This window comes from Sinorhizobium sp. 6-70, assembly GCF_030124375.1.
In the GTDB taxonomy this organism is placed as follows: domain Bacteria; phylum Pseudomonadota; class Alphaproteobacteria; order Rhizobiales; family Rhizobiaceae; genus Sinorhizobium.
The window spans coordinates 110,045-167,204 of record NZ_JASKLS010000011.1; the positions used below are offsets into that span (position 1 = coordinate 110,045).

Sequence of the window (57,160 nt, forward strand, 5' to 3'; positions counted from 1 at the left end):
TCGCCGCGGCCGAAAAGATCGCCGCCTTCTCGCTGCCGGCGGTGATGATGGCCAAGGAGGCGGTCAACCGCTCGCTGGAGGTTACCCTGGCCGAAGGCTTGCGCTTCGAGCGGCGGCTTTTCCAGTCGCTCTTTGCGACCGAGGATCAGAAGGAGGGGATGGCCGCCTTCGTTGGAAAGCGCAAAGCCGAATTCAGGCACAAGTGACGCGCAAAGCCGCGCAGTTTTCTCAAATTTGCGCGTTGACGAGAGGGCGGTTTCCAGCTATACGCCGCCCTCAGTTTGGAACGCCGCTTCCTGAGGCTTTCCGATAATGCTCCGAATTGCTTTGGATGACAGGTCGCAGTGACCCGGCACGGCGAAGGCGGAGTTCATGTCAGTTTTCGAAGAGAGGCATCAATGGCCAATACAACTTCGGCGAAAAAGGCGACCCGCAAGATCGCACGCCGCACCGCAGTGAACAAGGCCCGTCGTTCGCGCGTCCGCAACTTCATCCGCAAGGTCGAAGAAGCCATCGCTTCCGGCGATCAGGCAGTCGCCGCCGCTGCCCTCAAGGCAGCGCAGCCGGAACTGATGCGCGCCGCCACGAAGGGTGTGCTGCATGCCAACACGGCATCGCGCAAGGTTTCCCGCCTTGCACAGCGCGTGAAGGCCCTTTCGGCCTAATCCGGCTAATTAAAAAATTTGTTGATGAAAGGCCCGGCCCTTGCGCCGGGCTTTTCGGATTCATACTTCTGTCACGGCGGCCGACAAATAGCCGGCTTCGACGTGTGTCACTGCGATGACAAATTTTTTTAAGTAATTTCAATGGGTTGCACGAGGTCTTTGCGCGAGTGTCATCGAGCGTCGGGGACGAGCGGGGTCCGAAGCGAGTCAAGCGAATTTTTATTTTTTTTCTTTTTCGCCAGCTAAGCAAGCGCTTGGAAATCAAAACCCTTGATTCAAAAGCGATTCTTGATGGACTCAGAATGCGGCAAGCAAAAGGCGCTGAGAGAGTCAACCGGCGGCGTTTAACGGTCGGTAAAATTCGCGATTGATCTTGCGGATCGATCCTGCCTAAATGCCTCGCACAGGGGACACGGATCATATCTGTAAAGGGAAGAACAGGGCCATTTCGCTGAAGTGGCTTCGGGCTTTCTGTTCCCTGTGGCGGGGTCATTCCACGTCGTTCAATCAAACAAGTCGACTTAGAGAAACCGGACCGATGCTTCGTTCCGGAACGAGGATCTTTCGTCTTGTGGTTGCGCGGGTGAGTGGGTGGCTGGGCAATGGGAGGACGCCGGGAGGCGCTCCGGGAAAGAAGGAGGGAAGGTGGCTGTCCGCTTCGTACGAGGGTGCGGCGCAGCCGGTGAGAAATTTGACCTCACGTGGCTTGAAAGCAGCCGGGTGGAGTCGGTAAAGGCGAGGCGCGAGGGGACATTCGCTCACGAAAGCGAGCGGATGAGCGCAGCGCGCACCGGAAACGGGATATGAGGAGCCCGGCTTCGGTGCGACAGGAGCGTCCGTCGGACGCGGCATGGCTTTGAAGGCGGCCGTGGCAGACGGGCATAAGAGATGACGCCGGCAGCAATGACGGCATCGGAGCATGAATTTGGAAGGCGGCAACATGCAGATGAATTTGGCGACGGCACCTGACGCGCGTCAGGCCGGAAGCAATCAGTCTCAGGCGGCGGGGGAAAAACAGGACATGCGGCATGACGCACTTTTTGAGCGGGTAAGTGCGCGTTTGAAAGCTCAAGTCGGTCCGGATGTCTTCGCAAGCTGGTTTGGACGTCTCAAGCTCCATTCGATTTCCAAGAGCGTTGTACGTCTTTCGGTGCCCACGACGTTTTTGAAGTCGTGGATCAACAACCGGTATCTCGATCTCATCACCAGCCTGTTCCAGCAGGAAGACGGCGAAATTCTGAAGGTGGAAATACTTGTCCGCACCGCGACGCGCGGTGCGCGGCCGGTTGCCCACGAAGAAGCGATGCCGGTGGCGGCAGAAACTCCGGCGGCCCCGGCGCGCCGTCCGGCAGCGGCCCAGCCGATTGCCTCGGTCGCCGCGTCGGCGGTGGCAGCCGTCCAGAAACCGGCCCAGGCACCGCTTTTCGGCTCGCCGCTTGACCAGCGCTACAACTTCGACAGTTTTGTCGAAGGTTCGTCCAACCGGGTGGCGCTCGCCGCCGCCCGCACGATCGCCGAGGCCGGTGCCGGCGCGGTGCGTTTCAATCCGCTCTTCATCCATTCGAGCGTCGGGCTCGGCAAGACGCATCTCCTGCAGGCGATCGCGATTGCCGCGCTCCAGAGCGCGCGGGCGCCGCGCGTCGTCTACCTGACGGCCGAATACTTCATGTGGCGCTTCGCGACAGCGATCCGCGACAATGATGCCCTGTCTCTCAAGGAATCGCTGCGCAATATCGATCTTCTGGTGATCGATGACATGCAGTTCCTGCAGGGCAAGTCGATCCAGCACGAGTTCTGCCATCTCCTGAACATGCTGCTCGACTCGGCCAAGCAAGTCGTCGTCGCGGCCGACCGTGCACCGTGGGAGTTGGAATCGCTCGACAGCCGCGTTCGCTCGCGGCTCCAGGGCGGCGTCGCGATCGAGATGGAAGGTCCGGATTACGAGATGCGTCTGGAGATGCTGAAGCGGCGGCTCGAGGCCGCGCGCCAGGATGACGCATCGCTCGATATCCCGACCGATATCTTGTGTCATGTCGCGCGTAACGTCACGGCCAGCGGCCGCGAACTGGAGGGCGCCTTCAACCAGTTGCTGTTCCGCCGCTCCTTCGAACCTCAGCTCTCGATCGAGCGCGTCGACGAACTGCTCGGCCACCTGGTCAACGCCGGTGAACCGCGGCGCGTGCGCATTGAAGACATCCAGCGCGTCGTCGCCAAGCACTACAACGTCTCGCGCCAGGAACTGGTCTCGAACCGCCGCACGCGCGTCATCGTCAAGCCGCGCCAGATCGCCATGTACCTGTCAAAGACCCTGACGCCGCGCTCCTTCCCGGAAATCGGCCGGCGCTTTGGCGGCCGCGATCACACGACCGTCCTGCATGCGGTGCGCAAGATCGAGGAGTTGATCGCGGCGGATACGAAGCTCAGCCATGAGATCGAACTCTTGAAGCGGCTGATCAACGAATAGCCATCCATGGATGGATAGGCTGACGCCTACGAATTGGCCCGGTTCCGCCGGGCCTTTTTGTTGTGCGCATGCCGCAGGCATAGGCTTTTTTCACGCTGAAGCCGGATGCGGGCGCAAGACTATGCGCATTTTCCTGACCCGCCGGCGGGTTGATTCCGCAACTGGTACATTTTTTTCGCCTCGCTTGTCGGCTATCACTAGCTCCATCCGTCTTCAGACCAGCCGAGGAGTTTTCAATGCTTTATGCGGTGCTTTGCTACAACGATGAAAGTGTCACGAGTGCCTGGAGCAAGGAGGAGGACGACAAGGTCATGCGCGATCTTACCGCCGTCCAGCGCAAGTATGTCGAAGCCGGCAAGCTCGGGCCAGTCGCGCGCCTCTTGCCGACGACGGCGGCGACCACGCTGCGCCACGCCACGGGCGAGACAATCGTCATCGACGGCCCCTTCGCCGAAACCAAGGAGCAGTTGCTCGGCTTCTACCTGATCGATTGCGGATCGCTCGACGAGGCGCTCGACTTCGCTCGCGAGCTGAGTTCCGCCAATCCAAGCTCGGGTTCCTACGAGATCCGCCCCCTCGCTCTCTTTAAGCCCGGTGAGCTTCCCTCATGACAGACACTGCCTGGATCGACCTCGCTCTCGTTTCCGCCCGGCCACAGGCGATGGGCGCGCTTCTGCGCTATTTTCGCAATCTCGACCTGGCCGAGGAAGCCTTCCAGGAGGCCTGCCTCCGGGCACTGAAAACCTGGCCGAAGAGTGGTCCGCCGCGGGATCCCGCGGCCTGGCTGATCTTCGTCGGTCGCAACAGCGGCATCGACAAGGTGCGGCGCCAAGCGCGCGAAACGGCGCTGCCGCCGGAGGAATTGCTTTCCGACCTCGAAGATCGGGAGAGCGAACTCGCCGACCGCCTCGACGGCTCGCATTATCGCGATGACATCCTGCGGCTGCTGTTCGTCTGCAGCAATCCGGCCCTGCCGGCGACGCAGCAGATCGCACTGGCGCTCCGGATCGTCTCCGGCCTCTCCGTCAGACAGATCGCGCGCGCCTTTCTTGTCAGCGAAGCGGCGATGGAGCAGCGTATTACCCGGGCCAAGGCGCGCGTCGCGGCGGCGGGCATTCCCTTCGAAACGCCCGATGCCGCCGATCGCGCCGAACGGCTCGCGGCCGTCGCGACGATGATCTACCTCGTCTTCAACGAAGGCTATTCGGCGATGAATGGCCCCGAGGGCGTATCGGCAGATCTCTGCGACGAAGCGATCCGGCTCTCCCGGCTGCTTCTCAGGTTGTTTCCGGCCGAACCGGAAATCATGGGACTGGCCGCGCTGCTCTTGCTTCAGCATTCGCGCGCCAGGGCGCGCTTCGATGCTCACGGCGCCCTCGTTCTGCTCGAAGATCAGGACCGGCGGCTATGGAACAGGGGAATGATCACCGAGGCGCTCGCGATGATCGACAAGGCCATGCGCCACCGCCGCCCCGGCCCCTATCAGGTCCAGGCGGCCATTGCGGCGCTTCATGCCCGCGCCGAGCGTCCCGAGTTGACGGACTGGGAGGAAATCGACCTGCTCTATCAGGCGCTTGAACGCCTGCAACCGTCGCCCGTCGTCACTCTCAATCGCGCCGTCGCAGTGTCGAAGCGCGAGGGACCGGAAGCGGCCTTGGCATTGGTCGAGCCGCTTGGCGAAAGGCTCTCGGGCTATTTCTACTATCACGGCCTGCGTGGGGCCCTGCTCAAGCAGATGGGACGCGTCGGCGAGGCGCGCATCGCGTTCGACCGCGCCATTGCACTTGCGACCAACGCGGCGGAGGCCGCCTATATCCGCATGCAGCTCGACCATCTTGCCGCAGAACCCGGTCGCCCGGACCTCGTCGCGGAAAAACAATAAAATTATCGGCTGTCGCTGTCGGAATCCGATTTCCCCGTTCGTCCTTGGACTGACACCACCACGGAGGAATAGGAAATGACTGCAGCGACCGACCTCAAGCCCGCCGACGAGCGCGAACTGGTGCTCACCCGCCTCATCGATGCGCCACGCGAAAAGGTTTACCGCGCCTTCACGGACGCGGAACTCCTGAAGCAATGGTTTGCGCCCTTGCCGTGGACGATCACGGAAGCGGAGCTCGATGTGAGGTCAGGCGGTACCAACCGCTTCGTCATGCGCTCCCCGGAGGGCGAACTCTATCCCAATCAAGGCGTCTATCTGGAAGTTGTTCCGAACGAGAAGCTGGTCGTGACCGATGCATATACCGAAGCCTGGAAGCCTTCGGAGAAACCCTTCATGACCGCGATCCTGACCTTCGAGGACGAGGGCGGCAAGACCCGCTACACGGCCCGCGCCCGCCACTGGAGCGCGGCGGATCGCGAGGCCCACGAAAAGATGGGCTTTCATGAGGGCTGGGGCCAATGCGCCGACCAGCTCGCCGCGCTTGTCGCAAAGCTTTGACACGAGCGGCGGCGGCCGACAGCGCCGTGCGTCCTTCAGACGCATAAAGGTGGCTGTAGAACTTTGAATTTGCTGCATGTTTTTGTCTCTGAATCGGCTCCGATTCAAGGACACATGCAGGCGGCTTCCGCCTTCACATCGATCAAGGAGGTGAACCATGTCCGACATCGAGAAGACCGACTCCGTCGAGGAGATACGCGCGGTGATCGACGATTGGGTTGAGGCGATGCGCCAGAAGGATGCGCGCCGCGTGCTTGTCCACAGTACGGAAAATTGTCTCGTCTATTCGCTGGCGCCGCCTCTCAAGGAGACAGGCGCGGGTGCCGAGGGCCTCGAGCAGTGGTTTTCCACCTGGAGAGGGCCGCTCGGCTACCGGCTTCATGAACTGGAGATGTCGGCAGGCGGCGACGTCGCCTTCGTGACGGCGCTCACCCATCTCTCCGGCGAAAAGCTCGGCGGTGAAAAGCCGGCGCTCTGGTTTCGCCAGACGCTGGGTTTGAGGCGCACGGAGAAAGGATGGAAGATCGCCCATCAGCACGAATCCGTACCCTTCTACATGGACGGGAGCTTCAAGGCGGCAATCGATCTTGAGCCGACGTCAGAGGTCGATTGGCAGGCGCCGTCGCGCCCGCCAATGGCCGGCGTCATCGCCTATCTCAACGTCCAGGACGCGAATGCCACGGCGGAATTCTACAGCCGTGCCTTCGGCGCCAAGAAAGTGGACCGCAGATATGCCGAGGACGGCAAACGCCTCATTCACTGTCATCTGACGATCAATGGCGGTGCGCTGATGTTGAACGATCCGTTCCCGGAATTCGGTTACCCCTGGAAGCCGCAGGAGGGCGTCGTTCTGCATCTCGTCGTCGATGACGCGGATTTCTGGTGGAAGCGCGCCGTCGCCGCGGGTGCGGAGGTGACGATGCCGCTGGAGGTCGCCTTCTGGGGCGATTATTACGGGCAGCTTCGCGATCCCTTCGGCATCAGCTGGGCGATCGTCGCGCCGGTGAAAAAGGATTGAACTTACCGGGCTTGATGATTCCGGCCGACCAGTAGGCAACGTGCGGGACAGGGATCACACTTGTCCCGCACGAAACAAACTTGCAAAGCGGGCGCCGCATCAGAGCGCAATTCTCGCCACTTATGCACTATCCTCGCGAGCAGCTCTACGATCCCTGCCGTGCGAGGCAATATGATCCTTTACTACCAATCACATTCGCCCTTTGCCCGAAAGGCACTCGTGTTCGCTCACGAAGCCGGGCTTGCGGGCCGGCTTGAGGTCATTCACCACGAAACAAGCCCGACACAACGCAACGAGCGGGTTTATGCCGAAAACCCACTCGGGAAGGTTCCGGTTTTGCTTCGCGCGGACGGGCCGGCAATCTTCGATTCCGACGTGATATGCGCCTATCTCGACACGCTTCACGACGGCAGGAAACTCATTCCTGGAAGCGGCGAGGCGCGCTGGCATGCCTTGGTTCTGCAATCCGTCGCGCAAGGGCTGGCGCAAACGGGCATCAATCTCCGTTGGGAGACCGTGCGACGGCCGGAACGGCTGCGCTACGCTCCACTTCGCGACGGTTTCATCGAAAAAATCGAAGCTACCTATGACTGGCTGGATGCCACGCTGGACCTGACGGCGCCGCTTCATGTCGGCCATATCGCTCTCGCGACGACCCTCTCCTGGATGGAGTTCCGCGACTTGCCGTCGTTTCGCGCTCGACCGACGCTAACGCGATGGTTCAATGAATTCGAGCAAAGGCCTTCGATGCTGGCGACGCCGCTCTTCGGCGAGACACATGATTGACCGCCGTCGCATCCCCGTCCCGTGTCAGCAGGCGAGGTCTGCCACGACCGCGTCGAGGATCAGCATGCCGGCGGGCGTGCAGCGCAGCCGTGAATTGCCGAGCCGTTCGATGAAGCCGTGATCGATCAGGAACTGTTCGCGGTCCGGATCGGGGTCGCGGCCGGAAAGGCTTTGCCAGCGGGCCAGATCGACACCTTCCTTGAGCCGAAGGCCCATCAGCAGGAGTTCGTCGGCCTGCGCTTCGGAGTCCAGGAGCTCGCGCTCGATCATGCCATGGCCATGTTCTTCGACGAGGCGCAACCATTCTTCGGGCTTGCGTTCCGTCGCTGTCGCCACCTTGGCGCCGCCGATTGTTAGGCGCCCATGGGCGCCGGGGCCGATGCCCGCATAGTCGCCATAGCGCCAATAGGTGAGATTGTGCCGGCTTTCCGCACCCGGCCGTGCATGATTGGACACCTCATAGGCCGGCATGCCGATCGCCGCGGTGATCTCTTGCGTCGCCTCATAGAGCGTCGCCGACTGTTCGCCATCCGGGACGACGAGCTTGCCGGCCTTGTGCAGCCCGTAGAAGGGCGTGCCTTCCTCGATCGTCAGTTGATAGAGCGAGAGATGGTCGACCGCATAGGAGACCGCCTCCTTCAGTTCGCGCTCCCAGTCCTCGACGGTCTGGTTCGGGCGGGCATAGATCAGGTCGAACGACATGCGCGGAAAAATTTCCCGCGCCAGCCGGACGGCCTTCAACGCGTCTTCAACGTTGTGCAGACGCCCCAGGAACTTCAGGTCGCGATCGTTCAGCGCCTGGACGCCAAGCGAGACGCGGTTGACGCCCGCTGCGCGATAACCGTGGAAGCGCGTCGCCTCGACGCTCGATGGGTTGGCTTCCATGGTGATCTCGATGCCATCCGGCACGTGCCAGTGAGCGGCGATGCCGTTAAGGATCGCATCGACGGTGGCCGGATCCATCAGCGAGGGCGTGCCGCCGCCCATGAAAATGCTGGTGACCGTCCGCGGACCGGAGAGTTCGCGAGCTTCTGCCATTTCCCGCAGGAAGGCCGTGACGAAGCGCGGCTGGTCGACGGGCTGATGGCGGACATGGCTGTTGAAGTCGCAATAGGGGCACTTCGCCGCGCAAAACGGCCAGTGCACATAGACCCCGAAGCCGGGGCCCATGCCGTCACCGATCGCCGAGAGCGGAGTCACATGCATTGCATTCGTCTTTCAGGCGCCGAGGCAGGTTTCGGCGAACAGCTTGAAGGCGCGGGCGCGGTGCGAAAGCGCGCTCGCGTCGCCGGGCTTCCAGCCGTGCTTCTCTTCCGCGGTCATCTCGCCAAAGGTGGTGTCGTAGCCTTTCGGTTGAAAGACCGGGTCATAGCCGAAACCGCTCGTTCCGCGCGGCGGCCAGACGACCTGGCCTTCGACCTCACCGCGAAAGAGCTCGACATGGCCATCCGGCCAGGCGAGGCAGAGCACGGAGACGAAGCGTGCGGTTCGGCTCTCGGGCGTCATCGCGCCCTTCTCGTTGAGCGCCCTTTCCACCTTTTCCATCGCCATGGCAAAGTCGCGGCTGCGGTCTTCGCGCTCGGCCCAGTTGGCCGTGTAGACGCCCGGTGCGCCATCGAGGGCATCGATCGCGAGACCGGAATCGTCCGAAAGCGCCGGCAGACCGGAGGCCCTTGCGGAGGCGAGCGCCTTGATTGTCGCGTTTTCCTCGAACGTCGTGCCGGTTTCCTCCGGCTCGACGAAATTGAGATCGGCGGCCGATTTCGCCTCGAAGCCGAGCGGGCCGATCAGGTCGCGGATTTCGCGGATCTTGCCGGCATTGTGGCTCGCGACGACGAGCGTCTTGTCATCCAGTTTGCGCATGCTCTTCTGTTCCATTCCGGCGGCGGCGGCCGCATTCAATCAATCGCCCAAAGACCCGGCTCCGCGCATTCCAGGCTGTTGCCGGCCGGATCGCGGAAGTAGAAGGAGCGGGCGCCGTTGGGCCAGCGGATATCCGCTTCGATCGCAACCCCGGCGGCTTCGAGCTTCTCCTTCCACGCGTCGAGCGCCTGCGCCGCGACGCGGAAGCACATGTGTCCCTTGCCCGTCGTCCCGTGCGGCGGCACGGGGAGCCCTCCCGCCGCAGGTGGCTTGATCGTCTCGGCGGGATTGAAGATCAGGAGTATGCCTGCGCCACAGCGGAAGAACACGTGCCGATTGCCGGCGCGGGTGATCTGCTGCAAGCCGAGCACCGTGCCATAGAAGGCCTCGGCGCGGTCGAGATCCTCCGCGTAGAGCGCAGTTTCGAGAATACCTTCCAGCGCCGGGGTCAAATCTCGTCCTTCCTATCAGCCAGCGATTGCCTGCTTCTGCAGCGCAATGAGCTCGGCAATGCCGTTCTTGGCGAGCGACATCAGGCTTGCGAATTCCTCTTCGCTGAAAGGCTTGCCCTCGGCCGTTCCCTGGATTTCGACGAGGCCACCGCTGCCGGTCATGACGAAATTGGCATCCGTCTCGGCGGCGGAGTCTTCGAGATAGTCGAGGTCGATCACCGCCTGGTTGGCGAAGATTCCGCAGGAAATGGCAGCGACGTGGTCCTTGAGCACGCGCTCGACCTTGACCATGTTGCGCGCCTCCATCCACTTCAGACAGTCGTGGAGCGCGATCCAGGCCCCGGTAATCGAGGCCGTACGCGTGCCGCCATCCGCCTGGATGACGTCGCAATCGACCGAAATCTGGCGTTCGCCGAGCGCCGGCAGATCGACGACGGCCCTCAGCGACCGTCCGATCAGCCGCTGGATCTCCTGCGTGCGGCCGCTCTGCTTTCCGCTTGCCGCCTCGCGTTTCATCCGCTCGCCGGTTGCACGCGGCAGCATGCCGTATTCGGCCGTAACCCACCCCTTGCCGCCGTTGCGCAGCCAGGCGGGAACCTTTTCCTCAAGGCTCGCGGTGCACAGCACATGCGTGTCGCCGAAGCGCACGAGGCAGGAACCTTCCGCATGCTTGGAAAAATTGCGCTCGAAGGAAACCTTGCGCATTTGGTCGGTTTTTCTGCCGGATGGCCGCATCGTCAACTCCTATTTTCTCTGCTGAGCCTTCTAGAGCATGGCGAACGCAAAGGGAACCGGCAGATATCGGCTGGGGGGATCGATTTTTCCCTTTTGCCATCGCCGATGCGGGCCACTATATTTCGCATGGATGGGAATGACTGCTGCACGGAGTGATATGGTACTGCGCAATTCCGAAGCGAAGGAGATCGCAGCGGCGCTGGATGAGCGTTCCGGTGAAATCTTTCGCCGCATTGTGGAGACCTATCTGGAGAGCGGCGAGCCGCTCGGGTCGCGCAACCTTTCAAGGCTGCTGCCGATGTCGCTTTCGCCGGCTTCCGTGCGCAACGTGATGAGCGACCTCGAGCATCTTGGGCTCATCTATTCGCCCCATGTCAGCGCCGGCCGCCTTCCAACTCAAACGGGTCTGCGCTTCTTCGTCGACGCCTTCATGCAGGTCGGCAACCTTTCGCCGGAGGAGCGCGCCTCGATCGAACGCCAGGTCCGCCGGGGCGACCGGGACCAGCCGGTGGAAAGCCTGCTCACCGAGGCGAGCCAGATGCTTTCGGGCATGTCGCGCGGCGCCGGCCTGGTCATCACCACCAAGAGCGATCCGGTGCTGAAGCACGTCGAATTTATCCGGCTGGCGCCAACCAAGGCGCTGGCGGTCCTCGTCGGCGAACATGACCAGGTCGAGAACCGCATCATCGAGCTGCCGGCGGGCGTCACAAGCGCGCAACTGACCGAGGCCGCCAATTTCTTGAATGCCCATCTTGGCGGGCAAACCATCGCCGAGGTGCGCGCGCAACTGCAAAAGGTCAAGGCGACCGTACGCGGCGAACTCGATATCCTGTCGCAGGACCTCGTCGAGCGCGGGCTTGCGATCTGGTCCGGCAGCGAGGGCGACGAAAAGCCGACGCGCCTTATCGTTCGCGGCCGTGCCAACCTGCTCGAGGGGCTGGAAGGGGCCGAGGATATCGACCGCCTTCGGATGCTTTTCGACGATCTTGAAAAAAAGGACAGCCTGATCGAGTTGCTCGACCTCGCCGAGAGCGGCCCAGGGGTGCGCATCTTCATCGGATCGGAAAACAAGCTCTTTTCGCTCTCCGGCTCGTCGTTGATCGTCGCGCCCTATCGCGACAGCGATGACCGCATCGTCGGTGCCGTCGGCGTCATCGGCCCGACCCGGCTCAACTATTCGCGCATCGTCCCTATGGTCGATTACACCGCGCAGCTCATGTCGCGCCTGTCGCGCTGAAGCGGCAATTACCGAGTAACGGCATTCCGCCCTTGATTTTTCGGCCCCAAACCTCGATATCGGCTTCAAATCCAGACACCACCAAGATCGAGCAACGCGACTTGCGCTTGCTTGGCGATGTCGAAGACAAAGAGAGACATTCCGGAGAACGTCATGACCGACGACACGAACAAACACGGACCTGAGGCGACTGCGGCAGAAGAACCTGCAAACACCGCTGCGCCGGAGGCTGCGGAGGCGCAAGAGGTTGAGGCTCCTGCGCGCGCACCGGATCCGCTGGAGCTCGCCAAGGCGGAGAATGCTGACCTGCGCGACAAGTATCTGCGCCTGGCCGCCGAGATGGACAATCTGCGCCGTCGCACCGAGCGTGACGTCAAGGATGCCAAGGCCTATTCCGTCGCCGGTTTCGCGCGCGACATGCTGGCCGTGTCCGATAACCTGCGCCGCGCCCTCGATGCGATCCCGGCCGAAGCGAAGGAAGCCGGTGAAGCGGGTCTCAATGCCCTGATCGAAGGCGTGGAAATGACCGAACGCTCGATGCTCGCAGCGCTGGAGCGTCATGGTGTGAAGAAGCTCGAGCCGGTCGGTCAGAAATTCGACCCGAATTTCCATCAGGCAATGTTCGAAGTTCCGAACGCTGAGGTTCCGAACAACACGGTCGTCCAGGTCATCCAGGCGGGCTATGTCATCGGCGAGCGCGTGCTGCGCCCGGCGATGGTCGGCGTTTCCAAGGGCGGTCCCAAGACTGCCGCGACTGAAAATGGGACGCCGTCGGCCTGACGCTGCCAGCACGGTAAAGGGAAATTGAAACGCCGTGCCTCTCTTCGGAGGCGCGGCGTTTCCTCATTTGGCCGGCCCGCCAGAGCGGGACGGGGAAAAGTGTGCGCGGTTTTCCGCCCGCATCCCGCTCGAACTCATTAGAATCGACACGATGAATTTGGGTCGATTCGACCCAAATTCATCGTGATCTAGGCAAAGAGCTGCCGGAGATGATCGTTGAGGAAGCAGCCTTCGGGATCGACCCGGGCTCGAAGCGCCCGAAAATCGCCGGCGCGCGGATAGAGCGCCGTCACGTCCTCCGCACCAAGGAAGTGCATTTTGCCCCAATGCGGGCGCGAGCCGTACTGGCGCAGGATCGTGTCGACGTCCTTCAGGTACTCCCAGTAGTCGGTGCCGGGCTCGCCCGAGACCGAAAGCGTGATCGAATCCTGCTGATAGAACGGGCTGATCCAGCCGGAATCGCCTGCCGTGAAGCGATACTCGATCGGATAGATGCAGGTCGGATGCTTTTCGAGCATCAGCTTGCGCACCGCCCGGACGGCATCCTTGCCGTGGGCGACCGGGACCGCATATTCGAGTTCGTGGAAGTTGGGTATGTATTCGATCGGGTAGATTTCGGAGGAATAGGCGATCTTTTCGAATGCCTGCTCCATTGGCGGCCGGTCGGTGATGTCGATCACCTTCATCTCGCAGACATCGGATGTTTGGCTGGTGGTCGAGACCGATGACGTGTCCGGCAGGCAGTAGCAATGCCGGCTTTCGGGCACCGGGCACCAGAAGAAGCCGAAATGGCGGTGCTTGGCGGCGAGCTCGTCGTGCTGCTCCATGCACTCGTCGAAGTCGCAGCGCCAGAGTTTTTCATGCAGATTGTAGGCGTCCATCGTCTGGAGGGTGATTTCGGAGATCACCCCGAGCATGCCGACGGAGACACGCGCGGCTTCCAGTAGGTCGGGCGTCGTCTCGTCGACGACGAGAACGCTGCCGTCGGGTTGGACGAGCCGCATGCCGACGATCTGCGATGCCATGTTGCCGAGTTTGGCGCCGGTGCCGTGCGTGCCTGTCGTCAGCGCGCCGGCAAGAGCCTGGCTGTCGATATCGCCCTGGTTGATGAGTGAAAGCCCGCTCGATTTCAACACTTTGCCAAGCTGGTTGATCGTCGTCCCCGCCCTGACGGAGACCCGCTTGCGTGCCTGGTCGATGTTGACCACGCCTTGCATGCCGGAAAGGCTGAGCAGGAGCCCGCTCGTTGCGACCACAGGGGTGAATGAATGGCCCGAACCGGCACAGCGCACATTGAGCCCTTGGGCGGTTGCCTCCCGGACCATTTCAGCGAGCGCTGCTTCGCTCTCCGGCGCGCCCTTGTGGCGCACGATGCATGATTGATTTCCGACCCAGTTGCGCCAGTGGCCGCCCGCCTGCAGCATTCCCGTCTCCCTCTCTTTCAGACTGCCGTAAAGCAATTGTCGACGAACAGGTGCGTACCGTTGACGAAGCTCGCCTCGTCGCTTGCCAGGAACAGCGCAGCGTTGGCAACCTCCATTGGGTCGCACATCCGCCCCTGCTGGGCGGCGATCGCCGCCTCGGACACGTCGACGCCGTATTTGCTCAGGCCCGCGATCTCGCGCTTGCCGTGGTCGGTCGCGATGAAGCCGGGGCAGACGGCATTGCAGCGGATGCCCCGGTCGCGGAATTCGACGGCGATCGCACGGGCGAACATGTGGCAGGCGCCTTTGGTGGTGTCATAGAGCACCTCCATCGGCGTTGCCGCGACCGCGGAGATCGACGAGGTGCAGATGATGCTGCCGCCGCCCGCCTTGAGCATGCCGGGGAGAACCGCCTTGGTCATCAGGAACATGCTCTTCACGTTCACCGCCATCAGCCGGTCCCACTCCCCCTCTTCCGTTTCAAGGAAGGGGCCGACCGCAAGAATGCCGGCATGGTTGAAGAGCACGGTGATCGGACCGAAGGCGCTCTCCACGGCATTGACCGCGGCGGTGACCTCGGCGGACACAGAAGCGTCGGCGGCGGCAAAGACGGCTTCGCCGCCCTCGGCGCGGATCGCTGCCGCGAGCTCCTCGCCCTTGCTCCTCGGCAGGTCGACAATGCCGACCTTGGCGCCCTCGCGGGCAAAGAGTTGTGACGCGGCCAGCCCGCATCCGCCGGCGCCGCCGCTGATAAGGGCAATCTTGCCAGAAAGCCTGCCTGCCATCACGCTTCCCCTTTCCGCCCGCCTGAGCTCGGCGCTGCCGGCAGGCCATCCTCGCATGTTTAAGGAATTATTGTTGACGAAGCGGGAACTGTCGATATCCCATGGGGGATATGGCGAGGGGGAACGCTCAAAGCGATGCGGGCAAGGGAATCGGCGGACATCTCCGCAATGATCAGGTTTATCGGCACGCCGGATTTCGGCACGGCGCTCGACACCATGCTGCGCGCGGTCGCCGCTTTCGACCTGTCGGTCGTTTTCGCCTTTCCCTATGACGCGCGCCCGATCCTGCTGCACGACGGCTACACGCATGGGGTCTCGCCGCAAGCGTTACAGGCCTATCTTGGCGGCGCCTATCTGCTCGATCCGTTCTACGTTGCCTGCAACAACGGCCAGCCGGGAGGTCTGTGGCGGATGCGAGAGCTTGCGCCCGACCGGTTCTTCCAGTCGAACTTTTCCTCGTCGAGCGAGGTCCATCCCTGTGTGTCGATGGAGTCCGGATCACTGATCGAGGAGGTGGGCTTCATCGTTCCGCTCGAAGAGGGGATGCAGGCGACCTATTCGCTGATGCGCTGCCGCGATGGAGCGCCATTCAGCGATCAGGAACTGGAGCGCCTGAGGCTCTACGAGCCGATCGTGCGTGAGGCGATCCGGTCGAACTGGCGTCAAAGGGGCATGGCGGTCGCAAGCGTGACAGGAGCCGGATCCGACGCCATGGAGGCGGCCTTCGACAGTCTTTGCGCCGACCGGCTCACCAGGCAGCAGCGTACGATCGTCCGGCTGATCCTGCGCGGCCACAGCAATCTCTCGATCGGGAAGACGATGAACATCGCCGAAGGCACGGTGCGGATCCACCGCAAGAACATCTATCGCCGCCTCGGCATTTCCAGCCAAGGCGCATTGTTCCGGATTTTCATCGATCATTTGAACCGCCGTCAGCTTTATTGACGGCGGCTGGTCATGCCGCGTGCGAGGTCGTGTCGTCGTTGAGCAGCGTGTAGATCGCGCTGGCGGAATCACTCGCCCTGATCTTCGCGACCATGTCGTGATCGCGAAGCACGCGGGCAATGCGTGACAACGCCTTCAGGTGGTCGGCGCCGGCGCCCTCGGGCGCGAGCAGCAGGAAGACGAGGTCGACCGGCTGGTCGTCCAGCGCCTCGAAGTCGACGGGCGTGTCGAGTCGCGCGAAGATGCCGACGATCAAGGGAAGGTTGTTGAGCTTTCCGTGCGGAATGGCGATGCCGTTGCCGACGCCGGTGGAACCGAGCCGTTCCCGCTGCAGAATGACGTCGAAGATGTCACGCTCCGGAAGTCCGGTAAGTTTGGATGCTTTTGCCGCCAATTCCTGAAGGAGTTGTTTTTTCGAGTTGGCCCTCATGGCCGGGATAATTGCATTTTGATGCAGCAAACCTGCCAATGCCATTCTTTTGTCCTCGTTCGCCGGTTAGAGCCCGACAACATCATCACAAATGCGTCTTGGTGGCTCCAACCATCTTTATATTGGCGGTCACCATGCACAGAAAAGTCGGGCTTTTCCGGCTGTCCGCGTATCTGAGCGGCGGGGAATGCCGGCTTCCCCGACATCCCCCTGTCCCGCTCATGCCTTGATATTGGCGGCGTCAATCCAGCCAATGTTTCCATCGTTACGCCGATAGACGATGTTGAGGTCGTCCTTGCCCGGGCTGCGGAACATCAGCACCGGTTCGTCCGTCATGTCGAGTGCCATGACGGCGCTCGCGACGGACATCGTCCTCAACTGTTTCGTGCTTTCGGCAACGATGGTTGGTGCATAATCCTCCGGAACTTCTTCGTCCTCGTAGGGCACCGAGTCCATCACCGTGTAGGCCACTTCGGCGGCATTCTGCCCGTTGCCGTTGTGGTGGTCCTTGAGCTTACGCTTGTAGCGCCGGAGCCGCTTCTCAATCCGGTCCGATGCCGCATCAAAGGCCGCCTGCGGCTCATTCGCCTGGCCATTCGCCTGCAAGACCACGCCCGTATCGAGATGAAGTTTGCAGTCGGCGCTGAAACGCGACCCAGACTTTTCCACAGTGACCAGGCTTGAATATCCTCCATCGAAATATTTGGTAACCGCTTGGTCGATCTGCTCCCCGATGCGGGCGCGGAACGAATCGCCGATTTCCATATGTTTGCCGGATACACGCACACTCATGGAGTTTCCTCTCTCGTTCGTGATTTGCGCGTCCAGTCTATTCCAAGCGCCTTCGTCATCCAAGCTTTTCACGCAAGGGCGACGCAGTCGCGCCGCGGTCGGCCGCTCGGGAACCACCGAAGTGGAGTAGGTCCTCGGCAATTGCGGCGCGCTCATATCGCTTGTGTCGCAGGGAGTCAATTGCGGGTCGCAAAAAATCCGCATTTACGGTCAAAAGGCGCGCCTAGAGGATCCCGCTTTGAACTTTGAAGTGGATCACCGAAGCGGATGAGATGCCCTAGCATCGGGGTGCTCTAGACGCCTCCCGCCTTGGCAAGCGCTCGCTTTTCGCGGCGCCGCTGAACCGAGGAGGGGATATTCATCGCCTCGCGATATTTGGCCACGGTGCGCCGGGCTATGTCGACGCCGGCCTGCTTGAGCCGATCGACGATGTCGTCGTCGGAAAGCACCGCATCTGCACTCTCCTGCTGGATCATGGCGCGGATGCGGTGACGGACCGATTCCGCCGAGTGGGCGTCACCGTTCTCGGCCGAGCCGATCGAGACGGTGAAGAAGTATTTCAGTTCGAAAAGCCCGCGCGGCGTCAGCATGTACTTGTTCGAGGTGACGCGGCTGACCGTCGATTCATGCATCTTGATCGCGTCGGCCACCATCCTGAGATTGAGCGGGCGGAGATGATCGACGCCATTGACGAGAAAGCCGTCCTGCTGGCGGACGATCTCGCTTGCCACCTTCATGATCGTGCGGGCCCGTTGGTCGAGGCTGCGCGTCAGCCAGTTGGCGTTTTGCAGGCAGTCACTGAGGAAGGCCTGGTCGGCGCTGTTCTTCTGGGTCCCGCGCGAGATCTCGGCGAAATAGTCGTGGTTGACGAGAACGCGGGGCAGGGCGTCGGGATTGAGCTCGACCAGCCAGCCGCCATCGGGCCCGGCGCGCACGATGACGTCCGGAACGATCGCCTCGGTGACGCTCGTCTCGAAGCTGGTGCCGGGCTTCGGATCGAGCTTGCGGATTTCGGCGAGCATGTCGATCAGATCTTCCTCGTCGACGCCGCAGATCTTCTTGAGGCTTGCGAAGTCGCGCCGTGCCAGGAGCTCGAGGTTGTCGATCAACGCCTCCATCGCCGGATCGAGGCGATCGCGTGCGCGCAACTGGATGGCAAGGCATTCGCTGAGCGTGCGTGCGAAGATGCCCGGGGGATCGAATTGTTGCAGGCTGAGAAGCACGCGCATCACATCTTCGCCGGTCGCGCCGAGCCTGGCTGCCGTATCGGCGAGGTCTGCGTGGAGGTAACCCGCCTCATCGAGCTGGTCGATGAGGTGCTGCGCGATAAGCCGGTCACCGGGGGCGGTCAATGCGAGGGGCAGTTGTTCCAGGAGCACGTCCCGCAAGGTTTTTCGGCTGGCGACGAAATCGTCGAGGTCGTATTCCTCGCTGCCCTCACCTTCGCCGCCGCCGGGCATCGACTTCCACTGACCGAGCAGTTCCGGCGCATCGGGGCGTTGCGGTGGCGTGTCGTCCGGGAAGACGTTGGCGAAATCGGCGTCGAGCTGTTCGTTGAGCCTCTCGCCCGGGCTCGATGTCGCACTGTCGTAAAGGTCGCCCTGGCCGACACCCTCATCTGCCTCGCCGGACGTGGGCGCGGGATCCTCGTGCGTGGAGCGGTCCGGGGCGGCGACCATCTCGTCGCCCGCTTGAAATTCGAGCAGCGGATTTTTTTCGACTTCCTGGGCGATGAACTGATTGAGTTCCAGATGCGTCATCTGAAGCAGTTGGATCGACTGCATCAGCTGCGGCGTCATCACCAGCGACTGAGACTGGCGCAGATATAGGCTGGCGGACAAAGCCATGCTGACGCGTAACCCCCGTCACGATCTCCGAGGCCGTGTCCGCAGGTGGTCCTCGACAGGCCTTTTATTACTGCATGTATCCTCAAATCCTAGCCGATTTAAGGATAAAACACGCGGCACTTCAAAGTGCTACAGCGTCCTTTGCGCGTCTGATAGGACGCTCGGCGCTGTAGTTGGCCCAAAAATTGCTTATCAGGGAGTTTTGGTCAAGCGCAGTTGCGGGCGGAAGCAGCGGATTCGCCCGCAATGTCGCCTACAGGCTGAAATTATCGCCGAGATAGAGGCGGCGGACATCCGGATTGGTGACGATGTCGTTGGCGCGGCCGTGCGTCAGAACCTCGCCGGCATGGATGATATAGGCTCGGTCGATGAGTCCGAGGGTCTCGCGGACATTGTGGTCGGTGATGAGCACGCCAATGCCGCGCGAGGTCAGGTGTCGCACGAGTGCCTGGATGTCGGCGACCGAGATCGGGTCGACGCCTGCGAAGGGCTCGTCGAGCAACATGAACGTCGGATCGGTGGCAAGCGCCCGCGCGATTTCCAGGCGCCGGCGCTCACCGCCCGACAGGGCGATGGCGGGCGATTTGCGTAGATGTGTGATCGAAAATTCGCCGAGCAGGTCGTTGAGCTTGCTTTCGCGCCGCTCGAGATTCTCGTCGTGGATCTCCAGCACTGCGCGGATGTTCTCCTCGACGGTCAGGCCGCGGAAGATCGAGGCTTCCTGTGGCAGATAGCCGACGCCGAGACGGGCGCGGCGGTACATCGGCATCGTCGTGACGTCGTTGCCGTTGATCTCGATCGAACCCTCGTCGACCGGCACAAGGCCGGTAATCATGTAGAAGCAGGTGGTCTTGCCGGCGCCGTTCGGACCGAGCAGGCCAACGGCCTCCCCGCGGCGCACGACGAGCGAGACCCCGTTGACGACGCAGCGCGACCGATAGGATTTCGTCAAGCCGCGGGCGATCAGGGTGCCGTCGTAGCGTGCCTTGTCGACCACATGAACGGGGTTGAGGCCCGCCGACGGCTTTTTGACCCGTTTGCGTTTGTGAAGAAAAGGAATCTGCACGAGCGGTCTACGTCAGTTCTGCTTGCGGGACTGCGGGTCAAGTTGAATCTGCACGCGGCCGCCGCAGGCTTCGAGCTGCGCTTCGCCTGTATCCATCTGTACGTTCAACTGGCAGCCGACGAAGACGTTCTTGCCTTCCGAGAGAACCACCTTCTCGCCCTTGAGCACGAGCGTCTGCTCGGTCATGTTGACAAGCCCGCTGTCGCCCGTCGCCTGCTGCGCTCCGGAGCTGAGGAACACCTTGTTACTGACCTCGATCCGGTCGATATCGGCATTGCCGCTCGTCACCGTGGCACCGCCTTCCGTCTTGTAAAAGACGGTCATGCTGCCGGCCTGCAGCGTGGTCGTGCCCTGGACCACCTTCACGTTGCCGGTGAAGATCGCCTTGCTCTCGGGATCCTTGATCTCGAGCTTGTCGCTCTCGATCTGGATCGGCTTGTCGTTCGAAAGCTGAAGGCCCCTCATCCGGCTGGAGGTGGCCTGTGCCGAAGCGCTGGTAACAATCATCAACGCACCGAGCCCGGCAACCGCGAGACTGGCTGAAATTCTAAAAAAAACGGCAGGTTTGACCGACATGGGTGCACCAGGTCCTATTTTGCGTTCTTGCGGATGGCGCTCGGGTCGACATTGACCTTGACCATGCCCTCAAATGTTACAATACGTCCCTTATCTGTCATTCGCAGCGTCTGCGCAATGATCGATCCGCCCTCCATACTGATCGCGATAGGGCGCTTCGTTTCCATCTCGCCGGCATTGATGTCCAGATAGGCCGACTGAAAATCGGCGTTAACGCCATTATTCATGGAAATCGTGAACGGTGCGTTCATATCGAGCGTGTTTGCGCCGCGATCGTAAATGCCGCTTGCCGCATCCACCGTGGCGATCAACGTGTCGTTCACCGGCATCTCGGCGTGAATGGTTTCGAGCGTGATGAGGTCCGGGTTGGCTATGTCCTGCAGCGCACGCTGCGCTTTCATGGAATAGCTGATGTCCTGCTTGTTGCGACCGGAGATCGCAGGATTCTGCATGACGATCTTGCCGTTCTCGATCGTTGCCGTCTCGAGTTGCAACTCTTCCGGCAGGAAGGCGCGCACGAAGGAGACGGCCACGAAGATCATGGCGATAACGCTGGCGACAAGCGGCAATATGACCTTGAGGCGTCTCACCCGCGCGGAGTGCCGCGCCGCCGAAGCGTAGGCATCGGAGGAACTCGCGCCAGAATCGGCAAAGATTCCGGGGAATCGTGCTTCGTTCAGCATGGAGAGGCCTGTTGGTTCCCTTGAGTCTCGGCGGAGCCGGACGACCCGCATTTACATACAACGGTGTAAGTCACGGCGAATATGGTTATTTTCTTGCCGTCCGACAATGGAGCGACAAAAACTTTGAAAGGCTGCGAAAAAAACGGTTGCGGCTTTTAACGGCCATCAACCGCCGCTATCTAATTTGCCGCGGCTCGCGCAGATAGCATGTTCCTTTGGAAACTGACAGAACCTCGAGCCAAGAAAACGCGAGCCAAGAAGAACGGGAGAGACCCATGGACGAACTTGCCATAGCCGATCGTCGCAGCCTGCGTCGCAAGGTGAGCTTCTGGCGTTGGGCGACTGCCGCAATCCTCGTGGGCGTGGGCCTCGCGTTGTATGCCTTCTCGGGCTGGAGCGAGGTGACCGGGCGCGCGCGCCACCACGTTGCACGCGTTGCCGTCTCGGGCTTGATCCAGGACGACCGGGAGCTGGTCGAGCGGCTGGAACGGATCGCCGACAACGATTCGGTCAAGGCGCTTATCGTGACCATCTCGTCGCCGGGCGGCACCACCTATGGCGGCGAGGTCATCTACAAGGCGATCCGCAAGGTCGCCGCGAAGAAGCCGGTGGTCTCGGACGTCCGCACGCTCGCCGCCTCGGCCGGTTACATGATCGCGCTTGCCGGTGACCACATCGTCGCCGGAGAGACGTCGATCACCGGTTCGATCGGCGTGATCTTCCAGTACCCGCAGGTCAAGGCCTTGATGGACAAGCTCGGTGTGTCGCTCGAGTCGATAAAATCGCGACCGCTCAAGGCCGAACCCTCTCCCTTCCACCCGCCGAGCGACGAGGCGAGGGCGATGATCCAGGCGATGATCGATGACAGCTACGGCTGGTTCGTCGATCTCGTGGCCGAACGGCGCAAGATCCCGCGGCCGGAGGCGCTCGCCCTTGCCGATGGCCGCATCTTCACCGGGCGGCAGGCGCTGAAGGACAGGCTCATCGATACACTCGGCGGCGACGACGAGATCCGGGCCTTCCTTGCCAGCCGCAACGTCCCGAAGGACCTACCGGTGGTGGACTGGGAGGGGCCGCGCGGAACATTGCCTTTCGGCCTCGGTGGCGCCGCCGCCGAGTGGATCAAGGCTTTGGGATATGACGCTTTTCCGGCGATGAGGGGACTCGAAAAAATCGGTGGCGAGAAGTTGTTTCTTGACGGTCTTGTTTCGGTTTGGCAGGTTGATGAACAATAGGAGAAGGCGCCATATGTTGTCCTGAGCCGGAGGCTCGTTTGGCTCAGAATGCGCGTTGTGACGCCTGTCGAAGCCACGAAGCGAACAGAAAAAGCAAAAAATCAAGGGGGCGACAGTGATCAAGTCAGAACTGGTGCAGATTGTGGCCGCACGCAATCCGCATCTCTACCACCGCGACGTCGAAAATATCGTCAATGCGGTTCTTGATGAGATCACGGATGCACTGGCGGCGGGAAACCGCGTCGAGTTACGCGGCTTCGGCGCCTTCTCGGTCAAGAACAGGCCGTCGCGCTCGGGGCGCAATCCGCGCACGGGCGACTCCGTCTTCGTCGAGGAGAAATGGGTGCCCTTCTTCAAGACCGGCAAGGAACTGCGCGAGCGGCTCAATCCCGGTATGAACGGCAACGACGACGACTAGAGCGTCCGCTTTCAAATGAAAGCGCTGGACCGTCCTTGCGTTCACTTGAATGCACGGCGCTCTAGATCGCGATAATTTCGGATCAATGGAGCGGGTGCAGTCTTTCCGGCGCACGAGAAAGGCTCCAAATCCTTGAACGTGGGCGTCGTGCCTTGCGAAAATCGTCGCGGGTTTCGGGCCGATGCAACAGCCGGAGCGAATGCATGCTCAAGAAACTGATCAATATCGTTGTGCTCGTGCCCCTCGGGATCATCCTTATCGTACTGAGCGTTGCCAATCGTCAGGCGGTGACTCTGGCGTTCAATCCGTTCAATCCGGCCGACAGCGTACTTTCCGTTTCGGCTCCATTTTTCGTGTTCCTGTTTCTCGCCGTCATTGTCGGGTTGATTCTCGGAGCCGGGGTGACCTGGCTCCGCCAGGGAAAATACCGCCGCCGCGCCCGCAACGAGGCGAACGAGGCAATGAAGTGGCATCGTGAGGCGGAAAAGCACCGCAGCCAGGCCGAAAAACTGGCATCGCAGACAACGCTGCCTGCGCCGCAGAACTGACCCATCGTGTCTTGTATTGGGTGTGCTCGGCTTGTCTAGCTCGCCGCTTCCGCCGACCCGCTGACTGCCAGGTTGAAATCCGCAAAGAACTGTTGCGCGAGTTTCTTCGATGTCGAATCGATCAGGCGCGACCCGAGTTGGGCGATTTTGCCGCCGACCTCGGCCTTGACGTCATAGCGCAGCACCGTCTCATCGCCGTCCTCGACAAGCGTGACATCTGCGCCGCCCTTGGCAAAACCGGCGACACCGCCCTTGCCTTCGCCCGATATCGTGTAGCTCTGAGGTGGATTGAGGTTGGAAAGCACGACGGTGCCGTTGAAGGTCGCAGAAACGGGTCCGATCTTCACCTTGACCACGGCCGTCAGCTCCGTTGGCGATTTCATTTCGAGCGACTGACACCCCGGAATGCATCGCTTCAGGATTTCCGGATCATTCAAGTATTGCCAAACGGCGTCGCGCCGCGCCGCGATGCGTTCTTCGCCCGTCATGTCCATGCCTGTTCCTCCCGTCCTGATCCCGGCTTCGATCTTGGCAAATCGGAAACGGCTTTGCCAAGAGCATCGGCAGTGCTATTTGCACGGTTTGAGCGTGTCGTCCGCCCGACGGAGGGTGTGAAGGGCCGGCTGGCTGCGGCCTCGGTTCACGAGCGGATACGCCGAATGGTTTGATTAAAGTCCAAGGATCAGCGCGTGAAAGAAAAAGATCGGCGGTCGAAGAACGCCTCGGTCACGGCGGCGAAAGGCCGGGGCGCTGAGGCGCGGGGCGGCCGCCACGAGCAAAAGCACCCACCCCTGAAGGGGGCCGGCTTCAAGGGCAGGAGCGGTGGACCGCCCGCAAAAGCTGCGCCGGAGAAAGGCGAGCGGCAGCGATCCGCCCAGGAGGCGCTCCCAATGCGCCCCGTCCGGCAAAGAACTGGCGACAAGCCAGGCGAGACCGTGCCGCTCATCCTCGAGACGGCGGCGACGGCAGGCTACCATCTGATCGACAGCGGCAACGGTGAGAAGCTCGAACAATACGGACCCTATCGCATCGTCCGCCCCGAGGCGCAGGCGCTTTGGCCGAAGGCGCTGCCGGCCTCGATCTGGGACAAGGCCGATGCCGTCTTCACGGGCGATACCGACGAAGACGGGATGGGGCGCTGGCGGTTTCCGCAGGAGGTGCTGGGCGAAACCTGGCCGATGCAGCTTCTCGATACGGATTTTCTCGGCCGCTTCACCTCGTTTCGCCACGTCGGCGTTTTCCCCGAGCAGCTCGCCCATTGGTCTTGGGTGAAGGACCAGGTGGCGACGGCCGGGCGGCCGCTCAAGGTTCTCAATCTCTTCGGTTACACCGGCGTCGCTTCGCTGATTGCCGCCAAGGCGGGCGCCGAGGTGACGCATGTCGACGCGTCCAAGAAGGCGATCGGCTGGGCGCGCGAAAACCAGACCCTGGCGCGTGCCGAAAAACTGCCGATCCGCTGGATCTGCGACGATGCGATGAAATTCATCCAGCGCGAAGAACGGCGCGGCAGTCGCTATGACATCATCCTGACCGACCCGCCCAAGTTCGGGCGTGGCCCGAACGGCGAGGTTTGGCAGCTCTTCGACCATCTGGCGGCAATGCTGGACATCTGCCGCGAAATCCTGTCGCCTGAGGCGCGCGGGCTCGTCCTCACGGCCTATTCCATCCGCGCGAGCTTCTATTCGATCCACGAGCTCATGCGCGAAACGATGCGCGGACGCGGCGGCCGGGTCGAGTCGGGAGAGCTCATCATCCGCGAAGGCGGTCTCGACGGCAAGGAGCCGGGGCGGGCGCTTTCCACTTCCCTCTTCAGCCGCTGGGTACCCAAATGAACACTGACAGAAGCGATCACGGCACGCCGCGCGTCGGCCATGTGAAGGAGGTCACCAGCCTCACCAACCCGATCATCAAGGACATCCGCTCGCTTGCGCAGAAGAAGCATCGCGACGAGACGCGTTCCTTCATGGCGGAGGGTCTGAAGCTGGTGATCGATGCCCTCGATCTCGGCTGGAAGATCAAGACCCTCGTCTACGCCAAGGCGGCAAAGAGTAAGCCGCAGGTCGAGCAGGTGGCGGCCAAGACGGTCGCCAAGGGAGGTCTGGTGCTCGAGGTCAGCGAGAAGGTGCTCTCGACGATCACCCGGCGCGATAATCCGCAGATGGTGGTCGGCATCTTCGAACAGCGTTATCGCGCGCTGAAGGACGTTCGACCCGAGGACGGCGAAACCTATGTGGCGCTCGACCGCGTTCGCGATCCCGGCAATCTCGGCACGATCATCCGGACGGCGGATGCGGCCGGCGCCTCCGGCATCATCCTTGTCGGCGAGACCACCGATCCCTTCTCGCTCGAGACCGTCAGGGCGACGATGGGCTCGGTCTTTGCCATGCCCGTCGCGCGTGCCAGCGCGGAAGAGTTCGTCAGGTGGCAAAAGGCGGCCGGCGTCCGGGTCGTGGCTACGCATCTGGCAGGCTCGGTCGACTACCGGACCATCGACTACAGGTCGAAGCCGGTCGTGCTCCTGATGGGCAACGAACAGGCGGGCCTGCCCGAGGAGCTTGCCCGCGAAGCGGGGGCGCTTGCCCGCATCCCGCAGGCTGGCCGGGCGGATTCGCTCAATCTCGCGATCGCCACCGGGATCATGCTGTTCGAAGCGCGCCGCCACCTGTTGTCGCTGGATGCCGGCGCATGAGCGAGCGGCAGGTTCTGTTTTCGAGGCCGCTGCCGATCACGGTCTTCATTCTGCTGGCGCTCGTCGCCGACCAGATCATCAAATATCTGGTCGAGACATTCCTGCCCTTCCAGCAGGCGGTCGCCGTCATCCCCATGCTTGCCCTCTACCGGACCTACAACTACGGCGTGGCCTTCTCCATGCTTTCGGGGATGGAAGACTGGTTCATCGTCGGCATGCGCCTGGCCGTCGTCGGCTTCGTGCTCTGGCTCTGGCGCCGCACGCCGAAGGACCGGTTCTTCGCTCACTTCGGCTATGCGATGATCATCGCCGGCGCGCTCGGCAACCTCGTCGACCGGCTGCTCTTCGGCTACGTCATCGACTATATCCTGTTTCACACGGCCAATTGGTCCTTCGCGGTTTTCAACCTCGCGGACAGCTTCATCACGGTCGGCGCAGGCGCGATCATCCTCGACGAACTGCTGCTGGCGAAAAGGCGCGATCGCTAAAACTTTAAAAACGGGCTGAAGGCATTCGGAAGGCTTGTCATGCTACGTCGATGGCATGAGCGAAGCGTCACGACTGCAGCGGCGGATCGAGTCCGGTTTCGGCACGGGAGCCCGTGCGGGCCGGCCCGCACCGTTGGCGGCTGACGCCGGAGGCTATTGGCCGGCGCGCGCCGCCTTGGCCGTCGCAGGCATCGCCGCTGCGGTGATCCTCTTTGCGGCGGGCGCGGCGAACGGCTTTCCCCTCTATTCGGCATTTGTCGCTGTGGGCGGCCTCGCCGGGGCCTTCCTGCTTCTCGCCGACGGCCTCGAGACGTGCGGCGGGCGAAGCGGAACGCTACGTGAAGCCGCCTCTGACGAAGACTGGCAGTGGTTTGAAACCTCGGCCCTGCTTTCGACAATTCATGACGGACTTGGCGATCTTGCCGTCGTGCGCACCATGGACGGCCAGATCGTCTACGCCAACACCGTTCTTCACGAAGTCTGTGCCCGCGCCGACGTGCGCGGACTGACCTGCGCGGCGATAGGCCTGAGCTTCGAGCCGAAGCCCGGGCCAAACCACTATCTCGTGCGAATCTCAACGCCGAGGGGAATCCGCCTTTATGACTGGCATGACGTGATCGCCCGCGAGCCGGCGACAGGCAGGCTGATGCGTCACAGCATCGCCCGCGACGTGACCGAGGAGGCGCGCGCCGCGCGCGAAAGGGAGGAGGCCCGCCGCCGCGCCGAGGAGGCAAGCCGAGCGAAGTCGCGCCTCCTTGCTACCGTCAGCCATGAGATCCGCACGCCGCTCTCCGGTATTCTGGGCATGAGTCACCTGCTCGGCCAGACCCGGCTGTCGGCCGAGCAGAAAAACTACCTCGCCGGCATGCAGCAGTCCGGTCACGCATTGGTTCAACTGGTCGAGGATCTGATCGACTTTTCTTCGCTTTCGGCCGGGCGGTTTCAGTTGCGCCCCTCGCAGCAGGACCTGCGCCTCGTCATCGAGAGCGTGGTGGAGATGCTCGCGCATCGCGCGCACGAGAAAGGCATAGAGATCGCCGCCACCGTTGCAGCCGACGTGCCGGCAGGGCTGGTGTTCGATGCTGCACGTCTCAGGCAGGTGCTCTTCAACGTGATTGGCAATGCCGTGAAATTCACCGAGACCGGTGGTGTCCTCGTTGCCGCCGACATTGCCGATGGCGGCGTCAGAATCCGGATCGACGACACCGGCCCCGGCATGTCGGCCGATGAGCTCGGGCGCGTCTTCGAGGAATTCGAGCAGGCCGGGGACGATAGTCAGCGCGCCAAGGGAACCGGCCTGGGGCTGGCGATTTCACGCAGGATCGTGGAGGCCTTCGGCGGCAGCCTGACCGCTTCAAGCGCCTCCGATCGAGGAAGCCGGTTCGAAGTCCGCTTTCCGTTGATCGGGGGCGGTCCGTCGGCCGCCGAACGAGATGGCGTGCTATCTGGCGCACAGGTGCTGGCGTTGGCTCCCGATGGTCCGGTCTCGAACGCGCTCGCCGCAACGATTACGAGCCTTGGCGGCGTGTGTCATCGTGCACCGACGCTTGCCGCCGCCGACGCGATCATCGCCGCCGTTTTGTCGAACGGCCTGCCGCTGACCGACATCATCGTCGACCATCGCCATTCGGAGCAGTTCCGCCGCCTCCTTGCGCTACGACCGGAGATCGCCGGCCTCAAGCTGCGCCGGACCTACCTTATCAACCCGGAGGAGCGTACCGCTCATCCGGTCAACCAGATCGACGGCTATGAGGCATGGCTTATCCGCCCCTTGCGCGAAAAGTCGCTGGTGGAGGTTCTGCTCGGGAGGCTGAAGGGCATCGAGAAGCGTGACGCGTTCAACGACAACCGGCCGATCCTCCGAGAGGCGCTGCCGCCGGGTGAGGCGGGCGAACAGGGCGATCACGATATTCTCCTTGCCGAGGACGATCCGGTCAATGCGCTCATCTTGCGGACAATTCTTCGGCGGGCAGGCTATCTGGTCCGCCACGTTGGCGATTTCACCAGCCTGGATCGCGCGTTGCACGATCCTGACGAAGCCGTGCGCAAGACGCCACGCCTGATCCTCACCGACCTCAACATGCCAGGTGGCGATGGCCTGGCGATGCTGAAGCGCCTGCGCGAGCAGGAAACGGCCGGGCGCGGCCGCTTGCCCGTTATCGTCTTGACGTCGGATACCCGCGGAGACCTGCACGAGCTGCTGCTCGCAGCGGGCGCGGACTCGGTATTGCCGAAGCCGCCGGAACCAGGGCGCCTCACGGTCGAAATCGCACGTCTTCTCGAAGCCTGAAGAGCGACTGCATGTGTCCCTAAATCCCAGCCGAGGATCAAAACATGCAGCAATTCAAAATGCTGCAGTGTCCCTTACGCAGCGGATAAGGCGCGCTGTGCTGTAGGATCCGGCACGCCGGCCATCCCCCGCGGTGCCGGGGTTGTAAGCGGCCTTGGTGTCACTATCTTGTAGCACAAACGTGGTTTAAGCCCGGCAGGCACACACAGGCGATTCGGGATAACACGGATGACGATCGAACTTCTGGATTCGACGAACGTGATTGACACTTCACAGGCTTGCATCCGCAAGACGATTGCGACCCCGGCAACCGAGGTTCTCGGGCGGATCGCCAATCTCGAGACGCGGCTTGCCCGCTCCGCCGCCGAGGTCGATGCCGCACAGGCGGTACGCTACAAGGTCTTCGTCGAGGAGATGAAGGCGCAGGTGGGGCCGGATGCCGAGCGGCGCAAGCGCGACGTCGACAGCTGGGATTCGATTTGCGATCATCTGCTGGTTCTCGATACGTCGATCGAGGGCGACCCGGAAGACCAGATCGTCGGCACATATCGGCTGTTGCGGCACGACGTCGCAGAGCGGACCGGCGGCTTCTACTCGGCTTCGGAATTTGCGATCGCCGAACTGCTTGCGCGCCATCCGGGCAAGCGTTTCATGGAACTCGGCCGCTCCTGCGTGCTGCCGGAATATCGGACGAAGCGGACCGTCGAACTGCTCTGGCAGGGAAATTGGGCCTACGCGCTTAAACATGGCGTCGACGCGATGTTCGGATGCGGCTCGTTCCCGGGTGTCGTTCCGGAAGAGCACGCATTGGCGCTCTCCTTCCTCCACCACAATGTTCTTGCCCACGGTGAATGGGCGGTTTCCGCCCGGCCGGAGCTTCATCGGACCATGGACCTGATGCCCTCGGAAGCGATCAACCCAAAGAAGGCGCTTTCCGCTCTTCCGCCGTTGATCAAGGGCTACATGCGGCTCGGCGCGATGGTCGGCGACGGTGCCGTCGTCGATCATGCTTTCCGCACGACCGACGTGCTGATTGTGTTGCCCATCAGCAATATTTCCGGCCGCTACCTCAACTACTACGGCGCGGACGCCGGACGGTTTTCCTAACCGTCTCCTGATCGGCGGCTTGCAGTATTAACCAGTTGTTAAGGATGTGTTTGACTTTCATCAATGAAAGATCAAAGTGTATTTCCATGGTTGATCTGGATTTCATGACGAAGGAATGTAAAAAATAAAGGGAAAGATTTGCAGTGCGTCTGGGGGCGCGTATATTGCAGTCAATTTCCTCTCATTTTTATAACCTAAGAGATGGATCTGCCATAAAGTATTGAGCCCACTTCCTTTGCCGGAGAAGTGGGCTCTTGTTTTATTAAGGAGCAGTGTGCCATTGCTGTACGGGCCACCAAGCAATGTTTGCAGCCGAAGCAGAAACTGTCTCGAAATGATGCGCGGTTTATCGCGCGTCAGGTCCCGGCATTGTAGGCGGCGATTGCGGCCATGTTGACGATATCCGAATCCTTCGCCGACATGGATGCGATCTGCACCGACTTGTCGAGGCCGACGAGCAGCGGGCCGATGACAGTCGAACCGCCGAGTTCCTGGAGCATCTTGGTCGAGATCGAGGCGGAGTGGAACGCCGGCATGACCAAGACGTTGGCGGTGCCGGAAAGCCGGCAGAACGGATATTGCTCCATGACTCGGGCATTGAGCGCCACGTCGGCCGCCATTTCGCCGTCGTATTCGAAATCGACGCGGCGCTTGTCGAGAATCTTCACCGCTTCGCGCACTCTTTCGGAGCGTTCGCCCGAGGGATGTCCGAAGGTCGAATAGGCGAGCATCGCGACGCGCGGCACATAGCCAAGGCGCTTGGCGAGGCCGGCGGCCTCCTCGGCGATGTCTGCCAGTTCCTCGGCCGTCGGCATGTCGTGGACCGCGGTGTCGGCGACGAGGACCGTGCGGCCGCGGCAAAGCGCGATCGATACGCCGATGACCCGGTGGCCGGGCTTGGCGTCGATGCAGCGGCGCACATCTTCGAGCGCCGTCGAATAATTGCGCGTCAGGCCCGTCACCATGCCGTCGGCGTCGCCGAGCGCCACCATGCAGGCGGCGAAGTGGTTACGGTCGTTGTTGATCAGTCGCTGTACGTCGCGGAAAAGGTAACCCTTGCGCTGCAGCCGGGCATAAAGGAAATCGGTATAGGCGCCGACGCGCTTGGAGAGGCGTGCGTTGACGATCTGGATGCCGGCGCGGTTGAGGTCGATGCCTTCCCGCTCGGCGGTTTCGCGCATCTGCTCCTCGCGCCCGAGCAGGATTGCCGTGCCGAGCTGCTGGTTGGCATAGGCGATGGCGGAGCGCATCATCTGCACTTCCTCGCCTTCGGCAAAGACGATGCGCTTCGGCTGGCGGCGGACGCGTTCGAAGATGCGCTGCAGCGTCGAGGCGATCGGGTCGCGCCGCGCCGAAAGCTGCTGCCCATAGGCATCGAGATCGGTTATCGGCTTGCGCGCGACGCCCGTTTCCATGGCCGCCTTCGCAACGGCAATCGGGATCGCCGAGATGAGGCGCGGATCGAAGGGAACCGGAATGATGTATTGCGGCCCGAAGCGTGGCCGGTTGCCCTGGTAGGCGGCGGCGACGTCGTCCGGCACGTCTTCCTTCGCAAGGCTCGCAAGGGCTTCCGCCGCGGCGATCTTCATGGCGTCGTTGATTGTCGAGGCGCGCACGTCGAGGGCGCCGCGGAAGATATAGGGGAAGCCGAGAACGTTGTTGACCTGGTTCGGGTAGTCGGAGCGGCCGGTCGCGACGATCGCATCGTCGCGGATGCGGGCGACTTCCTCGGGGGTGATTTCGGGATCCGGATTGGCCATGGCGAAGATGATCGGTTTCGGCGCCATGGAAAGCACCATCTCCGTCGAAAGCGCGCCCTTCGCCGACAGTCCGAAGAACACGTCAGCGCCCTCCAGCGCCTCGGCGAGCGTCCGGCGGTCGGTATCGACCGCGTGCGCCGATTTCCACTGGTTCATCCCGTCCGTGCGGCCCGTGTGGATCACGCCCTTGGTATCGCAGAGAATGACGTTTTCCCCGTTGAAACCCATCGCCTTGATGAGCTCAATGCAGGCGATGGCCGCGGCGCCCGCGCCGTTGCAGACGAGCCTGGTCGTCTTGAAGTCACGCCCGGTGAGCGCCAGTGCGTTGATGAGGCCGGCAGCGGCGATGATCGCGGTGCCATGCTGGTCGTCATGGAACACGGGGATGTCCATGACCTCGCGCAGCCGCTGCTCGATGATGAAGCAGTCCGGCGCCTTGATGTCCTCGAGGTTGATGCCCCCGAAAGACGGGCCGAGAAAGCGCACGCAGTTGACGAATTCGTCGACATTCTCCGTGTCGACTTCCAGGTCGATCGAATCGACATCGGCAAACCGCTTGAACAGGACGGATTTGCCCTCCATGACCGGCTTCGAGGCAAGCGCACCGAGATTGCCGAGGCCGAGGATCGCCGTGCCATTGGAAATCACTGCGACCATGTTGCCGCGCGTCGTGTAGTCATAGGCGGTTGCCGGGTCTTCGGCGATCGCCTTAACGGGCACGGCGACGCCGGGCGAGTAGGCGAGCGACAGGTCGCGCTGGGTCGCCATCGCCTTTGTCGGGGCGATCTCCAGCTTTCCGGGTCGACCTTGTGAATGAAAATCGAGCGCTTCCTGGGCGGTGACGCTCGTCATCGTACGGTCGGTCTTGTCGATACCCGGCATATTCCCTCAACCTCCTGTGGGCGACCGTCGAGGTCAGCCTCTTTGTTATTGTCGTCTATAAATGCTTGCGGATAGTGTGACATCTCTTTTTTTGGAACAATCATGAATTTCGTGACAGACCCATCGAGCCGCACGGGCGATGTCCTTTCCGTGTCCGATCTGGCAAGCGAGGAAAGCCGCTCGACCGCGACTCCGATGATGGAGCAGTACATCGAGATCAAGGCGAACAATCCGGATTCGCTGTTGTTCTACCGGATGGGCGACTTCTATGAGCTGTTCTTCCAGGATGCGGTCGAAGCCTCGCGCGCGCTCGGGATCACACTGACGAAGCGCGGCCAGCACTTGGGCCAGGAGATCCCGATGTGCGGCGTGCCGGTTCACGCGGCAGACGACTATCTGCAGAAGCTGATCGCCCTTGGTTTCCGGGTCGCCGTCTGCGAGCAGGTCGAGGACCCGGCCGAAGCGAAGAAGCGCGGCAGCAAGTCGGTCGTGCGCCGCGACGTTGTCCGGCTGGTGACGCCCGGAACGATCACCGAGGACAAGCTGCTTTCGCCGGCAGAATCGAACTACCTGATGGCGCTTGCTCGTATCCGCAGCGGCTCGGAGCCGGCCTATGCGCTCGCCTGGATCGACATATCGACGGGCATCTTCCGCCTAGCCGAGACGGCCGAGGGCCGCCTGCTTGCCGACATTCTGCGCATCGAGCCGCGTGAACTGATCCTGCCGGACACGGTCTTTCACGATCCGGAGCTTCGGCCGGTCTTCGACGTGCTCGGCCGGGTGGCGGTGCCGCAGCCAGCCGTACTGTTCGACAGCGCGACGGCGGAAGGCCGTATATCGCGCTATTACGGCGTGAAGACACTCGACGGCTTCGGTAGCTTTTCGCGCGCCGAGCTCGCGGCGGCCTCGGCGGCGATCTCCTATGTGGAGAAGACCCAGCTGGCCGAACGCCCGGCGCTCGGGAATCCTGAGCGGGAAAGTGCCGCCTCGACGCTCTTCATCGATCCGGCGACCCGCGCCAACCTCGAACTGGTCAAGACGCTCTCCGGTGCCCGCGAGGGAACGTTGCTGAGAGCCCTCGACCGAACGGTGACGAGCGGCGGCGCACGGCTCCTCGCGGAGCGGCTGATGTCGCCGCTGACCGATCCCGATCTGATCAACGCCCGGCTCGATTCGATCGAGGTCCTGGCCGACCAGTCGAGTTTTGCGACGGACCTGCGCGACGCCTTGCGGCGTGCGCCCGACATGCCGCGGGCGTTATCGCGGCTGGCGCTCGGCCGCGGCGGCCCGCGCGATCTCGGCGCGATCCAGGCCGGGCTTCGGGCCGCAGCAGCGATATCGGCGCTGTTGTCCCGCGGCAGCCTGTCGACGGAACTGACCGAGGCGCATGCCGCGATCAAGGCATTGCCGGAGGCGTTGCTGACGAGACTCGAGTCGATGCTCGCCGAAGAACTCCCACTGTTGAAACGCGACGGCGGCTTCGTGCGCGAGGGAGCGCATGCCGAACTCGACGAGATGCGAGCACTGCGTGACCAGTCGCGCCGCGTGATCGCCGGCCTGCAATTGCAATATTGCGACGAAACCGGGATCAAATCGCTGAAGATCAAGCACAATAATGTGCTTGGTTATTTCATCGAGGTGACGGCGGGAAATGCCGGCGCGATGACCGACACGGACGCCGGGCGCGCGCGCTTCATACACCGCCAGACCATGGCGAATGCCATGCGGTTCACGACGACCGAACTTGCCGAGCTCGAAACCAAGATCGCCAATGCGGCGGACCGGGCCCTTGCGATCGAGCTCGAAGCGTTCGAGGCGATGACGGGCGAGGTCGTCGCGCATGCCGAGGCGATCAAGGCCGCGGCGCTGGCGCTTGCAACCCTCGATGTCTCGACCGGCCTCGCCGTCCTTGCCGAAGAGCAGAACTACGCGCGCCCCGTCGTCGACCGCTCGCGGATGTTTACGATCGACGGCGGGCGCCATCCGGTCGTCGAGCAGGCGCTCCGGCGTCAGGCAGCCAGCGCCTTCGTTGCCAACGGCTGCGACCTGTCGCCTCCGGACGGTTACGACGGCGGGGCGATCTGGCTGCTGACCGGCCCCAACATGGGCGGTAAATCGACCTTCCTGCGCCAGAACGCGCTGATCGCGATCATGGCGCAGATGGGGTCGTTCGTTCCGGCAGCGGCAGCGCATATCGGCATCGTCGACCGGCTCTTTTCCCGCGTCGGCGCGTCCGATGATCTCGCGCGCGGCCGCTCGACCTTCATGGTCGAAATGGTCGAGACGGCGGCGATCCTCAACCAGGCGACGGACCGCTCGCTGGTGATCCTCGACGAGATCGGCCGCGGCACCGCGACCTTCGACGGCCTGTCGATTGCCTGGGCGGCGGTCGAGCACCTGCACGAGGTCAATCGATGCCGCGGGCTTTTTGCCACCCATTTCCACGAGCTGACGGTGCTTTCCGAAAAGCTCGGCCGTCTCTCGAACGCCACGATGCGGGTCAAGGAATGGGACGGTGACGTGATCTTCCTGCACGAGGTCGGTCCCGGTGCCGCCGACCGGTCTTACGGGATCCAGGTCGCTCGCCTTGCCGGGCTGCCGGCGTCGGTCGTCGCGCGGGCGAAGGACGTGCTTGCCAAGCTCGAGGACGCCGACCGCAAGAACCCGGCGAGTCAGCTGATCGACGACCTGCCGCTTTTCCAGGTGGCGATACGGCGCGAGGAAGCGGCAACGAAGGTTGGCCCGTCGAAGATCGAAGAGGCATTGAAGGCGCTCAATCCCGACGACATGACGCCGCGCGACGCCCTCGACGCACTCTATTCGCTGAAGAAACAGCTGGGAGCCCGCTGACCTTCCTTTGAAGCGGCATCGATCGGCTCTTGCATACCAGGCCGATTTTTCCTGTCATTTGCCGGATAGAAAGGCTATACAGCGCCGCGTGTCTTCTACAGCGCCGCGCGTCTTTCAGACGCGCAAAGGTCGCTGTAGCACTTTGAGTAGCTGCATGGTTTTATCCTTAAATCGCTCTGATTTAAGGAAACATGCAGTAGGCGCACAAAGGACGTGGCATTTTGAAATGCTGCATGTTTCCGGCCGGTCCAACGGCGACATGCAGGAGCGCTGGCAGATGCAGCGGAATACCCAACCAGTCGGACAGGACGCCCCTCGGCACTTCATGGCCAGACACGAACCTTTCTTTCCCGAAATTCTCGATGTTGCGACGCTGCGCGCGAGATTGAGCTTCATTGCGTCTGCTCATGCGGAGCAGCGAGAGCCGATGCGCCAGGCCTTGCTCGCCGCATTCAAGCAGGCCAACTTTGCAGGCCGCACCAAGGCACGCGAGTTGCTGGCCGTCGACGGCGCCGGGATCAAATGCGCCGAACGCATCTCCTGGCTCCAGGACCAGCTCATCGCCCTTCTGCATGATTTCGTGCTGAACGAGGTTTTCGACGCGGCGAAGGCGCCGGAGGCGTCTCGCATAGCGGTGACGGCCGTCGGCGGCTACGGCCGCGGAACGCTGGCGCCGGGGTCGGACATCGACCTCCTGTTTCTGCTGCCAGCGAAAAAAGCAGTCTGGGCCGAGCCGGCGATCGAGTTCATGCTCTATATCCTCTGGGACCTGGGCTTCAAGGTCGGTCATGCGACGCGCACGATCGAGGAATGCATCCGGCTGTCACGTGCCGACATGACAATTCGCACGGCGATCCTCGAATGCCGCTACATCTGCGGTTCCGAGGTGCTGGCGAACGAACTCGAAACGCGGTTCGACCACGAGATCGTCCGCAATACCGGCCCCGATTTCATCGCCGCCAAGCTCGCCGAGCGCGATCAGCGCCATCGCAAGGCGGGCGACACACGCTATCTTGTCGAGCCGAACATCAAGGAGGGCAAGGGCGGGCTTCGCGATCTGCACACGCTGTTCTGGATCGCCAAGTATTTCTACCGGGTCAAGGACTCGGCCGATCTCGTCAAGCACGGCGTTCTGTCGCGACAGGAATACAAGCTTTTCCAGAAATCGGAGGATTTCCTCTGGGCCGTGCGTTGCCACATGCATTTCCTGACCGGCAAGGCAGAAGAACGGCTGTCCTTCGACATACAGCGCGAAATCGCCGAGGCGCTTGGCTATCACGATCACCCCGGTCTCTCGGCGGTCGAGCGCTTCATGAAGCACTATTTCCTCGTCGCCAAGGACGTGGGTGATTTGACCCGCATTTTCTGCGCCGCGCTTGAGGACCAGCAGGCGAAGGACGCACCGGGGATTTCCGGGGTGATCAGCCGTTTCAAGCATCGCACCCGCAAGATCGCCGGCACGCTCGACTTCGTCGACGATGGCGGACGCATCACGCTGTCGAGCCCCGATGTCTTCAAGCGCGATCCGATAAACCTTCTGCGGCTCTTCCACGTGGCCGACATAAACGGTCTGGAGTTCCATCCGGCCGCGCTGAAGCAGGTGACCCGCTCGCTGAGCCTGATCACGCCGCAACTGCGTGAAGACGAAGAAGCCAACAGGCTGTTCCTCTCGATCCTGACGTCCAGGCGCAATCCGGAACTGATCCTGAGGCGCATGAACGAGTCCGGCGTCCTCGGCCGCTTCATCCCGGATTTCGGCAAGATCGTGTCGATGATGCAGTTCAACATGTATCACCACTATACGGTCGATGAGCATCTGCTGCGCACCGTCGATATCCTCTCGCGGGTCGAGCGCGGCATCGAGGAGGAGGCGCATCCGCTTTCGGCGACGCTGATGCCAGGCATCGAGGATCGCGAGGCTCTCTATGTCGCCGTGCTGCTGCACGACATTGCCAAGGGCCGACCGGAGGACCACTCGGTCGCCGGCGCGAAAGTGGCGCGCAAGCTCTGCCCGCGTCTGGGGCTTTCGCCGAAGCAGACCGAAACCGTTGTCTGGCTGGTCGAGGAGCACCTCACCATGTCGATGGTGGCCCAGACCCGTGACCTCAACGATCGCAAGACCATCGTCGACTTCGCCGAGCGCGTGCAGTCGCTCGACCGCCTGAAAATGCTGCTCATCCTGACGGTCTGCGACATCCGCGCGGTGGGGCCGGGTGTGTGGAACGGCTGGAAGGGGCAATTGCTGCGCACGCTCTACTACGAGACCGAGCTTCTGCTCTCCGGCGGCTTCTCGGAATTGTCGCGAAAGGAGCGGGCAAAACATGCGGCCCACATGCTGGGGGAGGCGCTGACCGATTGGTCCGAAGCGGACCGCGAGGCCTATGTGCGGCTGCATTATCAGCCCTATCTTCTTTCGGTGGCGCTCGAGGATCAGGTTCGGCACGCGGAGTTCATTCGCGATGCGGATCGGGCCGGCAAGACACTTGCGACCATGGTGCGCACGCACCAGTTCCATGCCATCACCGAAATCACCGTGCTTTCCCCGGACCATCCGCGCCTGCTGACGGTGATCGCGGGAGCCTGCGCCGCGGCGGGCGCCAACATCGTCGACGCCCAGATCTTCACGACGTCCGATGGGCGGGCGCTGGACACGATTCTCGTCAATCGGGAATTTCCGGTCGACGAGGATGAGATGCGCCGGGCAGCGAGCATCGGCAAGCTGATCGAGGATGTGCTGTCCGGCCGCAAGCGGCTGCCCGAAGTTATCGCCAGCCGCACGCGGGTGAAGAAGCGCAGCAAGGCCTTCACTGTCACGCCGGAAGTGACGATCAGCAACACGCTGTCGAACAAGTTCACCGTGATCGAGGTCGAGGGCCTCGACCGGCCCGGCCTCCTTTCCGAGGTGACGGCGGTGCTTTCCGACCTCTCGCTCGATATCGCCTCGGCCCATATCACCACGTTCGGCGAGAAGGTGATCGACACCTTCTACGTGACCGATCTGGTTGGGTCGAAGATCACCAGCGAGAACCGGCAGACACACATCGCGGCGCGCCTCAAGGCTGTGCTGGCGGGCGAGGTCGACGAAGTCCGTGACCGCATGCCCTCCGGCATCATCGCGCCGGCCCCCGCGCCGCGCGCCTCGCACGCTTCCAAAACGACAAAAGCCGAAACATGAGTCTGGTCAAGAAATTTGCAACCGTCGGCGGCGCGACGCTCGGAAGCCGCATCTTCGGCTTCATCCGTGAAACCTTCATGGCGGCGGCGCTCGGCACCGGGCCGGTCGCCGACGCCTTCAATACCGCCTTCCGCCTGCCCAATACCTTCCGCCGGCTTTTTGCCGAAGGCGCCTTCAACTCCGCCTTCGTGCCACTCTTTGCCAGGGAGATCGAAGCCCGCGGCATGGACGGCGCGCGTCGCTTTTCGGAAGAGGTTTTCGGTGTGCTCTTCACCGTCCTCCTGTTTCTGACGATCGCCATGGAGCTGGCGATGCCCTTCATCGTGCGGGAGTTGATAGCCCCGGGCTTTGCCAATGATCCGTCGAAGTTCGCAAGCACCGTAACCTTCGCGACGATCATGTTCCCCTATCTCGCCTGCATGTCGCTGGCGGCGATGATGGCGGGCATGCTGAACTCGCTGCACCGCTACTTCGCTGCCGCGATTGCGCCGGTGTTTCTGAACGTCATCCTGATCGGCGTTCTTGCCTATGCCTGGTATGGCGGCCAAGACGCGATTGCGGTCGGCTACGGCCTTTCCTGGGGTGTCCTGGCTGCCGGGCTGGTACAGCTCGCGATCGTCTGGTTCGCCGTGCGCAGTGCCGGGATCCGGATCGGGCTCCGGCGCCCGCGGCTGACGGCAAACGTCAGGCGGCTGCTGGTGCTGGCGCTGCCGGCGGCAATCACCGGCGGCATCACCCAGATCAACCTTCTGATCAACACCAATATCGCTTCGGCAAAGTCGGGAGCCGTGTCGTCGCTTGTCTATGCCGACCGTATCTATCAGCTTCCGCTCGGCGTCGTCGGTATCGCAGTCGCGACCGTGCTGCTGCCTGAACTGGCGCGGGCGTTGCGGGCCGGCAATCTCAACGAAGCGTCGAACCTGCAGAACCGCTCCGTCGAATTCACGCTGTTCCTGACGCTGCCGGCAGCCGCCGCGCTGCTTGTCATGTCGGAACCGATCGTTCGGCTGCTCTTCGAGCGTGGCAAGTTTTCACCGGAATCGACTGTCGTGGTCGGCCATATCCTGGCGATCTACGGCCTTGGCCTGCCGGCTTTCGTGCTGATCAAGGCGTTCATTCCGGGGTTCTTCGCACGGGAAGACACGCGCACGCCGATGATCTTCGCCGCCATTTCCGTGGTGGTGAACGTGTCGCTGGCGCTCACGTTGTTTCCGACGCTTGCCGCGAGCGGCATCGCGATCGCCGAGATCGTCGCCGGCTGGGTGAATGCCATTTTGCTGTTCGCAACCCTCGTCTGGCGTGGCCATTGGGGCCGCGACATTCCGCTTTTGACCCGGATTCCGCGCTTGGTGATTGCCGCGGCGATCATGGCGATCGCGCTGCATTTTGCGGTCCAGTGGCTGGCGTTCCCGCTGTCCTCCGCCGCGCCGCTTTTGACCCGGGCTGTAACCCTCTGCGGGTTGGTGGCGGCGGCGATGGTGATCTATTTCGCCTTCGCATTCGGTCTCGGCGGCGCGAGCCTCGGCATGATTCGCCGCAACCTGAAGCGCAAGGCCACTGGCGCTCCGGTCGAAGCTGCGGCCAGCCAGGAGCCTGACGCGTCATGAAGCAGACGGTCGCGCGGGTCACGATCGTCGTGCCGGATTACGACGACGGCATCGCCTTTTATTGCGGCAAGCTCGGCTTCGATCTGATCGAGGATACGGACCTCGGCAGCGGCAAGCGCTGGGTTCTCCTGCGGCCGAAAGGTGCCGTGGAGACAGCCCTGGTTCTCGCCAAGGCCGACGGTGAACGACAGCGGGCCGCGATCGGCAACCAGACCGGCGGCCGCGTCGGCTTTTTTCTATTCACCGACGACTTTGCCCGCGATCACGCCACGATGCTGGCCGCCGGCGTCGAATTCCGCGAGGCGCCACGCCACGAGGCCTACGGTTCGGTCGCGGTGTTTGCCGACCCGTTCGGCAACCTTTGGGATCTGTTGCAACCGGCGTCCTGATCCGCTGCACGCCCGCACCCCCTTGATTGCATTTTGCCTGCCGTGCATAAGCGCGGCGGATATCAACTGGAGACGGGCCCTCCACAAGCCCGATTTGAGGACGACATGAACGAATTCAAGCCGCTCGTATTTTCCGGCGTACAACCGACCGGCAACCTGCATCTCGGCAATTACCTCGGCGCGATCCGCAAGTTCGTCGCCCTGCAGGAAAACAACGACTGCATCTATTGCGTTGTCGACCTGCATTCGATCACCGCGCAGCTCGTGCACGAAGACCTGCCGGGCCAGATCCGCTCGATCGCTGCCGCCTTCATCGCGTCGGGCATCGACCCTGAGAAGCACATCGTCTTCAACCAGTCGGCCGTGCCGCAGCACGCCGAGCTTGCCTGGATCTTCAACTGTGTCGCGCGCATCGGCTGGATGAACCGGATGACCCAGTTCAAGGACAAGGCCGGCAAGGATCGCGAAAACGCCTCGCTCGGCCTGCTCGCCTATCCGAGCCTGATGGCGGCTGACATCCTCGTCTACCGTGCCACGCATGTCCCGGTCGGCGACGACCAGAAGCAGCACCTGGAACTGACGCGCGACATCGCCCAGAAGTTCAACATCGACTTCATGGAGCATATCCGGGCGCGCGGCTACGGTGTCGACATCGTCGTCGGCGAAGAACCGATCCATGCCTACTTCCCGCCCGTCGAGCCCTTGATCGGCGGACCGGCGCCACGCGTGATGTCGCTGCGCGACGGCACGAAGAAAATGTCGAAGTCCGATCCCTCCGATCTGTCGCGCATCAATCTGATGGATGATGCCGAGACGATCTCGAAGAAGATCCGCAAGGCCAAGACCGACCCGGATGCGCTTCCGAGCGAAGTCGACGGCCTCGCCGGCCGGCCGGAGGCCGAAAACCTCGTCGGCATCTATGCGGCACTCTCCGACAGGACGAAGGATGAGGTTCTCGCCGAGTTCGGCGGCCAGCAGTTCTCCGTCTTCAAGCCGGCTCTGGTCGATCTCGCCGTCAATGTGCTGTCGCCGATCACCGGCGAGATGCGTCGCCTGATGGATGATACCGCGCACATAGACGCAATCCTGAGGCGTGGCGGCGAGCGGGCGCGGGCGCGTGCCGAAAAGACGATGCGCGAGGTTCGCGAAATCATCGGGTTTTTGCAGTAGCGGGCAAAAATGAGACCTTGCGGGCAGCGAACGGCAATGTAATGTTCGCCGCATGGTATCAACCCGACTCTCACGACTGGAAGGTCACCGCCGCAAGTTCATGGCGGTGATCGACGATACGCCCGAATGCGGCCGCGCCGTGCATTATGCCGGGATGCGCGCGAAGAACTCGAACGGCGGCCTGGTGCTGCTCTACGTGATCGCCGATGGCGACTTCCAGCAATGGCTGGGGGTCGAGGAGATCATGCGGGCGGAGGCGCGCGAAGAGGCCGAGGCGACGCTGGCGAAGGTGGCCCAGACGGTGCGCGAAAGCATCGGCATCGAGCCGGAAATCGTCATTCGCGAAGGGATCGCCACCGAGCAGATCCACGCCGTGATCGAGGATGACCGTGACATTGCCATCTTGGTGCTTGCAGCGGGGTCGGCGAAGGAAGGGCCGGGACCGTTGGTGTCGTCCATCGCCGGAAAGGCCGCGGCCTTTCCGATCCCCGTGACCGTCATTCCCGATATGCTGACGGACGAGGAAATAGACGCACTGAGTTAAGACAATTCCATGGAGGGCGCGACGGATTCCGTCCGCAAATTGCGCCGTTTCCAAGTCGGGAAGAGGCGGTCTTGCGCACGCTTCCCGGGTCCCGATCATCAAGGTTGAGGTGCGACGGCTTGCGCCCTTGCGAGCGCGGCGCGAAGCACCTATATTTTTGAACAATTCTAAAGAGCCGGTCGGGAAGCGCTTCCGGCGAAACGGAGAGAGAGATGTTCATCCAGACGGAAGCCACGCCAAATCCGGCCACGCTCAAGTTCCTGCCGGGCAAGGTGGTGATGGAGAACGGTACGGCCGAATTCCGGAGCGAAGAAGAAGCCCGTGCAGGATCGCCGTTGGCGGCCCGGCTCTTCTCGATCCCGGGTGTAACCGGCGTCTATTTCGGTTACGACTTCGTCACGGTCAGCAAGGAAGGGCAGGAGTGGCAACACCTGAAACCCGCCATCCTGGGCTCGATCATGGAGCATTTCATGTCCGGCCAGCCGGTTATGTCGGGTGCCGGGCGCGCCGAGGAGACGGACCAGGAAGGCGAGTTCTTCGACGAGGGCGACGAAGCCATCGTCGCCACGATCAAGGAATTGCTTGAAACCCGTGTTCGTCCGGCCGTTGCCCAGGACGGCGGCGACATCACCTTCCGTGGCTTCAAGGATGGCACCGTATTCCTGAACATGAAAGGCGCATGCTCGGGCTGCCCGTCCTCGACCGCAACGTTGAGGCACGGTGTCCAGAACCTGCTGCGCCACTTCGTTCCGGAAGTCGAAGCAGTCGAATCCGTCTGATCCGGGCGTCCCGTCCCGCCGCGGCCGCCGCGCGGGAGCGGGTGCCACTGCATGTCTTAAACATGCAGCAATTCCAGTGCTACAGCGTCCTTTGCCCGTCTGAAGGACGCGCGGCGCTGTAGGGCACTTCGCGCCGGATCTGCGCGAAGCAATGGAGGGAGGCCATTGCGGCTGACATGTTAGTGCTTGCCATCGATACATCGGGCAGCGGTTGCTCCGCTGCGGTTTATGACAGCGCCTCCGCCGAGGTTCTGGCCCGCGCAGGTGCGAACATTGGGCGCGGCCACGCCGAGCGCTTGATGGAGTTCGTCGACGAGGCGCTTATCGCGGCCGACTGGAAACTTGCAGATATCGACCGTATCGCAGTCACGATCGGCCCCGGATCCTTCACCGGAATTCGCGTCGGCGTCGCGGCCGCGCGTGGCCTCGCGCTCGCCCTTGGCAAACCGGCTGTCGGGATCACCACGCTTGAGGTCGCCGCCGAAAGCGCCAGGCTGGCGACGTCCGGCGAGGCGGTTCTCGTCATCATCGACGCGAAGCGGGACGAAGTCTATGCCCAGGTTTTCGCCGCCTCCGGTGAAGCAAGGGGCGAGCCCGAAATTCTATCGGTCACGGCGGCGCGCGAGCGGTTTTCCAGCTTCGAGGGCATCGTTTGCGGGTCTGGCGCTTCGCTCGCTGGCCATGCGCAGCCAGGTGGAATGCCGGACGATATCGACATTGCCGTCGTCGGCCGACTGGGTGCCGGCGCCGATCCAGCTTCAGCCAAGCCGAAGCCGCTATACTTGCGTGGACCGGATGCGAAGCCTCAGGCCGGTTTCGCCGTAACCCGAGCCTAGACCACGATGAGTTTGACCGATTATTTCACCCGTCGGACGGAGTTCGATATTTTCCCGCTCGAGGAGGGCGACCTCGTTGCCGCCGCGGCGCTGCATAGCCAGCGCTTCGCATCACCCTGGAGCGACGGTGAAATTCACGCATTGCTGTCGCAGGAGACCGTCTTCGGCTTCGTGGCGCGCCAGACGAACGGCGCCTTCCGTCCTGCGTTCGGCGGTTTTGTGCTATCGCGCGCCGTGGCCGGTGAAGCCGAAATCCTGACCATCGGCGTCGACCCGCGTTTCGCCCGGTCCGGCCTCGGTTGGCGCCTGATGCAGGCAGCCATGCGTGAGGCGGTCGTCAAAGGTTCCGAGGCGCTCTTCCTCGAAGTCGACGAAACGAACCAGGCCGCACTCGGCCTCTATCAGAAACTCGGCTTCCTCAAGGTTGGCGAACGCCGAGCCTATTACCAGGGTTCGACCGGAGCGCGCACGGCGGCGCTTGTCATGCGACTCGATCTTCGCTAGTCCGATTCATCACATGGTCCGGCTTTGCGGGACCTCCCGTTCGGATGCGCATGGCTGCGCTTCGAAAGTGGCGGGGGCGCTGCCCTGCGGGGGCCGAACGGTGAAGGAAAGATGAGCGGCTTGGAAAGCCTTCGCGGATGATCAATTGGGTCCGGGTTGCCCTGTGCGGCGCGCTGCTGGTGCTGGTCTCGCTGGTGCTGATGCCGGTGCAGATCTTTTGCCTGTGGCTGGATTTGAAGCCCCGGCGGTGGCTGCCGCGGTTCTGGCACCGCGTGGCTTGCCTGTTGCTCGGCCTTCACGTTCGCGTTCATGGCGAGCCGGAACGCCGGCGTCCGTTGCTGCTCAGCGCCAATCACGTGTCCTGGAAGGATATTCTGGTGCTGTCCTCCGTGACCGACGTGGTCTTCGTCGCGAAATCCGAGGTGAAGACCTGGCCTGTCTTCGGGCTCCTCGCCCGCCTGCAGGCCTCCGTTTTCATCGAGCGCGACCAGAAGCGCACGACCGGCCATCAGGTGAGCGAGATCGGCCGAAGGCTCGCCGATGGAGAGATCGTCGTGCTCTTCCCGGAAGGCACCACCTCCGACGGCAACCGGTTGCTGGACATCAAGACTTCGCTGTTCGGCGCTGCTGCCTCTGCCGTTCCGCACTCGCCGACCGGGGTGGTCCATGTCCAGCCGCTCGCCATTTCCTACACCGGCATCCACGGCATGCCCATGGGGCGCTACAACAGGCCGATCGCCGCTTGGCCGGGCGACATCGGACTCCTGCCGCACCTTCTTGGCGTGCTGCGGGAAGGTGCGCTCGACGTGGATGTCGATTTCGGCGAGGCGGTGGACTATGACCGCCATGCCAATCGGAAAGACGTAAGCCGCACGATAGAGCAGCGCATTCGCAGCATGCTGTCCGATCGTCTGAGGGGGCGACCGCGGCTGGATCGGGACGTCGCGCGAGCCGAACGATAGGGAGCCGTGCCAAAAATGCTTCAACTTTGAGCCGCCATGCACTAAAGAACCCCGCATGACCCAGGAAACAGCTCTTCTGTCGAAAACGCCGGTGCCGGGCGAGGAACACGCATCCTCGCGCAAGGTCTTCGTCAAGACCTATGGCTGCCAGATGAACGTCTACGATTCCGACCGCATGTCGGATGCGCTCTCGCGCGACGGCTACGTTTCGACCGACGTCCTGGAGGAAGCCGATTTCGTTCTGCTCAACACCTGCCACATCCGCGAGAAGGCGGCTGAAAAGGTTTATTCCGAGCTTGGCCGGCTGCGCGAGCTGAAAAAGGAGAGGGCACGCGCCGGCCGCGAAATGGTCATCGGCGTCGCCGGCTGTGTCGCGCAGGCTGAAGGCGACGAAATCCTTCGCCGCGCGCCGGCAGTCGACCTCGTCATCGGCCCGCAGACCTATCACCGCCTTCCCGAGGCGCTGAAGCGCGCGCGGGGTGGCGAGCGTGTTGTCGAAACGGATTATGCGATCGAGGACAAGTTTGAGCACCTGCCCGCGCCGGACAGGGCGAAGACGCGCGCCCGCGGCGTGACCGCCTTTCTGACGGTGCAGGAGGGATGCGACAAGTTCTGCACTTTCTGCGTCGTGCCCTATACGCGCGGCTCTGAAGTGTCGCGACCGGTGGCTCAGATCGTCGCCGAGGCCGAAAAGCTGGTCGAAGGCGGGGTGCGCGAAATCACCCTGCTCGGGCAGAACGTCAATGCCTGGCATGGCACCGGCCCGGATGGCCGCGACTGGGGCTTGGGCGATCTTCTCGTCCGGCTTGCCGAAATCGAGGGCCTCAAGCGTCTGCGTTATACGACCAGCCATCCGCGCGACATGGATGACAGCCTGATCGAGGCGCATCGGTCGATGGCGAAGCTGATGCCTTATCTGCATCTGCCGGTCCAGTCGGGATCCGACCGCATCCTGAAGGCGATGAACCGGCGTCATACGGCGGCCGAGTACCTCGCGCTGATCGATCGTATCCGCGCGGCTCAGCCCGACCTTGCCCTATCCGGCGATTTCATCGTAGGCTTTCCGGGTGAAACCGACGAGGATTTCGAAGATACCATGCGTCTCGTCGAGGCGGTGGGTTATGCACAGGCATTTTCCTTCAAGTATTCGACCCGTCCCGGCACGCCGGGGGCCGAACTCAAGGATCAGGTTCCCGAGGACGTGAAAGCCAAGCGTTTGGAAAGATTGCAGACTTTGCTCATCAAGCAGCAGCGGGACTTCGCAGAGGCCTGCATCGGACGCGAGATCGATCTGCTTCTGGAGAAACCCGGCCGCATGCCCGGCCAGCTCGTAGGTCGTTCACCGTGGCTGCAGCCGGTGAATGTTGATGCAAAAACATCGCAAATCGGTGACATTATCAAAGTACGAATCATCAAAGCGGGCTCCAACAGCCTCTTTGCCGAGATGATCGGATAGCGCTGTAAACCGAGAGCGAGGAGCCTAACCGCTTGGACGGACACGAATTGATTTCTTCATCACCGCGCCAGTCAAAAACATCTGCGACAGACGTCAATCACTTCGTGCTCACTTTCGAGAACAACCGCTTTGCCAGCGAACTCTTCGGCCAATTCGACCAGAATCTGAAGTTGCTCGAAGAGCGACTGCGCATCGACGCGCGACCGCGCGGAAATTCCGTGGCCATCTCGGGCGATGTGGTGGCGACAAACCAGGCGCGGCGTGCCCTCGACTATCTCTACGGAAGATTGCAGAGTGGCGGATCGATCGATACGTCCGATGTCGAGGGAGCGATCCGTATGGCGGTCGCTGCCGACGAGCAGTTGCAGTTGCCGACCATGGAACGCAAAGCCAAGTTGACGATGGCGCAGATTTCGACGCGCAAGAAGACCATCGCTGCGCGGACGCCGATGCAGGATGCCTATATCCGCGCGATGGAGCGGGCGGAACTCGTCTTCGGCATCGGCCCGGCCGGTACCGGCAAGACCTATCTTGCCGTCGCTCATGCCGCTCAGCTTCTCGAGCGCGGCGCGGTCGATCGCATCGTCTTGTCGCGGCCGGCGGTCGAGGCCGGTGAGCGCCTGGGCTTCCTGCCTGGCGACATGAAGGAAAAGGTCGATCCCTATCTGAGGCCGCTCTACGACGCGCTCTACGACATGATGCCCGGCGACAAGGTCGAGCGGGCGATCACAGCAGGCGTGATCGAGATCGCGCCGCTCGCTTTCATGCGTGGGCGCACGCTCGCCAATGCCGCCGTAATCCTCGACGAGGCGCAGAACACGACATCGATGCAGATGAAGATGTTCCTGACCCGTCTGGGCGAAAACGGCCGGATGATCGTCACCGGCGATCCGAGCCAGATCGACCTGCCGCGCGGCGTCAAGTCGGGCCTCGTGGAGGCGCTGCAGATCCTCCATGGCGTGGAGGGCGTTTCGGTAATCCGCTTCAAGGATGTCGATGTCGTCCGCCATCCGATGGTGGCGAGGATCGTCAGGGCCTATGAAGCCCACACCGCGGTTCACGACGAGAGCGAGCAGAGCGATCGCTGACCGGCGGTTCGTTGCGACCATGACGGCTTTGGATATTCAGATCAGCGTCGAAGAAGGCGATTGGCCATCGGAAGATGAGCTGCAATCCTTCTCGGCACGCATTCTCGAGGCGGCGGCCGACTTCCTCGTGCGCGAGGAAAAGCAGCCCTTTCCGCCGGACGTGCCGGAAGTCTCTCTGGTCTTCACCGATGATGCGTCGATGCGGGCGATCAACGCGGAATGGCGAAACCAGGACAAGCCGACCAATGTGCTGTCTTTTCCGGCCTTTCCTGTGATGCCGGGCAAGATGCCGGGGCCGATGCTCGGCGATATCATCGTTGCTTATGAAACGCTGAAGCGCGAGGCGGCCGAGATGGAGAAGCCTTTTGAAGCGCATCTGACGCATCTTCTCGTGCATGGATTCCTCCATCTTTTCGGGTATGATCACCTGGAAGACGACGAGGCGGAAAGAATGGAAGGTCTGGAGACTCGCATTTTGGCGCGTCTTGGCCTATCTGATCCCTACGGGGACCGGTCCCCGGATTAACAGTTTGGAACGATGAGCGACACCAACACACAGCCGGCTGCCGTTGCGGCCGAGGAAGCAGAAGCTTCCGGAGAGGCCGAGGCGGGCAGTAGTAGCACCGCCACTCCCCGACAGGAGGGCAGCAAATCCACAACCTCGTTCTGGAGCCGTGCGGCGCGCCTGCTGCGCGGGGCAAGCCCGTCCAGCCTGCGTGAAGATCTCGCCGACGCTCTCATGACGGATGCGGACAGCAACGCCGCGTTCTCGCCCGAAGAGCGGGCAATGCTCAACAACATCCTGCGTTTTCGCGAGGTTCGGGTCGAGGACGTGATGGTGCCGCGCGCCGATATCGAGGCCGTGGACCAGAGCATCACGATCGGTGAGCTCATGGTCATTTTCGAGGAGTCGGGACGCTCGCGCATGCCGGTCTACAACGAGGGCCTGGATGACCCCCGCGGCATGATCCATATCCGCGACCTGCTCGCCTATGTCACAAAGCAGGCCCGCAACCGGCGCCGCAACGGCAAGGCACAGCCGACGCCCCTCACCGGGGCGGAAAAGACACCACGACAGCAGAGGGTGGGCTTCGACTTCTCGCGCGTCGATCTCGGCAAGACGGTCGAAGAGGCTGGGATCGTCCGCCAGGTCCTGTTCGTGCCGCCGTCGATGCTGGCCTCGGATCTCATGCAGCGCATGCAGGCCGCGCGCATCCAGATGGCGCTCGTCATCGATGAATATGGCGGCACCGACGGTCTCGTATCTCTCGAGGATATCGTCGAGATGGTCGTTGGCGACATCGAGGACGAGCACGACGACGAGGAGGTGATGTTCGCCCGCTCGTCGGACGACGTTTTCGTCGCCGATGCCCGCGTTGAACTCGAGGAGATCGCCGAAGCGATCGGTCCGGATTTCGATGTGCGCGAGCAGCTTGAGGATGTCGACACGCTCGGCGGACTGGTTTTCGCCTCGCTCGGACGCATTCCCGTTCGCGGCGAGGTGGTTCAGGCCATCCCCGGTTTTGAGTTTCAGATCCTTGATGCCGACCCGCGGCGCGTCAAACGGGTGCGCATCATGCGCAAGCGCCCGCTGGCCCGTCGTCGGGTGGTGAAGACGGAGCGCGAGACGTCGTCTGAAACGCCGCCCGCCGGTCGCGACACCGAGGCCGGTGCCGGATCACAGCCGGCGTCGGAACAATAGCCGGTCCATCGGCGCCGCCGCCTTCCCGATTTCAAAGAGTTAGACCGTTTCACGGTTTAGGCGAAACCGTGAAACGATAAAGACGTGCAGCAATTCAAAGCGCCATGGCGTCCTGTAAGACGCGCGGCGCTGCAGGGATCTCTTCCGATTTCCGGCGCAGCGCGATGCTGTGCAACGTATGGGATCGGGACAAGCAGCCGCTTTTTTGGAAGACTGCCGCTGAATGATTCGGTCGTTTTTCCTGCGCGGCGTCGACATGTGATTCCGCGTCTATTTGGAGGCTGTATGGCAGGGCTGGCAGGCAGGATTATGCTTCTCTCCGGGGTGTCGCGGGTATTTATCGCCTTCCTCGCAGGGCTCTTGACGGTTCTCGCCCAACCGCCGTTCGGTATCTTTGCGGCAGTCTTCGTCTCGTTTCCCGTCCTTGTCTGGCTGATCGATGGCGCACCGGGGGATCCTGAAAAAGGCCGGCTCGCAAGGCTTTGGCCGGCCTTGTCGGTCGGCTGGAGCTTCGGTTTCGGCTATTTCCTTGGCGGCCTCTGGTGGCTTGGCAACGCCTTGCTGATCGAGGCGGATCTTTTTGCCTGGGCGCTGCCGCTCGCCGTTGTCGGCCTGCCCGCCTTTCTCGCGCTCTTTTACGGTCTCGCGGTCGCGCTGGCGCGCTGTCTCTGGTCCGATGGCCTGGGCAGGATCGCCGCCCTTGCATTCGGCTTCGGCATTGCGGAATGGCTCCGCGGGTTTCTGTTCACGGGCTTTCCCTGGAATGCCATCGGCTATGCCTTGATGCCGATGCCCCTGATGATGCAGTCGGCGAGCGTCGTGAACCTTGCGACGATCAACATGCTCGCGGTCTTCGTGTTTGCGGCACCCGCGCTCATCGCCACCGGGAAGGGCGCGCGTACGGGCCTCGCGATCGCCGTCGTGCTCTTTGCCGCGCATCTCGGCTTCGGCTTCTATCGCCTTGCTCAGCCGGCGCCCCAACCGCTGGCGCCCCCGTTGACGGTGCGTCTGGTTCAGCCGGTGGTCGACCAGGCGAAAAAGCTCGATGACCGCGAACGCTCATCGGTCTTCGAGGAGCATCTCGCTCTGACGACCGCGCCGGTGGAGGACGGCGGCAAACGGCCGGACATCATTGTTTGGCCGGAAACGTCGATCCCGTTCATACTCACCGACAACCCGGACGCGCTGGCCCGCATCGCAGAGGTCTTGGACGACGGGCAGGTCCTCATTGCCGGCGCCGTGCGCGTCGAGGATGCGGGGGCCGGCCTGCCGCGGCGCTATTACAACTCGATCTATGTTATCGACGATCGCGGCCAGATCGTCGGGGCCGCAGACAAGGTTCACCTTGTCCCCTTTGGCGAATATCTGCCGTTCGAGGATGTTCTTGCCTCCTGGGGGCTGAGCGCTGTCGCCGCCTCGATGCCTGGCGGCTTTTCGCCTGCCCAAAGCCGCGCGCTTCTCACTCTGCCGGGCGGCAGGACGGCTTACCCGCTTATCTGCTACGAAGCGATCTTCCCCGACGAGATCGATGGCAACGCCCCTCTTGCCGATTTCCTGCTGAACATCACCAACGACGCCTGGTTCGGCGATACGCCCGGTCCGCGCCAGCATTTTCATCAGGCGCAGTTGCGCGCCGTCGAGACCGGACGGCCGATGATCCGGTCAGCCAATAACGGTATATCAGCAATTGTTGATGCACGTGGTGTTTTAGTGGTAGGATTGGGATACAATTACAAGGGGGTTACAGACACAATTCTGCCGGGAAAAATGCTTAGCGTAACTGATACCGCCACGCGCGGCCGAATCTTCTGGTCCATGGCCGGAATACTCTTTTTAGTTGCAGCATTTTCGCGCGCCGGTTTTAATATTAGGAAGAATTGACCTAAAACCCCTAAAATTGCATAGTGGCCGAATCCATCAACCTTCACCTGAGGGTGGAGCTCTTGTTTGTCGGTAAGGTTGCGACATAACGCTCCACTTGATGTCAGGTTGTGGGTAACCGAAACAGCGTGTTTAGGAACGCGGACATGATTGAAAACAAGAAAAAGCCGAACCCGATCGACATACATGTCGGGAGCAGGATTCGCCTCCGCCGGACGATGCTGGGTATGAGCCAGGAAAAGCTCGGTGAGGCCCTAGGGATCACCTTCCAGCAGATCCAGAAATACGAGAAGGGAACGAACCGCGTCGGCGCGAGCCGGTTGCAGAACATTTCTGCAATTCTCAACGTCCCGGTGTCGTTCTTCTTCGAGGATGCTCCGGGGGAAGGTCCTGGCGGCGCATCCGGCATGGCCGAGGCCTCCAGCTCCAACTACGTGGTTGATTTCCTGTCGTCCTCCGAAGGGCTTCAGCTCAACCGTGCCTTCGTCAAGATTTCCGACCCGAAGGTACGCCGGAAGCTGGTGGATCTGGTAAAGGCATTGGCCGCCGAGGCGGAAAGCGAATAATCAGGGCGGTCCACCGACCACAAAAACAAAGCGGCCTGAGTGCCGCTTTTTTTGCGCGCTTCCCCGGAGCGCCGCGCGTCTTGCCAGACGCGCCAAGGGCGCTGCATCGCTTTGATTTGCCGCAGGAGGAATCCAGGGTGGCAGTATCGATATAAAGATATATTTATGTCGTTGTTCGCTTGTTTTTCGGCGGCAAAACCACTAACACGTTCGCACCGCTTCTTTCATTGAGGGGACTTCCCGCATGCGCGCAAACTACCTGTTCACGAGTGAATCCGTAGCCGAAGGTCATCCGGACAAAGTGTGTGACCGTATTTCCGACGAAATCGTCGATCTGGTTTACCGCGAAGCGGCGAAGACGGGTGTTGATCCCTGGGGTGTGCGCATTGCCTGTGAAACGCTGGCAACGACGAACCGCGTCGTGATCGCGGGTGAAGTCCGTCTGCCTCCGAGCCTTCTGAAGAAGGACAAGAACGGCAACGAAGTCATCAATCCGTCGAAGTTCAAGTCCGCTGCCCGCAAGGCGATCCGCGACATCGGCTACGAGCAGGACGGTTTCCACTGGAAGACGGCGAAGATCGACGTGCTCTTGCACTTCCAGTCCGCCCACATCGCACAAGGCGTCGACAGCGCTTCGGACAAGCAGGGCGAGGAGGGTGCCGGCGACCAGGGCATCATGTTCGGCTATGCCTGCCGCGAGACGTCCGAACTGATGCCGGCGCCGCTCTACTACTCGCACCGCATCCTGCAGACGCTTGCTGCTGCCCGCAAGAAGGGCGAAGGCGAAGTCGCCAAGCTCGGCCCCGACGCCAAGAGCCAGGTGACCGTGCGCTATGTCGATGGCAAGCCGGCCGAAGTCACCTCGATCGTGCTTTCGACGCAGCACCTCGATGACAGCTGGGATTCCGCCAAGGTCCGCTCCGTCGTCGAACCCTATATCCGCGAAGCGCTCGCCGATCTGAAGATATCCGACGATTGCACCTGGTACATCAACCCGACCGGCAAGTTCGTCATCGGCGGACCGGACGGCGACGCCGGCCTGACCGGCCGCAAGATCATCGTCGACACCTATGGTGGCGCGGCCCCGCATGGCGGCGGCGCCTTCTCGGGCAAGGACACGACCAAGGTCGACCGCTCGGCTGCCTACGCCGCGCGCTATCTGGCGAAGAACGTCGTTGCCGCCGGCCTTTCCGACCGCTGCACGATCCAGCTCTCCTATGCGATCGGTGTCGCCCAGCCGCTGTCGATCTACGTCGATCTGCACGGCACCGGCAAGGTCACGGAAGATCAGGTCGAAAACGCCATCCGCAAGACGATGGATCTTTCGCCGACAGGCATCCGCCGTCACCTCGACCTCAACAAGCCGATCTATGCCAAGACTGCCGCCTACGGCCATTTCGGTCGCAAGGCCGGCCGCGATGGTTCGTTCTCCTGGGAGAAGCTCGATCTCGTCAAGCCGCTGAAGGAAGCGATCGAGCTTGACGCGGCTGCCTACTCCGAGCCGAGAGCATCCGGCCGCGCTGCCTAAAGCCGCTGTAGCACGTTGAATTGCTGCATGTTTTATCCTTAACGCGGCTACGGTTTAAGGAAACATGCAGCAGCGCAGCCGCGAGCGTTGAAAAATATTGCAATGGTCCGGTGCGCTGCTATTCAGGCGCACCACATTGCGGGATCAAGAGCGGATGCTCCCGGTGGAGCGTCCGCTTTGCTGTTTGAAGGAAGATCGTGATGACTGAACCGCGCCGCGCCAGAGCCACGGAGGCCTTCTTTGGCCGCCGCAAGGGCAAGCCCTTGCGCGAACGCCAGGCTGCCCATCTCGAGCATCTGCTGCCCGCGCTCCGGCTCGATCTCGCCGAGCCTGCGCCGGCTGACCTGACGACGCTTTTCCCGCAGCCGGTGAAGCGCATTCGCTTGGAAATCGGCTTCGGTGGCGGGGAGCATCTCGTTCACCGCGCCGCGGAGGATCCCGCGACCGGCTTCATCGGCGTCGAGCCCTTCGTCAACTCGATGGCGAAGTTGCTCGGACAGATCGAGGCGCGAAGGCTCGCCAATGTCCGGCTCTACGATGACGACGCGACGCAGGTGCTGGACTGGCTGCCGGAGGCGTCCGTCGACCAGATCGATCTGCTCTATCCCGATCCTTGGCCGAAGCGAAAGCACTGGAAGCGGCGCTTCGTTTCCAAGGTCAACCTGGATCGGTTTGCGCGCATCCTGAAGCCCGGTGGGCACTTCTGCTTCGCCTCGGATATCGACACCTATGTCAATTGGACGCTGCTTCACTGCCGCGACCACGCGGCCTTCGCGTGGACGGCGGAGAAATCAGCTGACTGGCTTACGCCATTCGCAGGTTGGCCGAGCACGCGCTACGAGGCCAAGGCGCGTCGGGAAGGGCGGAGCTCCGCCTACCTCACCTTTCGCCGTGTTTGAGATAGCTGCGGCCCCAACGCCGTAAGCGGACGCCAAACGTGGCCTCGCCCCGCGGGGCGTTAAGGAAATAGTCGGCAGGCGCCGCCGTTCGGCGGTGATGTCATGATGCGGGCGCAGCGAGGCGCCCGCACGTGTGCCTTGCCTTCAATGAAGGCTGACGGTGCGAAGATCGTCCTCGGCCGCCTTGAAGAAGGTGCTGGACCGATTGTCGGTCAAGAGGATCGGCGTGCCGTCGGCGCCGAACAGGGCCCACAGGTCGATTCCGGGCCCCATTTCGGGCGCTTCCGGGAAACAACGGGAGACCTCCTCCGAACGCATCTTGCGGATATAGCCGACTTCGCCCTCGCCGAGATGCGCGAGGTCGTTCTTCGACAGCGATGTGTTGATGGCTTTCAGTCCCATGGTGACACTCCGTGGTCGCCGGACAGGGGTGAATCCCGCCGGTTATCCTACTCTGGGACGGAAATGTTAATTTTCTTTACCATACGGACCGGTTCGGGCCGCACGAGGTCGACGGAAAGAAGACCGTTGCGCAGTTCGGCTCCGAGAACCTTCATGCCGTCGGCGAGAACAAAGGTGCGCTGGAACTGCCGGGCGGCAATGCCGCGGTGCAGGTACTCCCGCTCGCCCATATCGACCTGGCGGCCGCGAATGACCAACTGGTTTTCTTCGGTCGTGACGTCCAGGTCCTCCTCGGAGAAACCGGCGACGGCGAGTGTTATCCGCAGCCGCTCCGGCGCGTCCGAAGATGCGTCGCCGCGAATGCGCTCGATATTGTAGGGTGGATATCCGTCATTGCCCTTGGCGATGCGCTCAAGGGTCTTTTCCATCGTGTCAAAGCCCAGCAGAAGCGGGCTGGTAAAGGGCGTGATCCTGCTCATGTCCCAAGTCCTTGCAGCTCAAGCGACCATGTCTTGCGGACCTGTCAAGCAGCATCCACGCCGCAATATGGTAGCTGTGAGCAACGAGTGCAAGCCGCTTGCCTCGGCGGCGCACGCAAATCATAGTTCGCTGCGATAAAATCGGAGCAAGGTGAGGAAAGAGGGAACCGCGAAGCGGTTTTCAGCCGAATCCTGCGTCAATATCTCAGGATCGGTCACGTTCGTGTTTGGATCGGCGAGATCCGCCACCCCGGTGACCAAGGAGGATCGAGAAAGTGTCAAACGCGAGAAAGATTATCATCGACACCGATCCCGGGCAGGACGACGCAGCCGCCATCATGCTTGCCTTCGGTAGTCCAGAGGAGATCGACCTTCTGGGCATCACCACAGTCGCCGGCAACGTCCCGCTTTCTCTGACAGCCCGCAACGCCCGCATCATTTGCGAGCTTTGCAACAGGACGGATGTGAAGGTCTTCGCGGGGGCGGAGCGGCCGGTCGCGCGCCCGCTGGTCACGGCCGAGCATGTCCATGGCAAGACGGGACTCGACGGGCCGGCACTGGCGGAGCCGACGATGCCGCTGCAGGAGCAGGAAGCCGTCGATTTCATCATCGAGACGCTGCTCGCCGAAAAAGAGGGGACTGTTACGCTCTGCACGCTCGGCCCCCTGACCAATATCGCGCTTGCCCTGACGAAGGCGCCGGAAGTCGCACCGCGGGTACGCGAGCTCGTGATGATGGGCGGCGGGTTCTTCGAGGGCGGCAACATCACACCGGCGGCAGAATTCAATGTTTACGTCGATCCGGAAGCCGCCGAAATCGTTTTCCGCTCCGGCATCCCGATCGTGATGATGCCGCTTGACGTGACGCATCGCGTCCTGACCCACAAGGCCCGCGTCCAGAAGATCCGCGAGATTGGCAGTCCCGCGGCGATCGCGATGGCCGAAATGCTGGAGTTCTTCGAGCGCTTCGACATCGAAAAATACGGCACGGACGGCGGGCCGCTGCATGACCCGACGGTGATCGCCTACCTGCTGCGGCCGGACCTGTTCACCGGGCGCGACTGCAATGTCGAGATCGAGACGACCTCCGCCTTGACGGCGGGCATGACCGTCGTCGACTGGTGGCAGGTGACCGGCCGCAAGCACAATGCCAAGGTGATGCGCCACGTCGACGACGAGGGCTTTTTCGATCTCCTGACGGAGCGTCTGGCGCGCATCTGACCGGCGCGCCGTCACGAACAACCAGGTCCAGCAAATGAAGACGGCGCCTCTTGGGGCGCCGTCTTGTTGTTCGTTCCTATCGCGGGCTCAGAACTCTTCCCAATTGTCCTGAGCGAGCGCATTGGCACCGGATGTCTGGCCAAGCACGCGCTGCGTCGATGCCGAATAGCCGCCGCTGCGCGCCGTTGCCGGTCGGCTGTCCTTGGCGGCAGACGGAGCAGTGGCGGGACGTTCCGCCACGCGCATCCGCTCGGCTGCACCGCGCAACATCTCGGATGAGGACTGGGCAGGCGCCTGCTGCGCGACACGGAAGCGGGAAACCAGCGTGCTCAATGCGCCGGCTTCGTCGTTCAGCGCCATGCTGGCGGCCGTCGTTTCTTCGACCATCGCCGCGTTCTGCTGCGTCACCTGATCCATCTGGTTGACGGCGGAGTTGATCTCCTTGAGACCGACCGCCTGTTCCGACGCGGAACTTGAGATCTGGCGGATCAGGCTGTTGATCTGCACCACCTGCTCGGCAATCTTCTCGAGTGCGCTACCCGCCTTGCCGACGAGATCCACGCCCTCGCGGACCTGGCCCGCGGAGGTGTTGATCAACGTCTTGATCTCCTTCGCAGCGTTTGCCGAGCGTTGTGCAAGCTCGCGGACCTCCTGCGCGACGACGGCGAAGCCCTTGCCGGCGTCTCCGGCGCGGGCAGCCTCGACGCCCGCGTTGAGC

The 57,160-nt window shown here is 62.3% G+C and carries 55 protein-coding genes (2 of these 55 cut by a window edge); 38 read left to right on the plus strand and 17 right to left on the minus strand.

Annotated features, from left to right (window positions below):
- The 8 genes from QN222_RS20970 to QN222_RS21005 all read left to right on the plus strand — a co-directional run.
- On the plus strand, positions 1-206 hold the 3' portion of the coding sequence (locus QN222_RS20970) for an enoyl-CoA hydratase (RefSeq protein WP_283962421.1). Its footprint begins 568 nt before the window's first position; only the last 206 of its 774 coding nucleotides appear in the window; its start codon lies off the left edge, out of view; its stop codon occupies positions 204-206.
- Between the two features lie 192 nt (positions 207-398).
- Entirely contained in the window at positions 399-665 is a 267-nt protein-coding gene (rpsT, locus tag QN222_RS20975) for a 30S ribosomal protein S20 (RefSeq protein WP_136506717.1), read from the plus strand.
- Between the two features lie 1,021 nt (positions 666-1,686).
- Positions 1,687-3,129: a chromosomal replication initiator protein DnaA gene (dnaA, locus tag QN222_RS20980; protein ID WP_283962448.1), complete on the plus strand. Its 1,443-nt coding sequence runs from the start codon at positions 1,687-1,689 to the stop codon at positions 3,127-3,129.
- Between the two features lie 236 nt (positions 3,130-3,365).
- Positions 3,366-3,740 (plus strand): YciI family protein, encoded by a 375-nt coding sequence (locus tag QN222_RS20985; protein ID WP_283962420.1) that lies wholly within the window; start codon positions 3,366-3,368, stop codon positions 3,738-3,740.
- Complete coding sequence (locus tag QN222_RS20990; protein WP_283962419.1) at positions 3,737-5,011, plus strand: RNA polymerase sigma factor; 1,275 nt, start codon at positions 3,737-3,739, stop codon at positions 5,009-5,011. Before QN222_RS20985 ends, QN222_RS20990 begins: the two co-directional genes overlap by 4 nt.
- Positions 5,012-5,086: 75 nt before the next feature.
- Positions 5,087-5,569 carry an SRPBCC family protein gene (locus QN222_RS20995; RefSeq protein WP_283962418.1) on the plus strand — a complete coding sequence of 161 codons (483 nt, stop codon included), beginning with the start codon at positions 5,087-5,089 and terminating at the stop codon, positions 5,567-5,569.
- Positions 5,570-5,726: 157 nt separating this feature from the next.
- Positions 5,727-6,587: a nuclear transport factor 2 family protein gene (locus tag QN222_RS21000; RefSeq protein WP_283962417.1), complete on the plus strand. Its 861-nt coding sequence runs from the start codon at positions 5,727-5,729 to the stop codon at positions 6,585-6,587.
- A gap of 171 nt (positions 6,588-6,758) precedes the next feature.
- The gene (locus tag QN222_RS21005; RefSeq protein ID WP_283962416.1) at positions 6,759-7,373 is read left to right on the plus strand and encodes a glutathione S-transferase; all 615 of its coding nucleotides are present in this window, start codon (positions 6,759-6,761) and stop codon (positions 7,371-7,373) included.
- Between the two features lie 24 nt (positions 7,374-7,397).
- Here the strand turns inward: QN222_RS21005 and hemW are convergent, their stop codons facing one another.
- The 4 genes from hemW to rph are packed head-to-tail and all read right to left on the minus strand — an operon-like array spanning position 7,398 to position 10,423.
- Positions 7,398-8,579 carry a radical SAM family heme chaperone HemW gene (gene hemW / locus QN222_RS21010; protein ID WP_283962415.1) on the minus strand — a complete coding sequence of 394 codons (1,182 nt, stop codon included), beginning with the start codon at positions 8,577-8,579 and terminating at the stop codon, positions 7,398-7,400.
- A 12-nt stretch (positions 8,580-8,591) separates the two neighbouring features.
- Entirely contained in the window at positions 8,592-9,236 is a 645-nt protein-coding gene (rdgB, locus tag QN222_RS21015; RefSeq protein WP_283962414.1) for an RdgB/HAM1 family non-canonical purine NTP pyrophosphatase, read from the minus strand.
- A gap of 35 nt (positions 9,237-9,271) precedes the next feature.
- On the minus strand, positions 9,272-9,688 hold the full coding sequence (locus tag QN222_RS21020; RefSeq protein WP_283962413.1) for a VOC family protein: 417 nt from the start codon (positions 9,686-9,688) through the stop codon (positions 9,272-9,274).
- Between the two features lie 15 nt (positions 9,689-9,703).
- A complete protein-coding gene (gene rph, locus QN222_RS21025) occupies positions 9,704-10,423 on the minus strand; it encodes a ribonuclease PH (RefSeq protein WP_180939932.1) in 720 nt (239 codons plus the stop codon).
- A gap of 157 nt (positions 10,424-10,580) precedes the next feature.
- Between rph and hrcA the strand changes: the two genes are divergently transcribed.
- Positions 10,581-11,660 (plus strand): heat-inducible transcriptional repressor HrcA, encoded by a 1,080-nt coding sequence (hrcA, locus tag QN222_RS21030; protein ID WP_283962412.1) that lies wholly within the window; start codon positions 10,581-10,583, stop codon positions 11,658-11,660.
- A gap of 153 nt (positions 11,661-11,813) precedes the next feature.
- Positions 11,814-12,440: a nucleotide exchange factor GrpE gene (gene grpE, locus QN222_RS21035; protein ID WP_283962411.1), complete on the plus strand. Its 627-nt coding sequence runs from the start codon at positions 11,814-11,816 to the stop codon at positions 12,438-12,440.
- Positions 12,441-12,628: 188 nt separating this feature from the next.
- On the opposite strand, the gene QN222_RS21040 is transcribed toward grpE, so the two are convergent.
- Positions 12,629-13,864 carry a D-arabinono-1,4-lactone oxidase gene (locus QN222_RS21040; protein ID WP_283962410.1) on the minus strand — a complete coding sequence of 412 codons (1,236 nt, stop codon included), beginning with the start codon at positions 13,862-13,864 and terminating at the stop codon, positions 12,629-12,631.
- 17 nt (positions 13,865-13,881) lie between these two features.
- A complete protein-coding gene (locus tag QN222_RS21045; RefSeq protein WP_283962409.1) occupies positions 13,882-14,649 on the minus strand; it encodes an SDR family NAD(P)-dependent oxidoreductase in 768 nt (255 codons plus the stop codon).
- Positions 14,650-14,817: 168 nt separating this feature from the next.
- On the opposite strand from QN222_RS21045, the gene QN222_RS21050 reads away from it, so the two are divergent.
- Positions 14,818-15,594 (plus strand): helix-turn-helix transcriptional regulator, encoded by a 777-nt coding sequence (locus QN222_RS21050; protein WP_283962408.1) that lies wholly within the window; start codon positions 14,818-14,820, stop codon positions 15,592-15,594.
- A gap of 10 nt (positions 15,595-15,604) precedes the next feature.
- On the opposite strand, the gene ptsN is transcribed toward QN222_RS21050, so the two are convergent.
- From ptsN to lptC, 6 genes are all read right to left on the minus strand, one after another.
- Complete coding sequence (gene ptsN / locus QN222_RS21055; protein ID WP_283962407.1) at positions 15,605-16,069, minus strand: PTS IIA-like nitrogen regulatory protein PtsN; 465 nt, start codon at positions 16,067-16,069, stop codon at positions 15,605-15,607.
- A 174-nt stretch (positions 16,070-16,243) separates the two neighbouring features.
- Positions 16,244-16,816 carry a ribosome-associated translation inhibitor RaiA gene (gene raiA, locus QN222_RS21060; protein WP_283962447.1) on the minus strand — a complete coding sequence of 191 codons (573 nt, stop codon included), beginning with the start codon at positions 16,814-16,816 and terminating at the stop codon, positions 16,244-16,246.
- Positions 16,817-17,109: 293 nt separating this feature from the next.
- Positions 17,110-18,663 (minus strand): RNA polymerase factor sigma-54, encoded by a 1,554-nt coding sequence (rpoN, locus tag QN222_RS21065; protein ID WP_283962406.1) that lies wholly within the window; start codon positions 18,661-18,663, stop codon positions 17,110-17,112.
- A 253-nt stretch (positions 18,664-18,916) separates the two neighbouring features.
- Positions 18,917-19,729: an LPS export ABC transporter ATP-binding protein gene (gene lptB / locus QN222_RS21070; RefSeq protein WP_283962405.1), complete on the minus strand. Its 813-nt coding sequence runs from the start codon at positions 19,727-19,729 to the stop codon at positions 18,917-18,919.
- Positions 19,730-19,741: 12 nt separating this feature from the next.
- Positions 19,742-20,305 carry an LptA/OstA family protein gene (locus QN222_RS21075; RefSeq protein WP_283962404.1) on the minus strand — a complete coding sequence of 188 codons (564 nt, stop codon included), beginning with the start codon at positions 20,303-20,305 and terminating at the stop codon, positions 19,742-19,744.
- 14 nt (positions 20,306-20,319) lie between these two features.
- Positions 20,320-20,988 (minus strand): LPS export ABC transporter periplasmic protein LptC, encoded by a 669-nt coding sequence (lptC, locus tag QN222_RS21080; RefSeq protein ID WP_283962403.1) that lies wholly within the window; start codon positions 20,986-20,988, stop codon positions 20,320-20,322.
- A gap of 275 nt (positions 20,989-21,263) precedes the next feature.
- Here lptC and sppA point away from each other — a divergent pair, with 275 nt between their 5' ends.
- The 3 genes from sppA (at position 21,264) to QN222_RS21095 (ending at position 23,189) form a co-directional block, all read left to right on the plus strand.
- On the plus strand, positions 21,264-22,223 hold the full coding sequence (gene sppA, locus QN222_RS21085; protein ID WP_283962402.1) for a signal peptide peptidase SppA: 960 nt from the start codon (positions 21,264-21,266) through the stop codon (positions 22,221-22,223).
- A 115-nt stretch (positions 22,224-22,338) separates the two neighbouring features.
- Positions 22,339-22,641, plus strand: a complete 303-nt coding sequence (locus QN222_RS21090; protein WP_136506735.1) for an integration host factor subunit beta — start codon at positions 22,339-22,341, stop codon at positions 22,639-22,641.
- A 203-nt stretch (positions 22,642-22,844) separates the two neighbouring features.
- Positions 22,845-23,189: a DUF1049 domain-containing protein gene (locus QN222_RS21095; RefSeq protein ID WP_283962401.1), complete on the plus strand. Its 345-nt coding sequence runs from the start codon at positions 22,845-22,847 to the stop codon at positions 23,187-23,189.
- 35 nt (positions 23,190-23,224) lie between these two features.
- On the opposite strand, the gene QN222_RS21100 is transcribed toward QN222_RS21095, so the two are convergent.
- Complete coding sequence (locus QN222_RS21100; RefSeq protein WP_283962400.1) at positions 23,225-23,683, minus strand: carbon monoxide dehydrogenase subunit G; 459 nt, start codon at positions 23,681-23,683, stop codon at positions 23,225-23,227.
- A 195-nt stretch (positions 23,684-23,878) separates the two neighbouring features.
- Here QN222_RS21100 and QN222_RS21105 point away from each other — a divergent pair, with 195 nt between their 5' ends.
- From QN222_RS21105 to QN222_RS21125, 5 genes are all read left to right on the plus strand, one after another.
- Positions 23,879-25,021 carry a class I SAM-dependent rRNA methyltransferase gene (locus QN222_RS21105; protein ID WP_283962399.1) on the plus strand — a complete coding sequence of 381 codons (1,143 nt, stop codon included), beginning with the start codon at positions 23,879-23,881 and terminating at the stop codon, positions 25,019-25,021.
- Positions 25,018-25,878 (plus strand): RNA methyltransferase, encoded by an 861-nt coding sequence (locus QN222_RS21110; protein ID WP_283962398.1) that lies wholly within the window; start codon positions 25,018-25,020, stop codon positions 25,876-25,878. The genes QN222_RS21105 and QN222_RS21110 overlap by 4 nt, the downstream gene beginning before the upstream one ends.
- Entirely contained in the window at positions 25,875-26,366 is a 492-nt protein-coding gene (lspA, locus tag QN222_RS21115) for a signal peptidase II (RefSeq protein WP_283962397.1), read from the plus strand. Before QN222_RS21110 ends, lspA begins: the two co-directional genes overlap by 4 nt.
- A 55-nt stretch (positions 26,367-26,421) precedes the next feature.
- Positions 26,422-28,656, plus strand: a complete 2,235-nt coding sequence (locus tag QN222_RS21120) for an ATP-binding protein (protein ID WP_284005580.1) — start codon at positions 26,422-26,424, stop codon at positions 28,654-28,656.
- 228 nt (positions 28,657-28,884) lie between these two features.
- A complete protein-coding gene (locus tag QN222_RS21125; protein WP_283962394.1) occupies positions 28,885-29,763 on the plus strand; it encodes a GNAT family N-acetyltransferase in 879 nt (292 codons plus the stop codon).
- A gap of 356 nt (positions 29,764-30,119) precedes the next feature.
- Here QN222_RS21125 and QN222_RS21130 read toward each other — a convergent pair whose 3' ends face one another.
- Positions 30,120-32,405, minus strand: coding sequence for an NADP-dependent malic enzyme (locus tag QN222_RS21130; protein ID WP_283962393.1), 2,286 nt, complete (start codon positions 32,403-32,405; stop codon positions 30,120-30,122).
- 102 nt (positions 32,406-32,507) lie between these two features.
- Between QN222_RS21130 and mutS the strand changes: the two genes are divergently transcribed.
- From mutS to QN222_RS21220, 18 genes are all read left to right on the plus strand, one after another.
- A complete protein-coding gene (mutS, locus tag QN222_RS21135; RefSeq protein ID WP_284005581.1) occupies positions 32,508-35,255 on the plus strand; it encodes a DNA mismatch repair protein MutS in 2,748 nt (915 codons plus the stop codon).
- Between the two features lie 325 nt (positions 35,256-35,580).
- Entirely contained in the window at positions 35,581-38,430 is a 2,850-nt protein-coding gene (locus QN222_RS21140) for a [protein-PII] uridylyltransferase (RefSeq protein WP_283962548.1), read from the plus strand.
- A complete protein-coding gene (gene murJ / locus QN222_RS21145; protein WP_283962504.1) occupies positions 38,427-40,037 on the plus strand; it encodes a murein biosynthesis integral membrane protein MurJ in 1,611 nt (536 codons plus the stop codon). Before QN222_RS21140 ends, murJ begins: the two co-directional genes overlap by 4 nt.
- Positions 40,034-40,426 (plus strand): VOC family protein, encoded by a 393-nt coding sequence (locus QN222_RS21150; protein ID WP_283962505.1) that lies wholly within the window; start codon positions 40,034-40,036, stop codon positions 40,424-40,426. The genes murJ and QN222_RS21150 overlap by 4 nt, the downstream gene beginning before the upstream one ends.
- 105 nt (positions 40,427-40,531) lie before the next feature.
- On the plus strand, positions 40,532-41,596 hold the full coding sequence (gene trpS / locus QN222_RS21155; RefSeq protein WP_283962506.1) for a tryptophan--tRNA ligase: 1,065 nt from the start codon (positions 40,532-40,534) through the stop codon (positions 41,594-41,596).
- A gap of 52 nt (positions 41,597-41,648) precedes the next feature.
- Positions 41,649-42,140: a universal stress protein gene (locus QN222_RS21160; protein WP_180939957.1), complete on the plus strand. Its 492-nt coding sequence runs from the start codon at positions 41,649-41,651 to the stop codon at positions 42,138-42,140.
- Positions 42,141-42,352: 212 nt separating this feature from the next.
- Positions 42,353-42,919 carry a NifU family protein gene (locus QN222_RS21165; protein ID WP_283962507.1) on the plus strand — a complete coding sequence of 189 codons (567 nt, stop codon included), beginning with the start codon at positions 42,353-42,355 and terminating at the stop codon, positions 42,917-42,919.
- Between the two features lie 176 nt (positions 42,920-43,095).
- A complete protein-coding gene (gene tsaB, locus QN222_RS21170) occupies positions 43,096-43,755 on the plus strand; it encodes a tRNA (adenosine(37)-N6)-threonylcarbamoyltransferase complex dimerization subunit type 1 TsaB (protein ID WP_283962508.1) in 660 nt (219 codons plus the stop codon).
- A gap of 6 nt (positions 43,756-43,761) precedes the next feature.
- Positions 43,762-44,259: an N-acetyltransferase gene (locus QN222_RS21175; protein ID WP_283962509.1), complete on the plus strand. Its 498-nt coding sequence runs from the start codon at positions 43,762-43,764 to the stop codon at positions 44,257-44,259.
- A gap of 137 nt (positions 44,260-44,396) precedes the next feature.
- Positions 44,397-45,221: a 1-acyl-sn-glycerol-3-phosphate acyltransferase gene (locus QN222_RS21180; RefSeq protein ID WP_283962510.1), complete on the plus strand. Its 825-nt coding sequence runs from the start codon at positions 44,397-44,399 to the stop codon at positions 45,219-45,221.
- A gap of 55 nt (positions 45,222-45,276) precedes the next feature.
- Entirely contained in the window at positions 45,277-46,677 is a 1,401-nt protein-coding gene (gene miaB / locus QN222_RS21185; RefSeq protein WP_283962511.1) for a tRNA (N6-isopentenyl adenosine(37)-C2)-methylthiotransferase MiaB, read from the plus strand.
- A gap of 32 nt (positions 46,678-46,709) precedes the next feature.
- Positions 46,710-47,765: a PhoH family protein gene (locus QN222_RS21190; RefSeq protein WP_284005582.1), complete on the plus strand. Its 1,056-nt coding sequence runs from the start codon at positions 46,710-46,712 to the stop codon at positions 47,763-47,765.
- A gap of 19 nt (positions 47,766-47,784) precedes the next feature.
- A complete protein-coding gene (ybeY, locus tag QN222_RS21195; RefSeq protein WP_283962513.1) occupies positions 47,785-48,291 on the plus strand; it encodes an rRNA maturation RNase YbeY in 507 nt (168 codons plus the stop codon).
- Positions 48,292-48,303: 12 nt separating this feature from the next.
- Entirely contained in the window at positions 48,304-49,467 is a 1,164-nt protein-coding gene (locus QN222_RS21200; RefSeq protein ID WP_283962514.1) for a hemolysin family protein, read from the plus strand.
- Positions 49,468-49,752: 285 nt separating this feature from the next.
- Positions 49,753-51,348 carry an apolipoprotein N-acyltransferase gene (gene lnt / locus QN222_RS21205; protein ID WP_283962515.1) on the plus strand — a complete coding sequence of 532 codons (1,596 nt, stop codon included), beginning with the start codon at positions 49,753-49,755 and terminating at the stop codon, positions 51,346-51,348.
- A 146-nt stretch (positions 51,349-51,494) separates the two neighbouring features.
- Positions 51,495-51,914, plus strand: a complete 420-nt coding sequence (locus QN222_RS21210; RefSeq protein ID WP_180939967.1) for a helix-turn-helix domain-containing protein — start codon at positions 51,495-51,497, stop codon at positions 51,912-51,914.
- A gap of 244 nt (positions 51,915-52,158) precedes the next feature.
- A complete protein-coding gene (gene metK / locus QN222_RS21215; protein WP_283962516.1) occupies positions 52,159-53,442 on the plus strand; it encodes a methionine adenosyltransferase in 1,284 nt (427 codons plus the stop codon).
- A gap of 200 nt (positions 53,443-53,642) precedes the next feature.
- Entirely contained in the window at positions 53,643-54,341 is a 699-nt protein-coding gene (locus QN222_RS21220; RefSeq protein WP_283962517.1) for a tRNA (guanosine(46)-N(7))-methyltransferase TrmB, read from the plus strand.
- 144 nt (positions 54,342-54,485) lie between these two features.
- Here QN222_RS21220 and QN222_RS21225 read toward each other — a convergent pair whose 3' ends face one another.
- Positions 54,486-54,743, minus strand: a complete 258-nt coding sequence (locus tag QN222_RS21225; protein WP_136506763.1) for a DUF1150 family protein — start codon at positions 54,741-54,743, stop codon at positions 54,486-54,488.
- 47 nt (positions 54,744-54,790) lie between these two features.
- Complete coding sequence (locus QN222_RS21230; protein WP_180939970.1) at positions 54,791-55,222, minus strand: Hsp20 family protein; 432 nt, start codon at positions 55,220-55,222, stop codon at positions 54,791-54,793.
- Positions 55,223-55,497: 275 nt separating this feature from the next.
- Between QN222_RS21230 and QN222_RS21235 the strand changes: the two genes are divergently transcribed.
- Positions 55,498-56,442, plus strand: a complete 945-nt coding sequence (locus tag QN222_RS21235; protein WP_283962518.1) for a nucleoside hydrolase — start codon at positions 55,498-55,500, stop codon at positions 56,440-56,442.
- A gap of 87 nt (positions 56,443-56,529) precedes the next feature.
- Here QN222_RS21235 and QN222_RS21240 read toward each other — a convergent pair whose 3' ends face one another.
- Positions 56,530-57,160, minus strand: the end of a protein-coding gene (locus QN222_RS21240; RefSeq protein ID WP_283962519.1) for a methyl-accepting chemotaxis protein. Its footprint extends 1,754 nt past the window's final position; the window shows 631 of its 2,385 coding nt (coding positions 1,755-2,385); the start codon falls outside the window, past its right edge; the stop codon is at positions 56,530-56,532.

Coding starts and splice junctions, on each gene's coding strand:
- rpsT (WP_136506717.1), top strand. CDS start 399: ATGGCCAATACAACTTCGGCGAAAAAGGCGACCCGCAAGATCGCACGC.
- dnaA (WP_283962448.1), top strand. CDS start 1,687: ATGCGGCATGACGCACTTTTTGAGCGGGTAAGTGCGCGTTTGAAAGCT.
- QN222_RS20985 (WP_283962420.1), top strand. CDS start 3,366: ATGCTTTATGCGGTGCTTTGCTACAACGATGAAAGTGTCACGAGTGCC.
- QN222_RS20990 (WP_283962419.1), top strand. CDS start 3,737: ATGACAGACACTGCCTGGATCGACCTCGCTCTCGTTTCCGCCCGGCCA.
- QN222_RS20995 (WP_283962418.1), top strand. CDS start 5,087: ATGACTGCAGCGACCGACCTCAAGCCCGCCGACGAGCGCGAACTGGTG.
- QN222_RS21000 (WP_283962417.1), top strand. CDS start 5,727: ATGTCCGACATCGAGAAGACCGACTCCGTCGAGGAGATACGCGCGGTG.
- QN222_RS21005 (WP_283962416.1), top strand. CDS start 6,759: ATGATCCTTTACTACCAATCACATTCGCCCTTTGCCCGAAAGGCACTC.
- hemW (WP_283962415.1), bottom strand. CDS start 8,579: ATGCATGTGACTCCGCTCTCGGCGATCGGTGACGGCATGGGCCCCGGC.
- rdgB (WP_283962414.1), bottom strand. CDS start 9,236: ATGCGCAAACTGGATGACAAGACGCTCGTCGTCGCGAGCCACAATGCC.
- rph (WP_180939932.1), bottom strand. CDS start 10,423: ATGCGGCCATCCGGCAGAAAAACCGACCAAATGCGCAAGGTTTCCTTC.
- hrcA (WP_283962412.1), top strand. CDS start 10,581: ATGGTACTGCGCAATTCCGAAGCGAAGGAGATCGCAGCGGCGCTGGAT.
- grpE (WP_283962411.1), top strand. CDS start 11,814: ATGACCGACGACACGAACAAACACGGACCTGAGGCGACTGCGGCAGAA.
- QN222_RS21040 (WP_283962410.1), bottom strand. CDS start 13,864: ATGCTGCAGGCGGGCGGCCACTGGCGCAACTGGGTCGGAAATCAATCA.
- QN222_RS21045 (WP_283962409.1), bottom strand. CDS start 14,649: ATGGCAGGCAGGCTTTCTGGCAAGATTGCCCTTATCAGCGGCGGCGCC.
- QN222_RS21050 (WP_283962408.1), top strand. CDS start 14,818: ATGATCAGGTTTATCGGCACGCCGGATTTCGGCACGGCGCTCGACACC.
- ptsN (WP_283962407.1), bottom strand. CDS start 16,069: ATGGCATTGGCAGGTTTGCTGCATCAAAATGCAATTATCCCGGCCATG.
- raiA (WP_283962447.1), bottom strand. CDS start 16,816: ATGAGTGTGCGTGTATCCGGCAAACATATGGAAATCGGCGATTCGTTC.
- rpoN (WP_283962406.1), bottom strand. CDS start 18,663: ATGGCTTTGTCCGCCAGCCTATATCTGCGCCAGTCTCAGTCGCTGGTG.
- QN222_RS21075 (WP_283962404.1), bottom strand. CDS start 20,305: ATGTCGGTCAAACCTGCCGTTTTTTTTAGAATTTCAGCCAGTCTCGCG.
- lptC (WP_283962403.1), bottom strand. CDS start 20,988: ATGCTGAACGAAGCACGATTCCCCGGAATCTTTGCCGATTCTGGCGCG.
- sppA (WP_283962402.1), top strand. CDS start 21,264: ATGGACGAACTTGCCATAGCCGATCGTCGCAGCCTGCGTCGCAAGGTG.
- QN222_RS21095 (WP_283962401.1), top strand. CDS start 22,845: ATGCTCAAGAAACTGATCAATATCGTTGTGCTCGTGCCCCTCGGGATC.
- QN222_RS21100 (WP_283962400.1), bottom strand. CDS start 23,683: ATGGACATGACGGGCGAAGAACGCATCGCGGCGCGGCGCGACGCCGTT.
- QN222_RS21110 (WP_283962398.1), top strand. CDS start 25,018: ATGAACACTGACAGAAGCGATCACGGCACGCCGCGCGTCGGCCATGTG.
- lspA (WP_283962397.1), top strand. CDS start 25,875: ATGAGCGAGCGGCAGGTTCTGTTTTCGAGGCCGCTGCCGATCACGGTC.
- QN222_RS21120 (WP_284005580.1), top strand. CDS start 26,422: ATGAGCGAAGCGTCACGACTGCAGCGGCGGATCGAGTCCGGTTTCGGC.
- QN222_RS21125 (WP_283962394.1), top strand. CDS start 28,885: ATGACGATCGAACTTCTGGATTCGACGAACGTGATTGACACTTCACAG.
- QN222_RS21130 (WP_283962393.1), bottom strand. CDS start 32,405: ATGCCGGGTATCGACAAGACCGACCGTACGATGACGAGCGTCACCGCC.
- mutS (WP_284005581.1), top strand. CDS start 32,508: ATGAATTTCGTGACAGACCCATCGAGCCGCACGGGCGATGTCCTTTCC.
- QN222_RS21140 (WP_283962548.1), top strand. CDS start 35,581: ATGGCCAGACACGAACCTTTCTTTCCCGAAATTCTCGATGTTGCGACG.
- murJ (WP_283962504.1), top strand. CDS start 38,427: ATGAGTCTGGTCAAGAAATTTGCAACCGTCGGCGGCGCGACGCTCGGA.
- QN222_RS21150 (WP_283962505.1), top strand. CDS start 40,034: ATGAAGCAGACGGTCGCGCGGGTCACGATCGTCGTGCCGGATTACGAC.
- trpS (WP_283962506.1), top strand. CDS start 40,532: ATGAACGAATTCAAGCCGCTCGTATTTTCCGGCGTACAACCGACCGGC.
- QN222_RS21160 (WP_180939957.1), top strand. CDS start 41,649: ATGGTATCAACCCGACTCTCACGACTGGAAGGTCACCGCCGCAAGTTC.
- QN222_RS21165 (WP_283962507.1), top strand. CDS start 42,353: ATGTTCATCCAGACGGAAGCCACGCCAAATCCGGCCACGCTCAAGTTC.
- tsaB (WP_283962508.1), top strand. CDS start 43,096: ATGTTAGTGCTTGCCATCGATACATCGGGCAGCGGTTGCTCCGCTGCG.
- QN222_RS21175 (WP_283962509.1), top strand. CDS start 43,762: ATGAGTTTGACCGATTATTTCACCCGTCGGACGGAGTTCGATATTTTC.
- QN222_RS21180 (WP_283962510.1), top strand. CDS start 44,397: ATGATCAATTGGGTCCGGGTTGCCCTGTGCGGCGCGCTGCTGGTGCTG.
- miaB (WP_283962511.1), top strand. CDS start 45,277: ATGACCCAGGAAACAGCTCTTCTGTCGAAAACGCCGGTGCCGGGCGAG.
- ybeY (WP_283962513.1), top strand. CDS start 47,785: ATGACGGCTTTGGATATTCAGATCAGCGTCGAAGAAGGCGATTGGCCA.
- QN222_RS21200 (WP_283962514.1), top strand. CDS start 48,304: ATGAGCGACACCAACACACAGCCGGCTGCCGTTGCGGCCGAGGAAGCA.
- lnt (WP_283962515.1), top strand. CDS start 49,753: ATGGCAGGGCTGGCAGGCAGGATTATGCTTCTCTCCGGGGTGTCGCGG.
- QN222_RS21210 (WP_180939967.1), top strand. CDS start 51,495: ATGATTGAAAACAAGAAAAAGCCGAACCCGATCGACATACATGTCGGG.
- metK (WP_283962516.1), top strand. CDS start 52,159: ATGCGCGCAAACTACCTGTTCACGAGTGAATCCGTAGCCGAAGGTCAT.
- QN222_RS21220 (WP_283962517.1), top strand. CDS start 53,643: ATGACTGAACCGCGCCGCGCCAGAGCCACGGAGGCCTTCTTTGGCCGC.
- QN222_RS21225 (WP_136506763.1), bottom strand. CDS start 54,743: ATGGGACTGAAAGCCATCAACACATCGCTGTCGAAGAACGACCTCGCG.
- QN222_RS21230 (WP_180939970.1), bottom strand. CDS start 55,222: ATGAGCAGGATCACGCCCTTTACCAGCCCGCTTCTGCTGGGCTTTGAC.